Origin of the sequence: Phenylobacterium sp. (genome assembly GCF_030693405.1) — a bacterium.
Taxonomy (GTDB): domain Bacteria; phylum Pseudomonadota; class Alphaproteobacteria; order Caulobacterales; family Caulobacteraceae; genus Phenylobacterium.
This window is the reverse complement of the sequence record NZ_JAUYAW010000059.1, coordinates 1-52,828: the sequence shown is the minus strand read 5'-3', so window position 1 is coordinate 52,828 and position 52,828 is coordinate 1. Positions and strand designations below refer to the sequence as shown.

At 68.6% G+C, this 52,828-nt stretch carries 57 protein-coding genes (1 of these 57 cut by a window edge); 31 read left to right on the top strand and 26 right to left on the bottom strand.

Annotation, left to right across the window (positions count from 1 at the left end; genetic code table 11):
• The 3 genes in view from pcaF to Q8N19_RS12640 are tightly spaced (at most 25 nt apart) and all read left to right on the top strand, a layout consistent with a single transcriptional unit that may run on beyond the window.
• A protein-coding gene (pcaF, locus tag Q8N19_RS12650; protein WP_305591195.1) for a 3-oxoadipyl-CoA thiolase crosses the window boundary here: on the top strand, positions 1-815 show its 3' portion. Its footprint begins 394 nt before the window's first position; only the last 815 of its 1,209 coding nucleotides appear in the window; the start codon falls outside the window, past its left edge; the stop codon is at positions 813-815.
• A 25-nt stretch (positions 816-840) separates the two neighbouring features.
• Positions 841-1,989, top strand: a complete 1,149-nt coding sequence (locus tag Q8N19_RS12645) for an acyl-CoA dehydrogenase family protein (protein ID WP_305591172.1) — start codon at positions 841-843, stop codon at positions 1,987-1,989.
• The gene (locus tag Q8N19_RS12640) at positions 1,989-2,285 is read left to right on the top strand and encodes a DUF3253 domain-containing protein (RefSeq protein ID WP_305591170.1); all 297 of its coding nucleotides are present in this window, start codon (positions 1,989-1,991) and stop codon (positions 2,283-2,285) included. The genes Q8N19_RS12645 and Q8N19_RS12640 overlap by 1 nt, the downstream gene beginning before the upstream one ends.
• A 4-nt stretch (positions 2,286-2,289) precedes the next feature.
• On the opposite strand, the gene Q8N19_RS12635 is transcribed toward Q8N19_RS12640, so the two are convergent.
• Positions 2,290-3,726, bottom strand: a complete 1,437-nt coding sequence (locus Q8N19_RS12635; protein WP_305591168.1) for a methyl-accepting chemotaxis protein — start codon at positions 3,724-3,726, stop codon at positions 2,290-2,292.
• A gap of 176 nt (positions 3,727-3,902) precedes the next feature.
• Here Q8N19_RS12635 and Q8N19_RS12630 point away from each other — a divergent pair, with 176 nt between their 5' ends.
• From Q8N19_RS12630 to Q8N19_RS12620, 3 genes are all read left to right on the top strand, one after another.
• On the top strand, positions 3,903-4,508 hold the full coding sequence (locus Q8N19_RS12630) for a uracil-DNA glycosylase family protein (protein ID WP_305591166.1): 606 nt from the start codon (positions 3,903-3,905) through the stop codon (positions 4,506-4,508).
• Positions 4,505-5,536: an alpha/beta hydrolase gene (locus Q8N19_RS12625; protein WP_305591164.1), complete on the top strand. Its 1,032-nt coding sequence runs from the start codon at positions 4,505-4,507 to the stop codon at positions 5,534-5,536. Before Q8N19_RS12630 ends, Q8N19_RS12625 begins: the two co-directional genes overlap by 4 nt.
• 62 nt (positions 5,537-5,598) lie before the next feature.
• Entirely contained in the window at positions 5,599-6,669 is a 1,071-nt protein-coding gene (locus Q8N19_RS12620; RefSeq protein ID WP_305591162.1) for a Glu/Leu/Phe/Val dehydrogenase, read from the top strand.
• Positions 6,670-6,692: 23 nt separating this feature from the next.
• Here the strand turns inward: Q8N19_RS12620 and Q8N19_RS12615 are convergent, their stop codons facing one another.
• From Q8N19_RS12615 to Q8N19_RS12605, 3 genes are all read right to left on the bottom strand, one after another.
• Positions 6,693-7,994, bottom strand: coding sequence for an MFS transporter (locus Q8N19_RS12615; RefSeq protein WP_305591160.1), 1,302 nt, complete (start codon positions 7,992-7,994; stop codon positions 6,693-6,695).
• A gap of 203 nt (positions 7,995-8,197) precedes the next feature.
• Positions 8,198-9,076 (bottom strand): transglutaminase family protein, encoded by an 879-nt coding sequence (locus tag Q8N19_RS12610; RefSeq protein ID WP_305591159.1) that lies wholly within the window; start codon positions 9,074-9,076, stop codon positions 8,198-8,200.
• Between the two features lie 62 nt (positions 9,077-9,138).
• Complete coding sequence (locus Q8N19_RS12605; RefSeq protein WP_305591157.1) at positions 9,139-9,873, bottom strand: SDR family oxidoreductase; 735 nt, start codon at positions 9,871-9,873, stop codon at positions 9,139-9,141.
• A gap of 139 nt (positions 9,874-10,012) precedes the next feature.
• On the opposite strand from Q8N19_RS12605, the gene Q8N19_RS12600 reads away from it, so the two are divergent.
• Positions 10,013-10,903 carry an AraC family transcriptional regulator gene (locus tag Q8N19_RS12600; protein ID WP_305591155.1) on the top strand — a complete coding sequence of 297 codons (891 nt, stop codon included), beginning with the start codon at positions 10,013-10,015 and terminating at the stop codon, positions 10,901-10,903.
• A gap of 15 nt (positions 10,904-10,918) precedes the next feature.
• Here Q8N19_RS12600 and Q8N19_RS12595 read toward each other — a convergent pair whose 3' ends face one another.
• The 3 genes from Q8N19_RS12595 to Q8N19_RS12585 form a co-directional block, all read right to left on the bottom strand.
• On the bottom strand, positions 10,919-11,833 hold the full coding sequence (locus Q8N19_RS12595) for an alpha/beta hydrolase (protein ID WP_305591153.1): 915 nt from the start codon (positions 11,831-11,833) through the stop codon (positions 10,919-10,921).
• 73 nt (positions 11,834-11,906) lie between these two features.
• On the bottom strand, positions 11,907-12,989 hold the full coding sequence (locus tag Q8N19_RS12590; RefSeq protein ID WP_305591151.1) for a helix-turn-helix transcriptional regulator: 1,083 nt from the start codon (positions 12,987-12,989) through the stop codon (positions 11,907-11,909).
• A gap of 260 nt (positions 12,990-13,249) precedes the next feature.
• The gene (locus tag Q8N19_RS12585) at positions 13,250-13,675 is read right to left on the bottom strand and encodes a hypothetical protein (protein WP_305591149.1); all 426 of its coding nucleotides are present in this window, start codon (positions 13,673-13,675) and stop codon (positions 13,250-13,252) included.
• 206 nt (positions 13,676-13,881) lie between these two features.
• Between Q8N19_RS12585 and Q8N19_RS12580 the strand changes: the two genes are divergently transcribed.
• Together Q8N19_RS12580 and Q8N19_RS12575 are read left to right on the top strand one after the other, a co-directional pair.
• Complete coding sequence (locus Q8N19_RS12580) at positions 13,882-15,108, top strand: putative DNA modification/repair radical SAM protein (RefSeq protein WP_305591147.1); 1,227 nt, start codon at positions 13,882-13,884, stop codon at positions 15,106-15,108.
• Complete coding sequence (locus Q8N19_RS12575; protein ID WP_305591145.1) at positions 15,108-16,553, top strand: UdgX family uracil-DNA binding protein; 1,446 nt, start codon at positions 15,108-15,110, stop codon at positions 16,551-16,553. The genes Q8N19_RS12580 and Q8N19_RS12575 overlap by 1 nt, the downstream gene beginning before the upstream one ends.
• Here the strand turns inward: Q8N19_RS12575 and Q8N19_RS12570 are convergent.
• From Q8N19_RS12570 to Q8N19_RS12545, 6 genes are all read right to left on the bottom strand, one after another.
• A complete protein-coding gene (locus Q8N19_RS12570) occupies positions 16,550-17,095 on the bottom strand; it encodes an MOSC domain-containing protein (protein ID WP_305591143.1) in 546 nt (181 codons plus the stop codon). The genes Q8N19_RS12575 and Q8N19_RS12570 overlap by 4 nt on opposite strands.
• Positions 17,092-17,757, bottom strand: a complete 666-nt coding sequence (locus Q8N19_RS12565) for a TetR/AcrR family transcriptional regulator (RefSeq protein ID WP_305591141.1) — start codon at positions 17,755-17,757, stop codon at positions 17,092-17,094. Before Q8N19_RS12565 ends, Q8N19_RS12570 begins: the two co-directional genes overlap by 4 nt.
• A gap of 70 nt (positions 17,758-17,827) precedes the next feature.
• Entirely contained in the window at positions 17,828-19,003 is a 1,176-nt protein-coding gene (locus tag Q8N19_RS12560; protein WP_293319581.1) for a VWA domain-containing protein, read from the bottom strand.
• A 136-nt stretch (positions 19,004-19,139) separates the two neighbouring features.
• A complete protein-coding gene (locus Q8N19_RS12555; protein WP_305591138.1) occupies positions 19,140-20,405 on the bottom strand; it encodes an aspartyl/asparaginyl beta-hydroxylase domain-containing protein in 1,266 nt (421 codons plus the stop codon).
• Positions 20,406-20,570: 165 nt separating this feature from the next.
• A complete protein-coding gene (locus Q8N19_RS12550; RefSeq protein ID WP_305591136.1) occupies positions 20,571-21,068 on the bottom strand; it encodes a recombinase family protein in 498 nt (165 codons plus the stop codon).
• 169 nt (positions 21,069-21,237) lie between these two features.
• Positions 21,238-21,756, bottom strand: coding sequence for a GNAT family N-acetyltransferase (locus Q8N19_RS12545; RefSeq protein WP_305591134.1), 519 nt, complete (start codon positions 21,754-21,756; stop codon positions 21,238-21,240).
• 33 nt (positions 21,757-21,789) lie between these two features.
• Between Q8N19_RS12545 and Q8N19_RS12540 the strand changes: the two genes are divergently transcribed.
• From Q8N19_RS12540 to dxs, 5 genes are all read left to right on the top strand, one after another.
• The gene (locus Q8N19_RS12540; protein WP_305591132.1) at positions 21,790-22,719 is read left to right on the top strand and encodes a histone deacetylase family protein; all 930 of its coding nucleotides are present in this window, start codon (positions 21,790-21,792) and stop codon (positions 22,717-22,719) included.
• A gap of 40 nt (positions 22,720-22,759) precedes the next feature.
• On the top strand, positions 22,760-23,386 hold the full coding sequence (locus Q8N19_RS12535) for a histidine phosphatase family protein (RefSeq protein WP_305591130.1): 627 nt from the start codon (positions 22,760-22,762) through the stop codon (positions 23,384-23,386).
• A 73-nt stretch (positions 23,387-23,459) separates the two neighbouring features.
• Positions 23,460-23,702, top strand: coding sequence for an exodeoxyribonuclease VII small subunit (locus tag Q8N19_RS12530; protein WP_305591128.1), 243 nt, complete (start codon positions 23,460-23,462; stop codon positions 23,700-23,702).
• Positions 23,702-24,586: a polyprenyl synthetase family protein gene (locus tag Q8N19_RS12525; protein ID WP_305591126.1), complete on the top strand. Its 885-nt coding sequence runs from the start codon at positions 23,702-23,704 to the stop codon at positions 24,584-24,586. The genes Q8N19_RS12530 and Q8N19_RS12525 overlap by 1 nt, the downstream gene beginning before the upstream one ends.
• A gap of 27 nt (positions 24,587-24,613) precedes the next feature.
• Positions 24,614-26,530 (top strand): 1-deoxy-D-xylulose-5-phosphate synthase, encoded by a 1,917-nt coding sequence (gene dxs, locus Q8N19_RS12520; RefSeq protein ID WP_305591124.1) that lies wholly within the window; start codon positions 24,614-24,616, stop codon positions 26,528-26,530.
• On the opposite strand, the gene Q8N19_RS12515 is transcribed toward dxs, so the two are convergent.
• The 6 genes from Q8N19_RS12515 to flgF form a co-directional block, all read right to left on the bottom strand.
• The gene (locus tag Q8N19_RS12515) at positions 26,531-27,028 is read right to left on the bottom strand and encodes a hypothetical protein (RefSeq protein WP_305591122.1); all 498 of its coding nucleotides are present in this window, start codon (positions 27,026-27,028) and stop codon (positions 26,531-26,533) included.
• A 47-nt stretch (positions 27,029-27,075) separates the two neighbouring features.
• Complete coding sequence (locus Q8N19_RS12510) at positions 27,076-27,555, bottom strand: hypothetical protein (protein WP_305591120.1); 480 nt, start codon at positions 27,553-27,555, stop codon at positions 27,076-27,078.
• Between the two features lie 69 nt (positions 27,556-27,624).
• Positions 27,625-28,356, bottom strand: coding sequence for a flagellar basal body L-ring protein FlgH (gene flgH / locus Q8N19_RS12505; protein WP_305591118.1), 732 nt, complete (start codon positions 28,354-28,356; stop codon positions 27,625-27,627).
• A gap of 23 nt (positions 28,357-28,379) precedes the next feature.
• The gene (gene flgA / locus Q8N19_RS12500; protein ID WP_371133848.1) at positions 28,380-29,129 is read right to left on the bottom strand and encodes a flagellar basal body P-ring formation chaperone FlgA; all 750 of its coding nucleotides are present in this window, start codon (positions 29,127-29,129) and stop codon (positions 28,380-28,382) included.
• An 8-nt stretch (positions 29,130-29,137) separates the two neighbouring features.
• Positions 29,138-29,920, bottom strand: a complete 783-nt coding sequence (gene flgG, locus Q8N19_RS12495; RefSeq protein ID WP_305591114.1) for a flagellar basal-body rod protein FlgG — start codon at positions 29,918-29,920, stop codon at positions 29,138-29,140.
• Positions 29,921-29,943: 23 nt separating this feature from the next.
• Entirely contained in the window at positions 29,944-30,681 is a 738-nt protein-coding gene (gene flgF, locus Q8N19_RS12490) for a flagellar basal-body rod protein FlgF (RefSeq protein WP_305591112.1), read from the bottom strand.
• Positions 30,682-30,897: 216 nt separating this feature from the next.
• Between flgF and Q8N19_RS12485 the strand changes: the two genes are divergently transcribed.
• From Q8N19_RS12485 to Q8N19_RS12465, 5 genes are read left to right on the top strand one after another with little or no spacing between them, the layout of a single operon-like run.
• Entirely contained in the window at positions 30,898-31,515 is a 618-nt protein-coding gene (locus Q8N19_RS12485) for a flagellar basal body-associated FliL family protein (RefSeq protein WP_305591111.1), read from the top strand.
• A gap of 49 nt (positions 31,516-31,564) precedes the next feature.
• On the top strand, positions 31,565-32,608 hold the full coding sequence (gene fliM / locus Q8N19_RS12480; protein ID WP_371133847.1) for a flagellar motor switch protein FliM: 1,044 nt from the start codon (positions 31,565-31,567) through the stop codon (positions 32,606-32,608).
• Positions 32,608-33,123, top strand: coding sequence for a DUF6468 domain-containing protein (locus Q8N19_RS12475; protein ID WP_305591109.1), 516 nt, complete (start codon positions 32,608-32,610; stop codon positions 33,121-33,123). The genes fliM and Q8N19_RS12475 overlap by 1 nt, the downstream gene beginning before the upstream one ends.
• The gene (locus Q8N19_RS12470; RefSeq protein ID WP_305591107.1) at positions 33,120-33,905 is read left to right on the top strand and encodes a MotE family protein; all 786 of its coding nucleotides are present in this window, start codon (positions 33,120-33,122) and stop codon (positions 33,903-33,905) included. Before Q8N19_RS12475 ends, Q8N19_RS12470 begins: the two co-directional genes overlap by 4 nt.
• Before the next feature lie 4 nt (positions 33,906-33,909).
• Complete coding sequence (locus Q8N19_RS12465) at positions 33,910-36,828, top strand: endoglucanase (RefSeq protein ID WP_305591105.1); 2,919 nt, start codon at positions 33,910-33,912, stop codon at positions 36,826-36,828.
• Positions 36,829-36,875: 47 nt separating this feature from the next.
• Here Q8N19_RS12465 and Q8N19_RS12460 read toward each other — a convergent pair whose 3' ends face one another.
• Positions 36,876-37,721, bottom strand: coding sequence for a hypothetical protein (locus Q8N19_RS12460; protein WP_305591103.1), 846 nt, complete (start codon positions 37,719-37,721; stop codon positions 36,876-36,878).
• A gap of 269 nt (positions 37,722-37,990) precedes the next feature.
• Here Q8N19_RS12460 and Q8N19_RS12455 point away from each other — a divergent pair, with 269 nt between their 5' ends.
• Positions 37,991-39,151, top strand: coding sequence for an alpha-hydroxy-acid oxidizing protein (locus Q8N19_RS12455; protein WP_305591102.1), 1,161 nt, complete (start codon positions 37,991-37,993; stop codon positions 39,149-39,151).
• Positions 39,152-39,158: 7 nt separating this feature from the next.
• On the opposite strand, the gene fliP is transcribed toward Q8N19_RS12455, so the two are convergent.
• Positions 39,159-39,956, bottom strand: coding sequence for a flagellar type III secretion system pore protein FliP (fliP, locus tag Q8N19_RS12450; RefSeq protein ID WP_371133844.1), 798 nt, complete (start codon positions 39,954-39,956; stop codon positions 39,159-39,161).
• Positions 39,956-40,297: a flagellar biosynthetic protein FliO gene (locus Q8N19_RS12445; RefSeq protein WP_305591191.1), complete on the bottom strand. Its 342-nt coding sequence runs from the start codon at positions 40,295-40,297 to the stop codon at positions 39,956-39,958. Before Q8N19_RS12445 ends, fliP begins: the two co-directional genes overlap by 1 nt.
• 98 nt (positions 40,298-40,395) lie before the next feature.
• Between Q8N19_RS12445 and flgB the strand changes: the two genes are divergently transcribed.
• From flgB to fliE, 3 genes are read left to right on the top strand one after another with little or no spacing between them, the layout of a single operon-like run.
• Positions 40,396-40,818 (top strand): flagellar basal body rod protein FlgB, encoded by a 423-nt coding sequence (flgB, locus tag Q8N19_RS12440; protein WP_305591101.1) that lies wholly within the window; start codon positions 40,396-40,398, stop codon positions 40,816-40,818.
• Between the two features lie 17 nt (positions 40,819-40,835).
• On the top strand, positions 40,836-41,255 hold the full coding sequence (flgC, locus tag Q8N19_RS12435; RefSeq protein WP_305591099.1) for a flagellar basal body rod protein FlgC: 420 nt from the start codon (positions 40,836-40,838) through the stop codon (positions 41,253-41,255).
• Positions 41,256-41,268: 13 nt separating this feature from the next.
• Entirely contained in the window at positions 41,269-41,574 is a 306-nt protein-coding gene (gene fliE, locus Q8N19_RS12430; protein WP_305591097.1) for a flagellar hook-basal body complex protein FliE, read from the top strand.
• On the opposite strand, the gene Q8N19_RS12425 is transcribed toward fliE, so the two are convergent.
• Positions 41,555-43,048 carry an amidohydrolase family protein gene (locus tag Q8N19_RS12425; protein ID WP_305591095.1) on the bottom strand — a complete coding sequence of 498 codons (1,494 nt, stop codon included), beginning with the start codon at positions 43,046-43,048 and terminating at the stop codon, positions 41,555-41,557. The genes fliE and Q8N19_RS12425 overlap by 20 nt on opposite strands.
• Before the next feature lie 127 nt (positions 43,049-43,175).
• Between Q8N19_RS12425 and Q8N19_RS12420 the strand changes: the two genes are divergently transcribed.
• Both Q8N19_RS12420 and Q8N19_RS12415 read left to right on the top strand, forming a co-directional pair.
• Entirely contained in the window at positions 43,176-43,946 is a 771-nt protein-coding gene (locus Q8N19_RS12420; RefSeq protein WP_305591093.1) for an ABC transporter ATP-binding protein, read from the top strand.
• The gene (locus Q8N19_RS12415; protein WP_305591091.1) at positions 43,943-45,496 is read left to right on the top strand and encodes an ABC transporter permease/substrate-binding protein; all 1,554 of its coding nucleotides are present in this window, start codon (positions 43,943-43,945) and stop codon (positions 45,494-45,496) included. The genes Q8N19_RS12420 and Q8N19_RS12415 overlap by 4 nt, the downstream gene beginning before the upstream one ends.
• Positions 45,497-45,508: 12 nt before the next feature.
• Here Q8N19_RS12415 and Q8N19_RS12410 read toward each other — a convergent pair whose 3' ends face one another.
• Both Q8N19_RS12410 and Q8N19_RS12405 read right to left on the bottom strand, forming a co-directional pair.
• A complete protein-coding gene (locus tag Q8N19_RS12410; RefSeq protein WP_305591089.1) occupies positions 45,509-45,715 on the bottom strand; it encodes a hypothetical protein in 207 nt (68 codons plus the stop codon).
• A 7-nt stretch (positions 45,716-45,722) separates the two neighbouring features.
• Positions 45,723-45,854 (bottom strand): hypothetical protein, encoded by a 132-nt coding sequence (locus Q8N19_RS12405; protein WP_305591087.1) that lies wholly within the window; start codon positions 45,852-45,854, stop codon positions 45,723-45,725.
• A 223-nt stretch (positions 45,855-46,077) separates the two neighbouring features.
• Here Q8N19_RS12405 and Q8N19_RS12400 point away from each other — a divergent pair, with 223 nt between their 5' ends.
• The 5 genes from Q8N19_RS12400 to Q8N19_RS12380 all read left to right on the top strand — a co-directional run bounded on the left by Q8N19_RS12400 (position 46,078) and on the right by Q8N19_RS12380 (position 49,782).
• Entirely contained in the window at positions 46,078-46,596 is a 519-nt protein-coding gene (locus Q8N19_RS12400; protein WP_305591085.1) for a hypothetical protein, read from the top strand.
• Between the two features lie 52 nt (positions 46,597-46,648).
• Positions 46,649-47,383, top strand: coding sequence for an SDR family NAD(P)-dependent oxidoreductase (locus Q8N19_RS12395; protein ID WP_305591084.1), 735 nt, complete (start codon positions 46,649-46,651; stop codon positions 47,381-47,383).
• 20 nt (positions 47,384-47,403) lie between these two features.
• Positions 47,404-48,375 (top strand): magnesium and cobalt transport protein CorA, encoded by a 972-nt coding sequence (locus Q8N19_RS12390; RefSeq protein ID WP_305591082.1) that lies wholly within the window; start codon positions 47,404-47,406, stop codon positions 48,373-48,375.
• Between the two features lie 33 nt (positions 48,376-48,408).
• Positions 48,409-48,828 (top strand): hypothetical protein, encoded by a 420-nt coding sequence (locus Q8N19_RS12385; RefSeq protein ID WP_305591080.1) that lies wholly within the window; start codon positions 48,409-48,411, stop codon positions 48,826-48,828.
• Positions 48,829-48,915: 87 nt separating this feature from the next.
• Positions 48,916-49,782 carry an alpha/beta fold hydrolase gene (locus tag Q8N19_RS12380; protein WP_305591078.1) on the top strand — a complete coding sequence of 289 codons (867 nt, stop codon included), beginning with the start codon at positions 48,916-48,918 and terminating at the stop codon, positions 49,780-49,782.
• Between the two features lie 30 nt (positions 49,783-49,812).
• Here Q8N19_RS12380 and Q8N19_RS12375 read toward each other — a convergent pair whose 3' ends face one another.
• Positions 49,813-51,777: a S8 family serine peptidase gene (locus Q8N19_RS12375; protein WP_305591076.1), complete on the bottom strand. Its 1,965-nt coding sequence runs from the start codon at positions 51,775-51,777 to the stop codon at positions 49,813-49,815.
• Between the two features lie 173 nt (positions 51,778-51,950).
• On the opposite strand from Q8N19_RS12375, the gene Q8N19_RS12370 reads away from it, so the two are divergent.
• A complete protein-coding gene (locus tag Q8N19_RS12370) occupies positions 51,951-52,577 on the top strand; it encodes a glutathione S-transferase family protein (protein WP_305591074.1) in 627 nt (208 codons plus the stop codon).
• Positions 52,578-52,828 lie beyond the last annotated feature (251 nt).

Sequence of the window (52,828 nt, the reverse complement as noted above, 5' to 3'; positions counted from 1 at the left end):
CCGACAGCGCCTTCTCGCGCTCGGCGGAGATCTTCGACACCACCATCGGCTGGCGGTTCGTGAACCCCCAGATGCAGAAGGACTACGGCGTCGACTCCATGCCGGAGACCGCCGAGAATGTGGCCACAGACTATCAGGTCGCCCGGGCCGACCAGGACGCCTTCGCCGCCCGCAGCCAGCAGCGCTACGGCGCCGGTGAGGCCCGCGGCTTTTTCCAGGGCGAGATCGCCCCGATCACGCTGAAGGATCGCAAGGGCGAGACCGTTATCTCCAAGGACGAGCATCCCCGCCCGGACACGACCCTGGAAGCCCTGCAGGGCCTCAAGCCCATCGTGCGCCCCGACGGCACGGTCACGGCCGGCAATGCGTCCGGCGTCAATGACGGGGCCGCGGCCCTGCTGCTGGCCTCGGCCGAGATGGTGCAGAAGCTGGGCCTGGAGCCGTTGGCCCGGATCGAAGGCGGCGCTTCGGGCGGCGTTCCGCCGCGGGTCATGGGCTATGGCCCGGTGCCGGCGGTGGAGAAGCTCTGCGGCCGCCTGGGGCTTACCCCTCGGGACTTCGACGTGGTCGAGCTGAACGAGGCCTTCGCCGCCCAGGCGCTCGCCTGCACCCGGGCCTGGGGCCTGGCCGACGACGCCGAGCATGTGAACCCGCACGGCGGGGCCATCGCCATCGGCCATCCGCTGGGGGCGTCCGGCGCGCGGATTGCGCTCACGGCGGCGCGGGCGATGAAGGAACGGGGCGGCGCCCGGGCGCTGGCCACCATGTGCGTCGGCGTGGGCCAGGGCTCGGCCCTGGCGCTGGCCAAAGCCTAAGACTTTCCAGGAAAGACGACAGATCATGGCCCTCGACGCCGAAACCCGCGACCAGCTGATCGACACCGTCCGCCGCTTCGTCACCGAACGGCTGCGCCCCCTGGAGGCCCAGGTCTCCGAGACCGACACCATGCCCGACGACGTGGTGGCCGAGATGAAGGAACTGGGCCTGTTTGGCCTGTCCATCCCGGCCGAGTATGGCGGGCTCGACCTCTCCATGGAGGAGGAATGCCTGGTGGCCGTGGAGCTCGGCCGCACCAGCCCGGCCTTCCGCTCGGCGTTCGGCACCAATGTCGGCATCGGCAGCCAGGGCCTGGTGATGTTCGGCACCGACGAGCAGAAGGCGAAGTATCTGCCTGGCATCGCGTCCGGCGAGATCATCACCTCGTTCGCCCTCACCGAGCCGGAGGCCGGATCGGACTCGGCTTCGGTCCAGACCCGGGCGACCCTGGACGGCGACGCCTATGTGCTGAATGGGTCGAAGCGCTACATCACCAACGCCAACAAGGCCCACCTGTTCACCGTCATGGCCCGCACTGATCCGTCCAAGCCGGGCGGCGGCGGGGTCTCGGCCTTCCTCGTGCCCCGCGACCTGCCGGGCCTCTCGGTGGGCAAGCCCGAGAAGAAGATGGGCCAGCAGGGCGCCCATATCTGTGACGTCACCTTCGACAATGTCCGGGTGCCGGTGGAGAACCGTCTGGGCGCCGAAGGCGAGGGCTTCAAGGTGGCCATGCAGGTGCTCGACCGCGGCCGGCTGCACATCTCGGCGGTCTGCGTCGGGGTGGCCGAGCGGCTGATCACCGACTGCGTGGCCTATGCCAGTGAGCGCAAGCAGTTCGGCCAGGCCATCAGCCAGTTCCAGCTGATCCAGGGGATGATCGCCGACTGCAAGACCGAGGCGCTGGCCGCCAAGGCCCTGACCATGGAGACCGCCCGCAAACGCGACGCCGGCCAGGGCGTGACCATGGAGGCGGCGGCGTCGAAGTACTTCGCCTCGGAGATGGTGGGCCGGGTGGCCGACAAGGCGGTGCAGATCTTCGGCGGCGCCGGCTACGTCGCTGATTACGGGATCGAGCGGTTCTACCGCGACGTGCGCATCTTCCGCATCTATGAGGGCACCAGTCAGATCCAGCAGGTGGTCATCGCCCGCGAAACCCTGAAGCGTGGCGGTTGATGTCCGATCCTATCGAAACGGCGATCTTTGATCTTCTGACGCCCTTGGCCCCCGGCAAGTCCATCTCGCCGGAGGAGGCGGCCCGGGCCGCCGATCCCGAGGGCTGGCGGCGCTGGCTATCGCGGGTGCGCACCGTCTCGGTGGGGCTCGCCCGGGAAGGCCGGCTGGTGATCACCCGCCATGGCAAGCCGACCGATCCCAACAAGTTCAAGGGCGTTTACCGCCTGCGCCTGCCTATGGCCGGCGAGGTTCTGCCGGGCGTCCTGGCGCCGCCAGAGTCGCCTTCGCCGGAATAGGCGCTCAGCGCCCGCCGGCCAGGACCGCCAGCCGCGCCTGCTGGGCGTGGACCGGGTTGGTCGCAGCCCCGGACAGCTGGAACCGGTCCACCGACTCCGACAGCGAGGCGGCGTGCTGGTCCAGGGTGCGGGTGGCCGCATTGGCCTCTTCCACCATGGCCGCGTTCTGCTGGGTCACCTTGTCCATGTCGGTGATGGCGGTGTTCACCTGGGCCAGGCCCACCGACTGCTGCTCGGCCGAGGCGGCGATGGCGGCGATGACGTCCGAGATTTCTGTGACCTTGCCGACGATGCCGCTCAGCACCTCGCCGGTCTGGCCCACCAGATCGACGCCGCTCTGCACCTGGTGACCGGAGGCCTCGATGAGGCCCTTGATCTCCTTGGCCGCATCGGCCGAGCGCTGGGCGAGCGCCCGCACCTCCGAGGCGACCACGGCGAAGCCCCGTCCAGACTCGCCGGCCCGGGCGGCCTCCACCCCGGCGTTGAGCGCCAGGAGACTGGTCTGGAAGGCGATCTCGTCGATCACGCCGATGATCTTGCTGATCTCCTGGGCGGAGCTGGCGATCTCGCCCATGGCGGTGACGGCCTGGCCGACCACCTGACCGCTGCGCTCGGCCTCGCTGCGGGCCGAGGCCATGGCCCCGTTGGCCTGGCGCGCCCCTGAGGCGGTGCGGCGCACGGTGACGGTGATCTCGTCCAGGGCCGCGGCGGTCTCCTGCAGGCTGGCGGCCTGGCGCTCGGTGCGATGCGATAGGTCGTCCACCGCCGTGGCGATCTCCCGGGAGCCGGCGCGGATTTCGCCTGTGGCCGTGGCGATGGCGCCGAACGCGCCCTCCAGCTGGCTGACGGCGGCGTTGAAATCGGTCTTCAGGGCCTCGTAGTCCGGCGCCACGGCCACATCGATGCGGGCCCCCAGGTCACCCCGGGCCAGACGCGACAGAGCTCGCGCCATGGCCTCCACCAGGGCCTTCTGATCCTCGGTTGACCGGGCGAAGGCGGCTTCGGCGGCGGCCAGGCGGCGGTCGAGTTCGCCCCGCGCCGTCTCAGCCTCTGTTTCAAGGCGGGCGCGGGCCGCGGCGTTCTCGCGGAAGACCACCACGCTGGCGGCCATCTGGCCGATTTCATCGTGGCGCTCAGCGCCGGGGATCGCCTCCACCATCTCGCCCGCCGCCAGGCGCCGCATGACGCCGCTCATCCGCGACAGGGCGGTGATCACCAGGCCTTCGAAGTAGAGGGCGCCGAGCACGACGCCGACCACGGTGGCCAGGCCGATCCCGATGCTGATCGCGGTGGCCATGCCGAGGATGCGTTCGGCCTCCGCACCGCCGCCGGCCTGCGCCACCATGCGCAGGAGGGCGATGTTCAGTCCGGCCAGGGCCAGCATGGACGCCATGCCCACCCCCCAGGAGAGCCGCATGCGTCCCTTGATCGTCTTCAGCATTTGCTCGTCACCCGCTTCGCCCTGGCCTGGGCGCCCAAAACTGGCGGCCGCAAGCTGCGCTGATCCTCGCGCACGACCCTGGACACTCGGTTAACGGGAGTTGAATCTGGGGCGCACAACGCTGACAGGTTGTCGCACCCCTGAGCCCGGTGGCGTCGGGCGCAGATGGCGCCTACATGGCGCTCATGCCCGCCATCGACGGCCTCCAGACGCTGCTTGCCGACATCGCCGCCTGCCGGGCCTGTGCGGGCGATCTCGTGCCCGAGCCGCGGCCCGTGGTGCGCGTACGTCCAGAGACCCGGCTGCTGATCTGCGGCCAGGCGCCGGGCCGGCTGGTGCATGAGAGCGGCCTGCCGTTCAACGATCCTTCGGGCGTTCGGCTACGCAGCTGGATGGGCGTGGACCGGGACACCTTCTACGACCACCCGGCCATCGGCGTTGCCGCCATGGCCTTCTGCTTTCCCGGGACCAATCCCAAGGGCGGCGACTTCCCGCCGCCGACCCGCTGCGCCCAGCTGTGGCGCCCGCAATTGCTGGCCTTGTTGCCGAAGGTGGAGCTGACCCTGCTGGTGGGGTCCTATGCCCAGGCCTGGGCGCTGGGCGCGGCGCGCAAGGCCACCATGACAGAGACCGTGGCGGCCTGGACTGAGTATGGGCCGGCTATCCTGCCCCTGCCGCATCCATCTTGGCGCAACACCGCCTGGCTGAAGCGCAATCCCTGGTTCGAAGCCGAGGTCACGCCCTATCTTCGCCAAAGGGTGGAGGCTCTTCTGCGCGCATGACTCGTCTGACCGCCTTGCTGTTCGCCCTGATGCTGGGAGCGTGCACGCCGCTCATGGTCCAGACGGCCGGTGAGCCGCCCCTGGGGTTCGAGGGCCCACGCCTCTCCGGCGATCGTTTCGTGAGCTTCGATGGCGCGCGGCTGGGCCTGACCACCTGGGACGCCCAGGACGGCGCGCCAGACGCTGTGGTCGTCGCTGTCCACGGCATGAACGACTACGCCAACGCCTTCCACCTCGCCGCCCCCTACTGGGCCGAGCATGGGGTGACCACCTACGCCTATGACCAGCGGGGCTTTGGCCGCTCACCCAATCGCGGGGTCTGGCCCGATGAGGCGGTGCTGAAGGAGGACCTGCGGACCATCGTCGCCCTGGTTCGCGCCCGTCACCCCCACGCCCTGGTGGTGGTGGCCGGCGAGAGCATGGGCGGCGCCGTGGCCATCCGCGCCTTCGCCTCGGAGCGACCGCCCGCAGCGCACCGGCTGGTGCTGATGGCGCCGGCGGTCTGGGGGTGGTCGACCCAGCCCCTGCCGTTCAAGACCGCCCTGTGGTTCGCCGCCCACATGACCGGCCCCAAGGTCTATACCCCGCCCGGATGGGTCACCGACCGAGTCAAGCCGACGGACAATATGGCCGAACTGCGGGCCATGGGAGCTGACCCACTGATGATCTGGGGCGCGCGGTCAGACACCCTCTACGGGCTTGTGGATCTGATGGAGAACGCCTGGACCGACATCGCCCGGCTGCAGGTCCCGGTGCTCTACCTGTACGGCCAGAATGACGAGATCATTCCTGAGCGCCCCGCCTTGCAGGCGGCTGCGCGGCTCAAGCCCACCGATCGTTCCGCCTACTACGCCGACGGCTGGCACCTGCTGACCCGAGACCTGCAGGGTGAGGCGGTGATGGCCGATATCCTGGCCTATATCGAGGACCCCGAGGCGCCGCTGCCGTCCGGGGCGCCGCCCATTCCCACCGCGCCGGGCGGCGACGACTGGACGCCGGCCCCGCCCCGTGCGACGGCGGGCTTGTGACGGCGCAGCCTGCGGGCTAGAGCCCGTGAAATTGGTTTCAAACGCAACGATCCCGTGAGCGCATGACCCTGTTCGACTCTCCCGACTTCGATGGCCACGAGGCCGTTCACGCCTTTTCCGACGAGGCCACGGGGCTGCGCTGCATCATCGCCGTCCATTCCACCGCCCGCGGCCCGGCGGCGGGCGGCTGCCGCATGTGGCCCTTCCCGACCTCGGCTGACGCCCTGCAGGATGCGCTGCGCCTGTCGCGCGCCATGTCCTACAAGAACGCCATGGCCGACCTGGCGCTGGGCGGCGGCAAGGCGGTGATTATCGGCGACTCCCGGACCCAGAAGTCGCCCGCCCTGTTCGAGGCCTTCGGTCGGGCTGTCGAGGCCGTGGGCGGCGCCTACTGGACCGCCGAGGATGTCGGCGTCTCGCCAGAGGACCTGACGCACGCCCGCCGGCACACCCGCTTCGTGGCGGGGCTGGAAGGCCATGCGGCGGCGTCTGGAGATCCGAGCCCCGTGACCGCCGAAGGCGTCCTTCGCGGCATCAGCCTTTGTGTTCGGCGCGCCCTGGACCGGGACCTGTCTGGCGTCACCGTCGCCATCCAGGGGGTGGGCCATGTGGGCGCCTATCTGGCCCAGAAGCTGAGCGCGGCCGGCGCGCGGCTGGTGATCACCGACGTGAACCGCGAGGCCCTGTCCCAGGTGGCCGGTCAGACCGGGGCGATGATCGTGGCGCCGGACGAGATCTTCGACGTCGAGGCCGACGTCTTCGCCCCCTGCGCCCTGGGCGGGGCGATCAGCGCCGAGACCTTGCCGCGCCTGCGCGCCCGCATCATCGCCGGCGGCGCCAATAATCAGCTGGCCGACCCGGTGATCGGCCAGACCCTGTTCGACCTCGGCCTGCTCTATGCGCCGGACTATGTGATCAACGGCGGCGGCATCATCAATGTGGCCGGCGAGATCCGCGCCCTGGACGCTGGCGAAGCCTTTGACCCTGCCTGGGTGGAGGGCAAGCTCGCGCGCCTGATGCTCACCCTGGAGGCGGTGCTCGACCGCTCCATCGCTGAGCGCCGCCCGACCCACGAGGTCGCAGGCGAGATGGCCCGCGAGCGGATCGCCCAGGGCGCTGGCGCCCCAGCCTGACGGCTGTGGGGGCAGGCGGGGCTTCAGAGCGAGGCCAGCCTGTCCTTTCGTGGCTCGCGGACCATGAACAACAGCAGCAGCAGGCCCGCTGTCAGGAAGGCGATCGAGGCGCCGAAGACGCTCTGATAGCCCAAGGTGGCGGCCATCAGACCGCCCGCCAGAGGACCCGCCGAGGCCATCACGCCTGAGGCGGTGGACGACAGGGCGATCCGCATGGGCATGTCGTCCCGGTTCCCGAACTCCAGGATCATAGTCTGTGCGCTCATCATGTAGCCGGACTGCGAGGCTCCAAGGCCGCAGAACGCCAGGAAGATGGCCCACACCTCGTGGACATTCATCAGGAGCACCGTCGAAGCGATCCAGATCACCAGGGAGCTGATCAGCACCACGCGGAACCCGGTCCTGTCCCCCAGATACCCCCAGACGAGGTTGGCCAGGGTGTCGGCCCCCAGGAAGGCCAGGGTGAGCAGGCCGATATTGGCCCCGGTCAGCTCGATCGTGGTGCTGACATAGAGGATGTAGAACGGCGTCGCCATCCGACCGGTGATCGCCAGCATCTGCACGATCAGGAAGAACATGTAGCCACGGTCCTGGGAAACCAGGCGCGGGAAGTCCTTGAGCCGCTCGAAGAACGGCGTCTGGGCCCGGGTGGTGGGGGGTTCGGGCTCGATCATCAGGGCCTGAAGGGCCCAGAGGCCCGCCGTGGTCAGGATGGTGGCGAACAGGAAGGTGGTGGCGTAGCCGTTCCCCAGCATGTTGCCTTCGATGAAGTACTTGCCGGCCACCCAGGCCAGGGCCGCGGCGATCACCCCGCCGGTGGCGTTGCGCCAGGCCTGCAGCCGGCCCCGCCGGCTGATGGGGATCACCTTGGCCATGAGCAGGGAGAAGACCACTCCCTGGGTGCCCATGAACAGGCCGAACATGAACATGAAGGACAGGATCGCCACCACCAGGGGCTGACCCGACAGGAACCAGCCCGCCAGCGCCATGCCCAGGATCTGGACCCGCGCCAGACCGCCCATCCAGACGGCGGCCGGCATCACCCGCTTGCGGTGTTCGATCTGGGTGGCGCCAAAGATCGGAGACAGCATGCCCCCTACCTGCTGGAGGGCCAAACCCAGGCCGACGATGAAGCTGGAGCCGGAAATCAGGTAGAGATAGGCGGGCAGGAAGGTGGGCGCATTGACCAGCCGGAAGCCGGTCATGCCCAGCATGCCGTGCAGATAGTGGGCGATATAGTTGCGCTTCAGATTGGCCCAGACGAACTTTTCGTACTCGATCTCGCGCTCGGCGAGGCTTCTGCCGTCTTCGTCAGGATGGATCACGACCACCTCTTCGGCGGCCGATGGTTCCTCAGTTGTCTTTTCCAATAGCGTCCCAGCCGCGCGGGGGTCGCAAAGGGTCGCGCGGCGGCTCCCCAAAATTATGATCTGCTAAAACAATGACTCCGTCCTATCAGAGTCCGCCGCCCTGAAAAGCCGATTTCTCGCCCGCGCCAAAACTGGGCGCCAAGGTTGCAAGCTGCGCCTCAGGCGGCGCTGGCCAGGGGGGCGGCCAGGGTGACGTCCACCTTCACCACCATGCGGCTCAGCCCCGGATCTCCCAGGATCGATCCGCTGATCGGCGCGGCCTCGGCCGGGGTGCGGCTGACCGCCACCGGGATCAGATCGGCGGCCTCGGCCAGGCCGTTGGTGGGGTCGAAATCCATCCAGCCAAAGGCCGGCAGGAAGACTTCGCACCAGGCATGGGTGGCGCCGGCGCCGCGCACGCTCTCCAGCCCCGGGGAATAGAGATAGCCGCTGACGAACCGGGCGGCGAAGCCCAGGCGGCGCAGGGTCTCGACCATCAGCCAGGCGAAGTCGCGGCAGGTCCCCCGGCCGAGCGCCACGGTTTCGTGGGGCGCCTGAACGCCCTCCTCGTGGCGGGCCTGGTAGGCGAACTGCTGGTGGATGGCCCGGTTGAGGCGCAGCACATAGTCGATGGCGGGCTCGCCCACCGCCGGCGCGACCCCATGCAGCCAGCGCAGCAGCAGGCCATCCGGATCCAGAGTGGCGGGCTCGATATAGGGACCCAGCACCGCCCGGTCGCTGGGGGGATAGACGATGGGTGTGGCCGTATGGGGGTCGTCCACCTCCTGCGGCTCCAGGGGGGCGGGGAAGCGCTCGATCTCCAGTTCGCTGAGTACGAATAATTGGTCGGACTCTTCGCTCAGGTTCAGCTGACAGACGCAGTTGCCATAGGCGTCGTAGCGCCAGCGCGTCTCCCCTCGGGGCGAGAAGGTCAGGGCGCCCTTGACCACCCGCAGGGCATGGCCGCCTCGGGGCCGCACCAGCAGTTCGTGCGGCCCAAAGGCGACCGGGCGCTCATAGGCGTAGCGGGTTTCGTGGCGGATGATCAGGCGGGACATGGGCGCGCTGCTAACACGCCCTGAGGGCGAAGGTTCCCCCGCCTGGCGCTGACCAAGAAGGGTCAGACCGTCGTCGCGCTCGGGCGGACGATGATTTCGTTCACATCCACCTCGGGAGGTTGCTCCATGGCGAAGCGGATGGCCCGGGCGATCGCCTCGGCCGGGATGGCCTTTTCCCGGTATTCGTCGATGAAGGCGGCGGTCTCGGCATGGGTGATGGTCCTGGCCAGCTCCGAGGTGGTGACGCCCGGCGAGACGACGGTGACCCGCACCTTGTCGGTCTCCTGGCGCAGGGCCTCGGAGATCACGCGCACCGCGAACTTGGTGGCGCAATAGACCGCCGCGCTCGGCAGGATCTGGTGTCCGGCCGTCGAGGCGATGTTGATGATCTGCCCGTGGCCCTGGGCCTCCATGATCGGCAGGGCCGCGGCGATGCCGTGCAGGACGCCCTTGATGTTCACGTCGATCATCTGGTCCCACTCGTCCACCTTCAGGGCGGCCAACGGCGAGAGCGGCATGACGCCGGCATTGTTGATGATTACGTCGATGCGGCCAAACTGCGCCTGGGCAGCCTCGACGAAGGCCTTCATATCCTCGCGGGAGGTCACGTCCAGGCTCCGGACCATGGCCTTGCCGCCGTTCGCCTCGATCTCGTTCTTCAGGGCTTCCAACCGCTCTACCCGTCGCGCGCCCAGCACCACGATGGCGCCGGCGGCGGCCAGCTCACGGGCTGCGGCCTCGCCGATGCCGCTGCTCGCGCCGGTCACCAGCACCACCTTGTTTGCAATCTCAGTCATGGCCGTCTCCTTGTCTTGGCGAGACCAGAGATGCGTCAGGCGGAGCATCGTGCGTTAGACCAGTCCTCCGCGGTTCTTGCACGATCCTCCTGGAGGCCGGCGAGCGGCTTGCGACGAGACTGGAGCCATGAGAGCAAGCATGATGGATGATCTCGCCTCTTTGATCGCCCGCCACGCGCCCGAAGACGGCATGCACGACATGCCTGTTCCTGGCCTGGCGGTCATACGCTTTGGCGCGCCTACTGAGCGTGTGCCCGTCCTGCACCAGCCGGCGGTCTGCATTATCGCGCAAGGCGCCAAGGTGGTGATGCTCGCCGATGAGACCTTCCATTACGACAGCGCCAGCCACCTGGTGGTGTCGGTCGACCTGCCCCTGACCGGCCAGGTGGTGGAGGCGAGCCCTGAGCGGCCGTATCTCTGTATTCGCGTGGATCTGGATCCGGCTCTGCTCCGGGAGCTGATGCTGCAGCGGCCGCCCGCCGCCGGGGCCGAGACCTCGCGGGGCCTGCATCTCAGCCGCAATACACCCGAACTGACCGATGCGGTGGCCCGTCTCCTGCGCCTGCTCGACCGGCCGCAGGATGTCGAGGTGCTGGCCCCAATCATCCGGCGGGAGATCCACTACCGGCTGCTGACCGGCGATCAGGCCGGCATCGTGCGCCAGATCGGCGCCCCGGACAGCCGGCTGTCCCAGGTCAGCCGCGCCATCGCCTGGATCCGCGCCAATTACGACCAGCCCTTCAGCATCGAGCGGTTGTCGCACGAGGCGCGGATGAGCCCCTCGGCGCTGCACCACCACTTCAAGGCGGTGACCGCCATGAGCCCGCTGCAGTACCAGAAGCAGATCCGCTTGCAGGAGGCTCGCCGCCTGATGCTGGGTGAGGCCGCCGACGCTCAAGCGGCCGGCTTCCAGGTGGGCTATGAGAGCCCCTCCCAGTTTTCCCGCGAATATGCCCGCCTGTTCGGCGCCCCGCCCGCCCGAGACGCCGCCCGGCTGAAAGCCGGCGGGCCTGTGCCGATTGCGGTGTAGGCGACCGGCGCTGCCTCAAGGCTGCGCGGGCAGCACCGCCAGTAGCGCCCGGGTGAAGCCGGCCGGCGCGACGGTCAGATGGTCCTCATCGGCCAGCACGGTCGAGCGCACCTTCAGGTTCGGATAGGCGCGGGACTTCAGAACCTGTTCCATGGCGGCCATCTGGCCGACCATGTCGTAGCGCGAGGCGTGGCGCGGGGTAGGGCCCGGCGTCTCGAAGGCGCCGATATACATGAAGACCTCGGCCGGCAGATCGGTGTGGGCCCGGGCATAGTCGGCCTCCATCGTCATGATGTGGCGCTGGCCAAACCAGAACGAGGGGCTGCCCAGCACATAGGCTCGGAACATCGTCGGGTCGGTGAACAGGATCTGGGCGCCCAGCAGGCCGCCATAGGAGTGACCCAGCAGCACGCGGGCCTCGGGATCAGCCCTGAATCGCCCCTCGATGAAGGGCAACACCGCGTCCTTCAGATAGGTCTGATAGGCGTCGCCGCCGCCATGGGTCAGCTCACAGCGGCTTTCCGGATTGCAGGGAACCGGCGTGTAGTCGCGGCTGCGCGACGCCGCACCGCCTTCGCCCTTGGCATAGGAGAGGCCGACGAGGATGAAGTCCTGGATCACCGGACCGTCCAGATTGATCCGGCGGGCCATCTGGCGAAGGATCGGAAAGGCGTAGTCGGCGTCGGTGACATAGAGGGTCGGGTAGCGGCGCTGCGGCTCGGCCTCGTAGCTGGCCGGCAGGCTGACAAAGACCTCATATTCACGGCCGGAGACGGGGTCCGGCACGGTCCAGACCTGGGTGTCCTTCAGGACGTAGGGCTGGCCTTCCAAGGGCGCAGGAGGGGCGGCCTGAGTCGTCTGTGCCGCCTCCGTGCAGCCGCAGGCGAAGAGCGCGGCCACCAGGCCTGCGGCCAAAAATCTCAGGTCCATCATCGCCCCCGGAAGCTCTAGCTTGTGGAGCTAGACGGGCAATGTGGCGGAACTCAGATGGCGCGGCGGGCGACTACAGTCCGGCCCCCACCGCGACGCTGGAGAGCAGGGCCGCCAGCTCGGCCTGGCGGGCGCAGCCGGTCTTTTCCAGGACGCGGCGGAGCTGATTGCGGACGGTGTTGATCGACACATCGCCAGCCAGCGCCAGGTCCTCCAGGGTCTTGCCGGCCGCAATCCCCTGGGCCACCCGGGCCTCGGCCGGCGTCAGGTCGAAGAGCGAGCGCATCAGGTCCAGCGACGGGGTCCGCTCGCTGCTGACCGGCGTCATCATCAGCAGGGCGAAGCTCTGGCCGAAAATGTCGTGGGCTGAGCGCTTGATGGGGATCAGGTGCAGCACCATCGTCGCCTTGCCCAGTTCGTCGCGCAGGGGGAAGGTGCAGCGCCCCAGGCCAGGGGCCGCGTCAATGGTTTTCAGGGCGTCGGCGAGCATCTGCTGAGCGGCCTTGTCGCTCAGCACCAGCCGGTTGCCCGCGCCAAAACGGACCTCCCCGGCCAGCGGCGCCATCCACTCATTGGCCTCAACGACCACACCGCCTTCGGTGAGCAGCAGAGCGGGCAGCCGCAACCCGCTCAACGCCTCGGTGGCGCCCTGGGCGCGTTGCAGGCCGAGGCGGGCGCTGACCAGGGCGCTTCGCGCCAGATGCGGGCGCAGACTGTTCAGGGTGGCCACGTGCTCGGGCTCGATCGGACCGCGTTCCAGGGTCCGTTCGATGCTGAAGACAATGGAGTCACCGGTGGGCACCTGCAGGCCCGTGCCGGCCGACCAGCCCAGCCCGCGGGGGTGGAAGAAGTCGCGATAGATCGGATCGCCCTTGATCTGGTCTTCGCTCCAGAAATCCTGCTCCACGAAGAAGGCGGGATCGGACTGGCTCATGATGCAGGTGCGTCGGGGACAGCGGTGGAACCAGCCGTCGTTCACATAGGCCTCGAACACCTCCCGGATCGATCCTGAGGCGGTCCAGCAAAGCGCCTTGCGGGCAGAGAACAGCAGGCCGCCCCGGGAGTCGGTCATCGCCGCCAGATCGTCGAGCACCGAGGGCCACAGGTCCGGGGCCACGGAACACTCGTAGATCCGGTCAATCAGATCGCTTTCCATCGGATCTCCATGGTCTGGCGGCGGGATCAATCGAATTGATCTCCGCTCGCCTCGCAACTGAAATCCCTCGATGCGTGGCGGCGTTCAGGATCAAGAGGCCGGCGCCCGAGCACTTTGAGCCTTCGCTCTCTAGGCCCGGCGCCGGGTCAGGTTAACACGGCCCCTGTCCTCGTCAGGCGTCAAGACCAACCCGCGCGGCCGTCCCGAAGACCAGCCTCAAACCCCTATGAGCTGATGTCGAAAGGCGCCTGGCCAAGGGCTTAGGGGATGATGTCCGACGAATTCTGCGTGACCTGGGTTGGCCGAGGAAGCGCTAGGACGCCTCGGAATTCGTCGGCGCAGGTTTCAGCCGCCTTGGCCAACTCCGCTTTCAGCTGTTGGGCGTTATTCGCCAGGAGTTCGCCGCGCGTGTACCTGCCGCTCCCAGCCTTTTCGCTCTCCCAGCTACAGGTCTTTAGCGCCACGTTCTTGTTCTCGGCATTGTCGAAAAGGCGCATTCGAGCCGTATAGAGCACATTATAGTGTGCCCAATCTGTGGCGAAGTACATAAATCCCCAGTAGAGCGTATCGACGAATACGACGTGGGAGTAAGCCTGTTGAGCCTGAACTACTGCGGCTTTGTCCTCCGGCGGAATAGCAACGTCGGCCAGGCGCGTAGACCGCGACTGCGCCAGTTCGGCCGCCATTTGGCGCGCCAAGGGACCGGCAGGATCGACGATCTGGTTCTCGCTGACGATGGCCTTCCCATCCTGGAGCGCTATCTCATCTAGTCCGCTCCCCGAGTGTCAGGCGCGAAGCTCTACCATAGATATTGGCGATGGGAATGGTGGCCGAGTGAGAATGAACACGCAGCCACGCTTGCGGAACAAAATAAGAACTTTAGAGTGGCCTCATGGCCGTTCTCGATCTGAAGCAGAAGCTCTCCATCCTCGCCGACGCGGCAAAGTATGACGCGTCCTGCGCCTCGTCGGGGGCAGGGAAACGGGATTCTCAGGGCGGCAAGGGGGTGGGCTCCACCGAGGGCATGGGCATCTGTCACGCCTATACGCCGGATGGCCGGTGCGTCAGCCTGTTGAAGATCCTGCTGACCAACTACTGCATCTATGACTGCGCCTATTGCGTGAACAGGGTCTCGTCCAACACGCCTCGGGCCAGGTTCAAGGTCCAGGAGGTGGTCGACCTGACGCTCGGCCTCTACAAGCGCAACTATATCGAGGGGCTGTTCCTCTCCTCGGGTATCATCCGCAACAGCGACTATACGATGGAGGCCATGGTCGCCGTCGCCCGAAGCCTGCGCGCCGATCATGACTTCCGCGGCTACATCCATCTGAAGCTGATCCCGGAAGCCTCGGTGGAGCTGACCAACCAGGCGGCCCTCTATGCCGACCGGGTCTCCATCAATGTGGAGCTGCCGCGGGACGAGAGCCTGGCGGCCTTTGCGCCGGAGAAGGACGCCGGCGTCATCCGCAAGGCCATGGGGGCGGTGCGCCTTGGGATCGAGGCGGGCAAGGAACCGGCCCGCAAGACCCGGCCGCCAAAATACGCGCCGGCCGGCCAGTCGACCCAGATGATCATCGGCGCGGACGGCGCCCGCGACGGGGAGATCCTGGCGCGGTCCAGCACCCTCTACGGAAACTATGGCCTGCGCAGGGTCTACTATTCGGCCTTCAGCCCGATCCCGGACGTGGCCAAGTCCCTGCCGGCCCAGCGACCGCCGCTGATGCGCGAGCACAGGCTCTACCAGGCCGACTGGCTGATGCGGTTCTACGGCTTTGAAACCGCCGAGATCATCGCCCCGGGGGAAGACCTGGACCTGGCCATCGATCCCAAGCTCGCCTGGGCCCTGCGCCACCGGGAAGACTTTCCGGTGGATGTGAACATCGCGTCGCGCGAGCGGTTGCTGCGGGTGCCGGGCCTGGGAACCCGCAGCGTGGACCGGATGCTGGCCGCGCGGAAGCTGACCCGGCTCTCCCTGGCCGATGTGAAGCGGCTGGCCCGCAACCTCGAAAAGCTGAAGCCCTTCGTCACCGCCAGCGACTGGAGCCCGGGCGCCCTGACCGATCGGGTCGATCTGCGCGACCGCTTCGCCCCGCCGCCTGAGCAGCTGAGCCTGTTCTGATGCGCGTCGTCCGCCTGGCGTCCGAAACCGACTTCGACGGCTGGCGGGCCGCCGCCCGGGCTCTGCGCCCCGAGGCGGCCGCGCCGGCTGACGTGCTCTGGACTGTCGATGGCGGCCAGGCGAGCCTGTTTCCGGCGCAGGCGCCTCAGGCCCGAACGGCGGGCGAGGGGGGCTTCAAGGTCAGTCGGGCCTTCGTGGACCTCGCCGGGCGGGTGGCGCTGCACCGCTCGCCGGCGCGGTTTGACCTGCTCTATCGCCTGCTCTGGCGGCTGGACGCGACGCCCCGCCTGCTGGAGATCGCCAGTGATCCGGACGTGGCCCTGGCGCTCGACATGCAGAGCCAGGTGAACCGGGCGGCCCACAAGATGAAGGCCTTTGTCCGCTTTCGTGAGGTGGAGGCCGCAGAGGGCGCCGAGGCCTTCGTCGCCTGGTTCGAACCGGCCCATCGGGTGACCGAGGCCACCGCGCCCTTCTTCGTGCGCCGGTTCTCCAACATGGCATTCTCCATCCTGACGCCGGATGTCTGCGCCCATTGGGACCGGCAGGCGCTGAGCTTCACCCCGGGCGCTGATCCGGCCGATGCGCCGACCGGCGATGACCTGGAGGCCTATTGGCGGACCTATTACGCCTCGACCTTCAATCCGGCCCGGCTGCGGACGGCGACCATGGTGCGGGAAATGCCCAAGCGGTACTGGCGCAACCTGCCAGAGGCCTCGCTCATTCCAGAGATGACCCGAGCCGCAGGAGATCGGACCACCCAGATGGTCGAGACGGCCCCGTCCGAACCCGCCCGCCGGATCGTGCGGGCCGCCCTCAGGGTCAGCCGCGACGCGCCCTTCGACGGGGCCGCGCCCTCAAGCCTCGAGGCGGTGACCGCCGGGGTCGACGCCTGCCGCCGATGCCCGCTGTGGCGCGACGCGACCCAAGGGGTGGCCGGCGAAGGTCCGGCGCGGGCGCGGCTGATGATCGTCGGCGAGCAGCCGGGGGATCAGGAGGACCTGGCCGGTCGTCCCTTCGTGGGGCCTGCGGGCCAGGTGTTCGATCAGGCCCTGGCTGCGGCCGGCGTCCCCCGGCGCGAGGCCTATGTCACCAATGCGGTAAAGCACTTCAAGCACGAGCTGCGCGGCAAGCGGCGGATCCACAAGACCCCGGAGGCGCCCGAAATCGAGGCCTGCCGCTGGTGGCTGGACGCCGAGCGGCGGCTGGTCCGTCCGCGGGTCATCGTGGCCCTGGGCGCCACGGCGGCCCGGGCGGTGCTGGGCAAGGCCGCGCCGATCAGCAAGGTGCGAGGCCAGGTCCTGCAGCTTCAGGATCAGGCCCAGGCGGTGGTCACCTGGCATCCGTCCTATCTACTGCGGGTTCCGGACGCTGAGGCCAAGGCCCGGGCCGAAGGGCAGTTCATCGAGGACCTGAAGCTCGCCTGGGCCCTGGCGGGGGAGGGCTAGACCTTTTCCAGGGCGCGGAAGGCCGCCGGCGCCTCGATCCTGATGACTTCGCCGGGTTTCACCTGGCCGCCAGCCAGCACAATCCCCATGACCCCCGCCTTGCGCACCAGCCGTCCCTCGGCGTCGCGGCCCAGGCAGGCAGCCATCAGACCGGGTCGGAAACGGTCGAGCTGGATACAGGGATTGCGCAGGCCGGTAACCTCGATCACCGCGCCCTGACCCAGGTGCAGCCTCGTCCCTGCCGACAGGGCGATCAGATCAACCCCCCGGGTGGTGAGGTTCTCCCCCAGGTCGCCGGGGCCAAGCTCGAAGCCCGCGGCGTTCAGCTCGTCATGCAGCTCGCCGGCGATCAGATGAACCTGCCGCAGGTTGGGCTGGGTCGGGTCCCGGGCGACCCGTGAGCGGTGCTGCACAGTAGCGCCGGCATGGCCGTCGCCCTCGACGCCAAGACCGGCGACCAGGGTGATGGCGTCCTGCAATGTCTTGGAAAAGCTGTGTCCCGGCCGGCTCGCCACATGGGTGACGCGCGGCCCGCCGGTCACGCCAGGAACCCGGCTTCGGCGAAATCCAGCATGCGGCTGAGCAGGCCGTCAGCGTCCTGTTCGCGGGTCAGGCCATCAGACAGATGGTGCAGCCGGTCGAACTCGGCGAAGCGGTTGTTGTGCACCATGCCCAGGCAGAAGTGCAGCCGCCAGTAGACGTCCTCCAGGGCCATCTCCGGCCGGGCCGCGATCAGGGCGTCGGCGAACCGGCGCAGGTGCGAGACGTCGTTCTGCAGCACGTCGCGCATCTGGGCGGTGCCCTCGCTGCGGGCGCGGATGATGAACTGGACGGAGATGCGCCGGTCGCCGGCCGGATCGGCCCACTTCAGGGGCGGGGCGAACAGGGCCTCCAGAATGTCGCGCACCGGCGGCTTGCCGCCATGGCGGTCATTGGCCTCGTGCAGCATCCGGGCCCGTTCGCGGTTCAGCTCGGCGGTGCGCCGGCGGAAGATCTCGAACAGCAGCCCGTCCTTGGAGCCGAAATGGTAGTTCACCGAGGCGAGGTTCACACCCGCCTCGGCGGTGATGTCGCGAACCGAGACGTTCTGGAAACCGTGCAGGGCGAACAGCCGCTCGGCCGCGCAGAAGACCGCCGCCTTGGTGGCGGCTTCCTGCATGTCCGCTTCGGGCTGCGGCGGCGATGGGGGTACGGCTTCGGTCATGCGATTCTCAAACGTCCGTTCTCCAGCCTATCAGCCGGAGACGGACGGCGCCGCAGGTAATCCCAAACCCCTACCGCGCCAGCTCGCGCATGGCCTTGTCCAGGCCCTCGAGCGTCAGGGGATACATGCGATCATTCACCAGCTGCTTCATCACCTCCACCGAGGGGGTGTGCGCCCAGTGGCGCTCGGCAGTCGGGTTCAGCCAGACCATGTGTTCATAGATCTGGGCCACCCGGTCGATCCACACCGCGCCGGCCTCTTCGTTCCAGTGCTCCACCGAACCACCCGGATAGGTGATCTCATAGGGACTCATGGTGGCGTCGCCGACGAAGATCACCTTGTAGTCGCTGGAGTATTTGTGCAGCACATCGAAGGTGTTGAGCTTCTCGGCATGGCGGCGGCGGTTGTCCTTCCACACGGTCTCATAGAGACAGTTGTGGAAGTAGTAGAACTCCATGTTCTTGAACTCTGAGCGGGCCGCTGAGAACAGCTCCTCACAGATCTTGATGTGCGCGTCCATGGAGCCGCCGACATCGAAGAAGATCAGCACGCTCACCTTGTTGCGGCGCTCGGGCCGCATGTGGATGTCGAGATAGCCCTTCTCGGCCGTGCCGCGGATGGTGCCGGACATGTCCAGCTCCTCGGTGGCGCCGTCGCGGACCCATTTGCGCAGGCGGCGCAGGGCGACCTTGATGTTGCGGGTGCCAAGTTCGACGGAGTCGTCGAGGTTCTTGTACTCGCGCTTGTCCCAGACCTTGATCGCCTTGCCGTGGCGACCCTTGTCCTGGCCGATGCGGATGCCTTCGGGGTGATAACCGTTGGCGCCGAAGGGCGAGGTGCCCCCGGTGCCGATCATCTTGTTGCCGCCCTCGTGGCGCTCCTTCTGCTCCTTCATGCGCTCGGCGAGCGCCTCCATGAGCTTGTCGAAGCCGCCCATGGCCTCGATCTGCGCCTTTTCCTCTTCGGTGAGGAACTTCTCGCTGATCTTTTCCAGCCACTCGGCGGGAATGTCGGCCGTACCGACCCCATCCACCTTTTCCAGGCCCTTGAACACGTGACCGAACACCTGGTCGAACCGGTCGATGTTCTTCTCGTCCTTCACGAGGGCTGCCCGCGACAGGTAGTAGAAGTCCTCGACCGACCGATCGATGACCATCTTGTCGAGGCCCTCCATCAGCATGAGGTACTCTTTCAAGGACACCGGGACCTTGGCTTGGCGCAGCTCGGTGAAAAATTGCAGAAACATGGGGCAGGCCTTCCCAAACAGCGGGACGAACAGACGTTTGACTGCAGAGGATGGGGCGGCGACGCCGCGATGTCCAGCGCCTGCGACCGCGAAAGTCGGTGACTTCGCCATGTCGGGGGCCTGATCCGCCGCCGGTTCAGGCCTCGCTGTTGAACTCCCGGGCGGCCTTGGTCATGGCCTTGACCATTTCCCGTTCGGCCAGCGACAGCAGGGGGTTCCACACATCGAAGATCAGGACCGTGCGGGGCAGGTCGCCATCATTGCGCGCTTCATGCTCGATCGTGTCGTCAAAGATGAGCACCTCGCCCTCCGTCCAGCCCCGCCGCTCGAAGCCGACGCGGTAGGTGCAGCCTTCGGGCACGATGAGGGGCAGGTGGACCACCAGTCTGGCGTTGGTCTCTCCGTGGTGGGGCGGGATCTGGGTGTGCGGCGCCAGGACGGAGAACATGGCGTTGGGACAGAGGCCGCCGATCTCAGCCATTTCGACCGCCTCCAGCGCCCGGGCGGTGGCGGGACATCTGGCGAGGTTTTCGACCACGGGCTGCCCGCTCCGCCAGAGGGCATAGGTGCTCCAGCGGTCAGAGTGGTTCAGCTCGACCCACTGGTTGACGGGCTCACCGGGATTATAGGCGACATAGGGCGAGAAGCGCGCCTGTTCGGTGTGCTGAACCGCCAGCAGTTCTTCCCGGATCAATGGCGTGGCGGCCTCAAGGTCGGCGACCCAGGCGAAGTCGGCCCGGTCGAAAAAGGGGATCGCCGGCAGCCGTGGCGCCGTCAGCTGGTTGCATTCGGATCTGTAGGCCTGAATCCGGCCGGTCATGATGGCGGCCGACTCCGCCCAGCGCCCGGCGACGGCCGCTTCGAGCGCGGCCCGCGGCGCGGCGAGTTCGGCTTCCAGATAGGCGGCGAAGGCTTCGCTGTGAGCGTTTACACGCTCCTGGGCGTGCGTCAGCTGGGGACGTAACGCCTCTGGCCAATGGGACGGGGGCGGGGCGACTTTCAGGGCGTCACGATAAACCGTGGCGGCGGCGCGGGGCCGGTTCTGACGCTCCAGGAAGGCGGCCTTGCTCAGCAGACCTGGCAGGAAATAGGGGTCGATCGCGAGGCAGGCGTTGATGGCCAGCCACTCGTTTTCGGCGTCCCCCTTTTCCCGCCAGACCACGCTGGTGGTCATCAGCACGAGGGGGTCGTTCGGCGCAGCCATGTGGGCGGCGCGAAGATACTCGATCGCTGTGCTGAAATCGGCCCGCTGGAAGGCGTGAACGCCAAAACTGTAGAGGGCCTGCGGATGCTGGGGCGCCAGTTTGAGAACCTGCGCCCAGAGGCCCTCGGCCTCCTGCCATCGCCCGCCGCGCGCTGCCTGGCCCGCCGCCTGGGCCAGGGCGTTTACCTGATCGTTCATGCCTGCCCCCAACTCCGGGAGGCAAACTACGCTGTAACAAAATGGTTACAACGTTCGCCGAACTCGATTCGGGTAACTTTCGCGCAGTTGCGCGAATTTGCCGCAAGTGTCGACAGCGATGCGGGAGGCGAAGGCGACCCTGGTCGCCCTCGTTCCCGGAGGGGGCTAGGCTTCCATCGCCCGGAGCTTGCGCCAGACGGTCATGCGCGAGACGCCCAGGCGCCGGGCGATCTCCACAGGACCCACGCCGGCCTGCTGCAGGGCGCGGATGTCTTCCGGCGCCGGCGCGCTGCGGCGCTTGCGTCCGGCCCAGGCCGGCTCCACAGCCGCCACGGCCTTCAGGGCGGCTCTCAGGGCCCGGCCACCCTCGCCGTCGGTGGTCAGGTCTGGCTCGACGATGAACAGGCTGGCGTTGCGCGCCTCCAGCCGGTCGATGACGCGAAGCACGTTACGTGTGGAGTGTCCCAGTTGATCCAGCCGTGTGACCACCAGCTGGTCGCCTTCGCCGATGAAATCGAGAATGGAGTAGAGGACGGCGGTTTCGTCGCCGCCGGGCGCCGCCGGCTCCTCCGCGCGCACGACGTGGCAGCCCAGCTGTTTCAGGACCGCGGTATCCTCGGACGAGCGAGCGTCACGCAGGCGAACATAGCCAATTCTCAGCATCCAACCGACGTCCTTCCGCGCAGAAATGACAGGCGCCTAAATGCCCCGAACGCGTGGCCCGCGTCAAAGCGACTGGCGTTAATTCTCAGCAATAATCCACCAATGCGGTCGGTTTGACGCCACGGCTGGGGGCATATGGCGAGCAAATGTGACAGGAAGCGTAGAAAATCTATCCCGTGCGCCGAAAAATGAACTCCCGATCGACCGTGGCGCCTACAGGGAAGCCATACTCCCCGACCGGCGCGAACCCATACCTGCGGTAGAACCGCTGCGCCCCATGGTTGTCGGACCAGACGCCGAGCCATAAATCCTGGGGTCCGTCACGGTCCAGCCAGGCCAGGATGGTCTCCAAAAGCCTCGCGCCAAGCCCGCCGCCCTGGACCGACTTGCGCAGATAGAGGCGTTTCACCTCCAGCGCCCCAGGGCCGACCGCGGGATGGGGCAGGTCGCAGGGGCCGGCCATGGCATGGCCCACCGCCTGTCCCTCCTGTTCCACGAGCCAGAGGGCGCGGTCCGGATCAGCGAGCGCCTCGGCCAGATAGTCCGTCCCATAGGCGGCGTTGAGGAAGGTCTCCAGGTCTTCAGGCGGATAGAGGTGGCCGAAGGTCTCGGTGAAGGTGGCGCGTCCCACCTCCGCCAGGGTCTGAATATCGTCCGCATTGGCGCGGCGGATGATCACGTCTTGCATTCCCAAGGCTCAGGGGTCCGTTAATATGGCGGCATGATCGGCCTCTACACCCATGAGGACATGCTCGACCACCGCCCCGGCGCCACCCATCCGGAGCGCCCGGAACGGCTGGCCGCGGTCATTGAGGCCCTGGAGGCGCAGGACGGCCTGGACTTCGAGCCCCGCGACGCGCCCCAGGCCGAGCTGGCCGACCTGCTGCTGGTGCATGACGCGGACTATGTGGAGCGCATCTTCGCCGCCGCCCCTCGCGCCGGCCTGACGCGGCTCGATGAGGATACGGTGATGTCCCCCGGCACACTGCTGGCGGCCCGCCGGGCGGCCGGCGCGGTGGCTGCGGCGGTGCGCGATGTGGCGGCCGGCCAGTTCGAGCGCGCCTTCTGCGCCGTGCGTCCCCCCGGTCATCATGCGGAGCCCGGCGCGGCCATGGGCTTCTGCATCTTCTCAAATGTCGCCATCGGCGCCCGCGTGGCCCAGCTTGCCGGCCTCGAGCGGGTGGCGGTGGTCGACTTCGACGTCCACCATGGCAATGGCACCCAGGCGGCCCTGGCCGGCCGGCGGGGCCTGATGTTCGCCTCCGTCCAGCAATGGCCCCAGTGGCCAGGCACCGGGCATCCTGACGAGCGGGTGGCGGACAACGTCGTCAACGCCATTTCACCCGCGGGCGGCGGGGTGGACGGCTGGCGGGCGGCCTTCTCAAGCCTGATGGACAAGGTGGCGGCCTTCCGTCCAGACCTGATCCTGATCTCGGCGGGCTTCGACGCCCACCGGCTGGATCCCCTGGGCGGGGGCCCCGGGGGCCAGCAGCTCGGCGCCGAGGACTATGGCTGGGCCACCGAGCAGATCGTGGCTGTAGCCAGGGCCAGTTCGCGCGGCCGGGTTGTGTCGGCGCTCGAGGGCGGATACGACCTTGAGGCTCTGGGCCGGTCGGCGGTGGCGCACCTCCTGGCCCTGCAACGGGGGTGAAGGGTGCGCCTGGCTTGCCTGGCGCGAACCCTGGGATGACATGGCCGATTCTGTGACCGTCGATTCTGCCGCTCCCGCCGCCTCGCAGCCTATGCGCCCCGGCGCCATCATCCTGGCCCGTCACGGAGAGCCGGCGCTCAGCCGTCGGGTCTGGCTGAACGCCGAGGGCTATCGGCGATTCTGGGCGCAGTACGAGGTTCTGGGTCTGCTGCCCGGCCAGACCCCGCCGGAAACCCTGACCGAGTTTGTCGCCAGCGCCGGCGTGGTCTTTTCTTCCACCCGCCAGAGGTCGATCGAGACCGCTATCGCCCTGACCCGGGGGCGGGACTTCGCCAGCGAGGCCCTGTTTGTCGAGGCGCCCCTGCCGCCGCCGAACCTGCCGGCCTTCATCAAGATGCGGCCTTCCTACTGGGGCTTCCTGGCTAGGGTCTGCTGGTGGTTCCTCAATCATCACGAAGGCGAGGAGACCCGCCGCCAGGCAGAGGACCGGGCCGCCGCGGCCGCAGAGCGCCTGATTGAGGCGGCACAGCAGGGCCAGGACGTGGTGGTGCTGGCCCACGGCTTCTTCAATTTCATGGTCGGTCGCGCCCTGCGCCGTCGCGGTTGGCGTATCGCGGTCAGCCAGGGCTACAAATATTGGTCCATGCGGCGCTTTGAGCGCCCTTGAGGTCCCTTAGCCGGGTGGCCCGTTGCGGCCGTCGCCCCTGGTCTCTAGGTTGGCGGCTCCCGCGAGGAGCGAAATGGCCGACACCGACGACATTCAAGCCCTGACCTTCGAACAGGCGCTCGCCGAACTGGAAGGCATTGTGACCCGGCTGGAGTCCGGCCAGGCCGCCCTGGACGATTCCATCCGCCTCTATGAGCGCGGCGCGCTCCTCAAGGCGCATTGTGAGTCGCGGCTGGAGGCCGCCCGCCTGCGGGTCGAGAAGATCGTGGTCGGCGCCCAGGGGACGCCGGGGACCGAACCGGCCGAGTTCAGCTGATGACTGCGGAGGTCGAGCGCCGCGTGGCCGAGGCCGCAGACCTGGTCACGGTCGCCCTCGACGAACTCCTGCCCCGGGCCGACGGACCCGAAGCCCGGCTGACCGAGGCCATGCGCTATGCGGCCCTGGGCCCCGGCAAGCGGATGCGGCCCTATTTCGTCATCGAGACCGGCCGCATGTTCGAGGTGGAGGAACGTCCGCTTCTGCGGGCCGCCTGCGCCCTGGAATGTGTCCACGCCTACAGCCTGATCCACGATGATCTGCCCAGCATGGACGATGACGACCTGCGGCACGGGCGGCCCACGGTGCACAAGGCCTATGACGAGGCGACCGCCATCCTGGCCGGGGACGCGCTACAGGCTTCGGCCTTCGAAATCCTCGCCCATCCCGACACCCACCCCGACCCGACCGTGCGCTCCGAAATGGTGCTGAAGCTGTCGGCCGCGGCCGGCGCCAAGGGGATGTGCGGGGGGCAGATGATCGACCTGCTGGGCGTCCGCGACGACCTGGGCGCGGTGGCCCGGATGCAGCGTATGAAGACCGGGGCGCTGATCGCCTGCGCGTTCGAGCTGCCCCTGGTCATGGCCCAGTCTGGCGACGCTCGCCGGCCTGCCCTGATGGCCTTCGCCCAGGATCTTGGCCTCGCCTATCAGATCGTCGATGATTTGCTGGACGCCGAGGGCGACCCCGACCTGATGGGCAAGCGGGCGGGCAAGGACGCCGCCCGGGGCAAGGCCAACTATGTCACCCTGCTGGGCGCGCAGGCGGCGCGGGAGCGACTGAACCTGCTGATCGAACAGACCAAGTCGCACCTTGACCCCTTCGGCCCGCCGGCTGATTTCCTGCGGGCGAGCGTCGATTTCGTGTTACAGCGCCGCAACTAGCCGCCGCATCAGTTGTTTGCCCACTTCATGCCGCCGAACACGCCTCTCCTGGACCAGGTTTCCGCGCCCGCCGACACGCGCGGCTTCACGGTCACGCAGCTTCAGACCCTGGCTGACGAGCTTCGCAGCGAGACGATCGACGCCGTCTCCCAGACCGGCGGTCATCTCGGTGCGGGTCTTGGCGTGGTGGAACTCACCGTCGCCCTGCATCACGTCTATGAGACGCCTCGCGACATCCTGATCTGGGACGTTGGCCACCAGGCCTATCCACACAAGATTCTCACGGGGCGCCGCGACCGCATCCGCACCCTTCGTCAGGGCGGCGGTCTGTCGGGCTTCACCAAGCGCGCTGAGAGCGAATACGACCCGTTCGGCGCAGCCCACGCCTCGACCTCCATTTCTGCGGCGCTCGGCTTCTGCGCGGCCCGCGATCAGGCCGGCCGCGACAACCGCGTGGTGGCGGTGATCGGCGACGGCTCCATGAGCGCCGGCATGGCCTATGAGGCCATGAACAACGCCGCCGAGACCACCAAGCAGCTGACCGTGGTCCTGAACGACAACGACATGTCCATCGCCCCGCCCGTGGGCGGGATGAGCGCCTATATGGCCCGCCTGGTGTCCGGCGGCGGCTATCAGTCCCTGCGCAATCTGGGCAAGTCGGTGGCCAAGGCCTTCCCGCGGCCGATCCAGGAAGCCGCCCGCAAGGCCGAGGAATACGCCCGCGGCATGGTCACCGGCGGCACGCTCTTCGAAGAGCTGGGCTTCTACTATGTCGGCCCCATCGACGGCCACGACATGGAGGCCCTGGTGGCGGTTCTCCGCAACGCCCGGGAGATCGTCGATCGTCCGGTGCTGGTCCATGTGGTCACCCAAAAGGGCAAGGGCTACGCCCCGGCCGAGAGCGCCGCCGACAAGCACCACGCCGTGGTCAAGTTCGACGTGGTCACCGGCCAGCAGGCCAAGGCCCAGGCCAAGGCGCCCAGCTACACCAAGGTCTTCGCCACCGAGCTGATCAAGCAGGCGCAGCGTGACCCGACCATCTGCGCCATCACCGCGGCCATGCCCTCGGGCACCGGGCTCGACCTGTTCGGCCAGGCTTTCCCGGACCGGACCTATGATGTCGGCATCGCCGAGCAGCATGCAGTGACCTTCGCCGCCGGCCTCGCCGCCGATGGCATGAAGCCCTTCGCGGCCATCTATTCGACCTTCCTGCAGCGCGGTTACGACCAGGTGGTCCATGACGTGGCCATCCAGGGCCTGCCGGTGCGCTTCGCCATCGACCGGGCGGGCCTGGTCGGCGCCGATGGGCCCACCCATGCCGGCTCCTTCGATGTGGGCTTCATGGGCGCCCTGCCGGGCATGGTGCTGATGGCCGCCGCCGACGAGGCGGAACTTGCCCACATGGTCGCGACCGCCGCGGCCATCGATGATCGCCCGAGCGCCTTCCGCTATCCGCGGGGCGAGGGGACGGGCGTCGCCATTCCCGACATCGCCAGCCCCCTGGAGATCGGCAAGGGCCGGATCGTCCGGGAGGGGACCGCGGTCGCGCTGCTGTCCTTCGGGACCCGCCTGCCGGAATGTCTCAAGGCCGCTGAGATGCTCAGCGCCCGGGGCCTGTCGGCGACGGTGGCCGACGCCCGGTTCGCCAAGCCCCTGGACATCGACCTGGTCCTGCGGCTGGCCCGGGAGCACGAGGCCCTGATCACCATTGAGGAAGGCGCCATGGGTGGCTTCGGCGCCTTCGTGCTGGAGGCGCTGGCCCGTCACGGCGCCCTGGATCGCGGCCTCAAGGTCCGGACCTTGACCCTGCCCGACATCTTCCAGGATCACGACAAGCCGGAACTGATGTACGCCCAGGCGGGCCTCGACGCCGAGGGCGTGGTCCGCACGGCGCTGTCGGCCCTGGGGGCCGATGTGGTCGCCGCCGCCGGACGCCGGGCCTGATCAGCGGCAGTAGCGCAGGAAGCTCTGAACCGACCTGCGCGGGGCGGGAGACGGCGTCACCGCGCCGCCCACGGCCGCAAGGCTGATGACTCCGGTCTGACGGAAGGCCTCAGCCACCGGCGCGCGGTCGGCGAACTCCACGGAAACCAACGAACCGCCGCCTTGCGGATCGATGTCGGCCACGCCTGGAATGGTGGTCCGGGATTCGGCGGAGGCGAGGGTTACGCTGACCGGCCACGGGGCGGCGCGCCCTACATTATCGACCCAGCGCCCGTCGACCGCTTCAACCCCTAACCGCTGCTCGACCGGGAACCGCGCCACGAGCTGACGACTGTCCTTCACGCAGGTGAAGGTCACCGAGGCAGCAGCTCCGCCCGGCGCCACATAGCTCAGTTCAACAGGCTCCAGATCGGCGCGATAGGTCCAGGCGCCCTCCTGGGCGGAGGTGGGCGCAGCGATCGAGAGCAGCAGGGTGGTGAGCAGGGCCGGACGCATCATGGCGCGAGCTTAGCTTCGCCTTTGGGCGGGCTCCAGTCCGATCGCATTCAGATGGGTTGGCCGCACTGGGTGAAGAAGCCGCTGACAAGGGCCTGGTCGGCGCCGCGCGCGCCAGCCGGCAGGATTCGCCCGGCGGTGCGCACCGACAGTTCGCCCGTCCTGGCAAAGCCGTCGAGGGCGGGGTCATCGGTCCCCGCGGTCTCGATGATCACGCCGACCCCTTCGATCGGCGTCGGCGCGGCGGGGCTCGTCAGGTCAAGACGGGCCTCGCGAGAGACCAGTCCGACGACGCCGACATCATCCTTGGAGGTCGCCACCGCCACCTCGACTTCGCCCGACTGAGGCTGGCAGCTCAGCATGACCAGCACGTTGTCCGACCGGGGTTGGCCATAGACGAGCTTCAGCCCCTCGTCCTGGGTGTGGTTGAAGCTCCAGCGCATCGGCGCCGGCGCCTCGGGCGCGGGATGGGCGCAGGCGGCGACGAGAACGATAGCGGCGGTGAGGCCCAGGGCCGAACGGGTGCGCATGGTTGCGTCTCCTTCGCAGAGGATAACGTCCGCGCCGCCGCCGGGTTCACCTCCTGGGTCGCGCTACGGTCAGAAAGGCGAGAAAGTCTCCACCAGGGCCTGTCCGGCCGGGGTCCGCTGGACCCGGCTGATATCGCCGCGGCCGCCATAGCTGATGCGCGCCTCGGCGATCTGCGAATGGCGGATGGTGTTGGAGGAGGTGATGTCCTCCGGGCGGATGATGCCGGCCACCGACAGCTGGCGCACCTCGCCATTGGTCCGCACCTCCTGGGTGCCCTGGATCATCATGTTGCCATTGGGCAGGACGCCGGTGACCACCGCGGCGATCACCAGGTTGATCTTCTCCGAGCGCGAGACCGAACCGGAGCCGGTGTTGCTGGAGCTCGAGTTGGTGGAGATGGCGTTGGCCGGATCAAAGCCGCCCGGCAGGATGCGGCCGAGGCTCGATTCCAGGCCCAGGAAGTTGGGCACGCCCGCCGACATGGCCCCGCTGCGGTTGCTGCTGGTGGAGTTGGAAGTCTGGGCGCGGTCGTCGATCTCGATCTGGACGGTGACGATGTCGCCGACCCGGTTGGCGCGCTGGTCCAGGAAGAAGGCTCGCGCGCCGGTCCGCCACAGGGAGTTGGCCGAGGCCGCCGTCGGCATCGGCTGGTTGGCCGAGGCCAGTACCACCTGCTGCTGGCCCACCAGGGCGGCGGGATAGCGGACCGGCGTCAGGTCAGGCCCGGCGACAGCCTCCTGCACGGTGGAGCAGGCGGCCAGCGGCAGCAGGGCGAGGAGGGCGAGGGTGGGAAGGCGCATGGCGCAGTCTCTCTTCATCGGGATCAACGCAGGGCGTAACGGGCGGCCGGGCTGGCCAGGATCTGGTCGGCGCCGGGGCCCACGGCCGCCTGGCCGGGGCCGGTGGCCACGGCCTGGACCGTGCGCTTGGAGGTCAGGTTCTGCGCGGCGAAGCCTTCGCCGAGCGCGGCGCGCCCCATGGCCTTGGCCTTGACGCTCAGCATCATGCCGGCGGCCTCATAGGTCAGGGTGACGATATCGCCGGCGGCGATGACCTGAGGGGCGGTCACGTCGCGGGCCGCCGCGACAGAGCCGGCGCGAAGCGGGCGGCGGGCCGCCAGACCGATGATCTGTTCGGCGTCCTGGGCCGCGTCGTTGGGCGCTGCGGCCGCCTTGCCCCAGATGAGGTCTTCAGGCTGGACGATGTCGCCGGTCGACAGATTGCGGGCGTAGGTCAGCACCTCCACGTTGCCCGATCGCGCCGCCGCGGCCGTGGCGGTCCCGCTATCGGCGCCGGTGCGCACGATAATGCGGCGGAGGCCCTGGGCGTTGGCCCAGTCGAGGCCCGCGCGCCGCGCCAGTTGCTGCACGGCGCCGGCGTCCAGCACAACGCTCAGGCCCGGCTTGGCCGCGACCCGGACATCGGCGGCTGAGCCCGCGCCATCGAACAGGTCGCCCAGGGTGACGACGCCGTCGGAATCGTAGACCTCGGCCTTCAGGGTGACGGAGGTCGCAGCCAGGACAGCCGGGGCGCAACCGACCCAGAGGGCCGCGGCGAGAAGGAGGGGGCGGATCAGGGTCATCACTTCACCGCGTTGGCGGCTTGCAGCATCTCGTCGGCGGCGGAGATGACCTTGGAGTTCATCTCATAGGCCCGCTGGGCGACGATCAGCGCGGTGATCTCGGTGACGGCGTCCACGTTGGAGGCCTCGGTATAGCCTTGCAGCAGGTTGCCGAAGCCGTCTGCGCCGGGGGCGCCCACAGTGGCCGGGCCGCTGGCGGCGGTCTCCATCAGCAGGTTGTCGCCGATGGCGTTCAGGCCCGCCTCGTTGACGAAATTGGCCAGTTCGATCTGGCCCACAACCTCGGCCTCAGTCTGGCCGGCGCGGACCGCCTGAACCTGGCCGGTCTTCGAGACCGAGATGGCCGTGGCGTCTCCCGGCACATTGATCGCCGGCTGGACCGCATAGCCGTCCTCGGTCACCAGTTGCCCATCGGCGTTCAGCGACAGGTTGCCCGCCCGTGTATAGGCCGTTTCGCCAGACGGCATCAGCACCTGGAAGAAGCCGCGGCCTTCGATGGCCAGGTCGTAGGGATTGCCGGTCTGGGTGACAGCGCCTTGCTCGGTGATCCGATAGACCGAGCCGGCCTTCACGCCGCCGCCGATCTGAACGCCGGTGGGCACGATGGCGCCCTCGGCGGCCATGGCGCCGGCCCGCTCAAGGGTGTGATAGAGCAGGTCCTGAAACTCGGCGCGCTGCTTCTTGAAGCCCACCGTGTTCATGTTGGCGATGTTGTTCGAGATGACCTCGACGTTCAGCTGCTGGGCTGACATGCCCGTCGCTGCGGTGCGGAGCGCCTGCATGGTGAAGACCTTCCCTAAGTAATCTAGTTCGCCCGGCCCATGCGCTCGACAGCGCGGCGGGACAGGTCGGCGGAGGATTCCATCATCTTGGTGATGCTCTCATAGGCCCGGGTGACCTCGATCAGCCGGGTGATCTCCAGGATGGGTTTGACGTTGGAGCTTTCCAGCATGCCCTGGCGGACCCGCACGTCGGGGGCGGCCTCGGGCTGCAGGTTGGCGGTGTTGCGCAGCAGATTGTCGCCGGTCTTTTCCAGGACCGACAGATCATCGAACCGGACAACGGAGACGCGGCCGATCGGGTTCTCACCCTGGCTGATGGTCCCGTCAGGGCCGATCTTGACCTGACCGTCCTCCGGATTGACGACGATCTCGCCGCCGCCCTCGCCGGACACCGGCTGCCCGGCCTGATTGGTGATGCGGCCGAGCTCATCCAGCCGGAAACGCCCGTCGCGGGTGTAGCGGGGCCCATCGTCGGTGGTGATCTCGAAGAAGCCCTCGCCCTCGATGCCGAGGTCGAGGTCAGAGCCGGTGCTGAACAGGCCGCCCTGGGTGAAGTCCCGGGCCACGCCTCCGTCGATGACGAACTTCACCGGACGCGGGGCGCCGGCGTTGGAAGCCGGGGCGCCGGGTTCGGTGCGGGCCATCAGGGACTCGACCTTGAAGCCGACCGTGTCGGCGTTGGCCACGTTGTTGGCGATCAGGTCCAGCTCGCGCCGCAAGACCAGTTGGCGAGACAGGCCGACATAAACCGCATTGTCCATCTGCTCGCCTCCCTGGGTGCGACAGGATTTCTCACCTGACGCCTGCAAGCTTCGGGCCAGACAAAAAGCCCAGCAATTACAATATTTAAGAAGGTTAATTTCGACCCCGTGGCGGAAACTGCCGGGCAGGATCGGCCCCCGTTAACAGGTGTAAAAACCTATCCTTAACCACCGCTGTCGCATGGGTGAGGGGTAAGATTCTAAGGAGCCGCGCGCGTGGCCAAGTCCAAGGACAAGAAGGACAAGGAAGCCCCTGTCGATGGCGACGAAAACGCCGTCGACGGCGAAGGTGCGCCCGGCAAGAAGAAGCCGCCGCTCAAGCTTCTGATCATCGCCGGCGTGGGCGCCCTGGTGGTCCTGGGCGGCGGCGGCGCAGGCGCCTTCATGCTCCTCAAGCCCAAGCCGGCCGCCGAGGGCGAGGCCCATGCGGAGAAGGACAAGAAGGCCGAAAAGGGCAAGGAAGAGAAAGGCAAGGGCAAGGAAGGCGACGCGCCCGCGAGCCCGGCGGTGATCCGCCCAGGCCCCGACGGGGTGGTCTTCTACACCATGCCCGACATCGTGGTGAACATGCAGACGCCTGAGGGCAAGGCGACCTTCCTCAAGCTGCGCCTGACCCTCGAACTTCCCGACGATACGGTGGCCGGCGAACTGGATCCGAATCTGCCCCGCCTGCAGGACATGTTCCAGACCTTCCTGCGCGAACTGCGGCCCGAGGATCTGTCGGGCAGCCAGGGCAGCTACCAGCTGCGCATGGAGATCCTGCGTCGGGTCAATCTGGTCATCGCGCCAGCCAAGGTGAACGCCGTCCTGATCGAGGAGATGCTCATCAACTGACGACCCCCGGGTCCTCGGTTGAGCTTTCGCCATGGCAGACGACAACGACATGTCCGCAGACAACGGCGCCGACGCCTGGGGCGCAGGCGGCGAGGCCGATCCCTTCGCCGGGACCGAGCGCATCCTCAATCAGGACGAGATCGACAGCCTTCTCGGCTTTGATCTCTCCGACGATGAGGCGTCCGAGCGCACCGGCATCCGGGCGATCATCAATTCGGCCCTGGTCTCCTATGAGCGTCTGCCGATGCTTGAGATCGTCTTCGACCGCCTGGTGCGGTTGATGACGACCTCCCTGCGCAATTTCACCTCGGACAATGTCGAGGTCAGCCTCGACAACATCTCGTCGATCCGGTTCGGGGACTATCTGAACTCGATCCCGCTGCCGGCCATCCTGGCGGTGTTCAAGGCCGAGCAGCTCGAGAATTACGGCCTGCTGACGGTCGACTCCAACCTGATCTACTCCATCGTCGACGTGCTGCTGGGCGGGCGCCGCGGGACGGCGGCCATGCGCATCGAGGGCCGGCCCTACACCACCATCGAGCGGGTGCTGGTCCAGCGGATGGTCGAGGTGGTGCTGGCCGATGCGCGGGCGGCCTTCGAGCCCCTGACGCCGGTGTCCTTTGTGCTCGACCGCCTGGAGACCAACCCCCGCTTCGCCGCGATCGCCAGGCCGGCCAACGCCGCCATCCTGGTTAAGCTGCGCATCGACATGGAAGACCGCGGCGGGCGCATCGAGCTGCTGCTGCCCTATGCGACGCTTGAGCCCATCCGCAAGATGCTGCTGCAGCAGTTCATGGGTGAGAAGTTCGGCCGCGACAACATCTGGGAAGGCCACCTGGCCACCGAACTCTGGACCACCCAGATGGAGGTCCGCTGCGTCCTGGACGAGCTGCAGATACCGCTTCAGCGGCTGCTCAACCTGCAGGTGGGCGAAACCATCGTGCTCAACGCCACGCCGGAAAGCCCGGTGGAGCTGCGGGCGGGGACCATCCCCCTGACCCGCGGCCACATGGGGCGCCGCAATCACAACATCGCTGTCCGCGTCGAGGCTCCCCTCTCGCCGCAGGCCCGCAAAGCCGTGCAGAGGATCTGATGAGTCTGGTGGCGATCTCCATGAACCTCCTGCTGGCGGTGTTGCTGGCGGCGGCCCTGATCATGGGCTGGCGACTCAATCGGCGCCTCAAGGCCCTGCGCGACAGCCATGAGGGCTTCGCCCTGGCCGTGGCCGAACTGGACGCCGCCGCCCGCCGCGCCGAACAGGGTCTGGCGGACCTGCGCGCGGCCACCGACGAGGCCGCCGAAACCCTGGGCGACCGTGTCACCGAAGCCCGTGCGCTCAGCGCCCGGCTTGAACGCCAGGTCCATGAAGGCCCTGGCTTGATCGAAGCCGAAGAGGCCGAGCGCGCCGCCGAGCGTCGGCTCGGCGCTCTGCTGTCTGGCGCCCATGAGCTCCGGCCCCCGCGGCCCCGGGCCGAACCCGACCGCGAGATCGCGCCAATCCCCCGTCCGTCCCGTCCGCTGTCGAAGATGGCGCGGGCTCTTGAAGAAGACCTGTTCGACACGCCCCCGGCCGAGGCCGAGGGCTATCTGAGCCGAGGCCGTCGATGAAGTCCGTCCCCCGCATCCTGCCCATCGTCGGCGTCGCCATTGGCGGCGTTCTGGTGGTCAACGCCCTGGCCGGCGCCCAGGCCCTGCCTGACCTGCTGTCTGGCGCCCGCGCCTTCGCCCAGGAGGCGGTTGGCGAAGGGGCTGGCAAGATCGGGGAGGGCGCGGGCGAAGGTGCCGATGGGGCCGCCGCCACCGGCGAGGGGGCCGACGCGGTCGCCAAGTCCACCATGCCCAAGCCGGTCGCCGCCTGCGCGCCAACGGCTGCGGAGCTCGCCCGGGAAGCCGGCCTGTCGCCCGCCGAACTCCAGGTCCTGCAAAGCCTCGGCGAGCGCCGGGGCCAGCTGGACGCCCGCGAGCAGTCGATGGAGACGCAACTGGCCCTCATGGCTGCGGCCGAGGCCAAGCTGGACGCCAAGGTCAAGGCGCTGAACGGTCTGAAGACCGACATCGAAGGTCTGATGGGGGAGGCCGAGGTGCGCGAGAACGCCGAGGTCGCCCGCATGGTGAAGGTGTTCGAAGGCATGAAGCCCAAGGACTCCGCCGCCCGCATGACGGTGCTGGACGATTCCGTGCGCCTGCCGATCGCTGCGGCCATGAAGGAGCGCGCCCTGTCGGCCATGCTGGCGGCCATGCCGCCCGAGGAGGCCAAGCGGCTCACCGAGAGCCTGGCCAGCCGGTTCGAGGCCGCCCGGGCCCTGGGCAAGGCGGTGAGCGCCACCGAAAGCGCCGCCGCCCAGGCCGCCCCGCGGCCGGCCGCGCCGGCCCCGAAGGCGGGCGGCTGATCTGATGACCCTGCGGCGGACCCTGCGCTCTGGCGTCGCGGCGGCCTGCATCCTGGCCACGGCCACGCCCGCGGGCGTGGCCGCCCAGAGCGCGCCCCAGGCCGCGGCCCAGCCGCTGGAGGTCCGGGTCGCCCAGGCGCGGGGCTTCTCCCGGGTCGAGTTCCAGTGGCGCGGTGTGGCGCGGATGACCAGCCGCCAGGCCGGTCAGGTCCTGACCCTGCGCTTCTCCCGGGACGCCAATCCCGACATTTCCCGGCTCCGGGTCTCGCCCCCGCGAGGGCTGAAGACCGCCCAGGTCCGTCATGTGGGCGGTGTGCTGGAGCTGGATCTGACCCTTGAGGACGGGTTCGAGGCCCGCATGGGCCAGGCCGATGGCGCAGCCTTCGTCAATATCGCCCCCAAGCCTGAGGCGCAGACCGCTGAGGCGCCCGAGGCCAAGGCCGTGGCGGCTGCGCCCGCGCCCCTGGAGCCGCCCCCTGATCGGCCCAATCCGGTTCCGGCCGATGGCGTCGTCCGCCTCGACGCCCGTCTGGAAGGCGCCCAGGCGGTGCTGCGGTTTCCCTGGGCGGCGCCGGCCGGCGCGGCTGTCTTCCGCCGGGGCGATGCGGTCTGGGTAGTGTTCGACGCCCCGGCCCGCCTGGATGTCGCCAAGGCGCCCAGGGGCCTGCGCCAGTTTTCCCGCATGGAGGCCTTCCGGGGCCCCGACTATTCCGCGGTGCGCATCACCAGCCCGCAGGGCGTGCCAGTCTTCGCCATCAGCGAGGGCAACACCTGGATCATCGCCCTCGGGGCCGGCGCCCAGGCGCAGCCCGCGGTGATCAATGTGCGCCGGGACGAGACCGGCGGCCCGGCCAGCCTGACCGCGGCGGTCTCCGGGGTGACCCGGATCGTCCGCATCGCCGACCCCATGGTCGGCGACACCCTGACCATCGCCACAGCCCTTGGCCCGGCCAAGGGGCTGCCGTCCCGACGGGAATTCGTCCAGATGGCCCTGCTGCCTTCGGCCCAGGGTCTGGCCATGGAGGCCTTCGCCGACGACATCACCCTGTCCCGCGACGGGGACCTGGTGGCGATCGGTCGTCCGGCAGGTCTGGCCCTGTCATCCCCCACCGTGGCCGCCCGGCGAAACGAGGCCCCGGTGGGCGCGCCCATGCCGGCCGGTCGCCCGGCCCTGGTGGACTATGACAACTGGCCCAAGACCGGGTCGGGCGGCTTCATGTCGCGCTACAACGCCCTGGTGACCGCGGCCGCCGAGGAGGGTCTCGACGGCCAGGACAGCAAGGTCGCCGCCCGCATGGCCCTGGCCCGCTTCCTGGTCGGCACCGAACTCGCCTTCGAGGCCATCGGAGTGCTGAACGATGTGGCCCGCCAGCATCCCTCCGTGCTGGGGGACGCTGAGTTCCGGGGTCTGCGCGGCATCTCCCGGGTCATGGCCCGGCGCTACAAGGAGGCCAGCGCCGACTTCTCCTCGCCGGCCCTGTCCAACGACCCGGCCGCGGCCCTCTGGCGTGCCTATCTGGCCGGGCAGACGGCGCAGTGGCCCGAGGCGCGCAAGGAGTTCGCAGCCGGTGCGGCCGCCTTCAACCAGTTCCCCGCCGTCTGGCGACAGCGCTTCGCCCGGGCTGACGCCAAGGCCGCCCTGGAGATGGGTGACCTGGACGGCGCCGACTCCCGCATCCGCATGGCGCTTGCCGAAGACACCGACGCCCTGGAGGAGCTGGCTGTTCGTCTATTGCAGGCCGAGCTGGCCGAGCGCCGTGGCCAGACCGGTCGGGCGCTGCGCATCTACCAGGCCGTCGCCAGCGCGCCCGTGGACTATCTCTCCGCCCCGGCCCTGCTGAACGCCACCCGTATCCGCTACGAGGAAGGGGACATCACCCCGATCCAGGCGACGGCGGCCTATGACAGCCTGCGGTTCCGCTGGCGGGGCGATGCCACCGAGCTCGCCACCATCCGCGCCCTTGGCCGGCTTTATCTCAGCCAGGGCCGCTATCGTGAGGCGCTGGAGGCGCTGCGGTCCGCCGGCCAGCGGCTGCCTGACCTGCCCGAGGCGCTTGGGCTGCAGGCCGACCTCAGCACCGCCTTCCGCGCCCTCTTCCTGGATGGCCTGGCCGACGGGCTGGAGCCTGTGCAGGCGCTGGCCCTGTTCTTCGACTTCAAGGACCTCACCCCGCTGGGCGCCGACGGCGACATGATGGTCCGCCGCCTGGTCCGCCGCCTGGTGGATGTGGACCTGCTCAACCAGGCCGCCGACCTGCTGGCCTATCAGGTGGACAACCGCCTGGACGGTGTGCCCCGGGCCCAGGTCGCGACCGATCTGGCGCTGATCTATCTGATGGACCGCCGCCCTGAGCAGGCTCTGGTGACCATCAACGGCACCCGCTCGACCATCCTGCCGCGGCAGCTGAACGCCGACCGTCGCCTGATCGAGGCCCGCGCCCTGTCGGATCTGGGCCGGCTCGATCACGCCCTGGAAATCCTCGAGCGGGACGACTCGGTCGGCGCCCGCGACCTTCGCGCCGAGATCGTCTGGCGCAAGAAGGACTGGCCCCAGGCGGGCCAGCTGTTCGAAGCCTCCCTGGGCGAGCGTTGGCGCAACCCGGCCGCCCTGAGCGCCGAAGACGAGGGCAAGCTGCTGCGGGCGGGGGTGGCCTTCAGTCTGGCTGGGGACGACGCGGCCCTGGCGCGGATGGAGGAGCGCTACAAGGGCTTTCTCGACGCCGCGCGCAACCCCGAAGCCCTGCGGGTCGCCCTGACCGGCGTGGCCTCAGGGCCTGTCGGCGTCGGAGAGTTCGGCCGGCTGGCGGCGGACAATGAAGCCTTCGCTGGCTGGGTTGCCAAGATGAAGGACAAGTTCCGCGCTGCTGCGGCGCCGGCCGCCCAGGCCGCGGCCAAACCCGCCACGGCCGCGAAACCGGCCTGACGTCTCCGCCCTCTGGTCAGGGCGGTGGTCGCCCGAGAACCCTCGCCTCAGGACGCCTTGAAGATTGGTGGCTTGGTCTGCCAGCCCTCCACGGCGCCCACGAGGGCGCAGTTCCGGTAGAGGCGGGTGAGGTTCATCTCATTGACCGGCGCCAGGGTCTGGGCGAACCGCAGAATGGTGTCGGTCGGAATGATATAGCCGCCCCCCACCGCGCGACAGATGTCCTGCTCGGCCAATTTGGCCAGGCGCCTGCGGGTGGTCTCGAAGGGCACGCCGGAATCCCTGGCCAGGGCGGCGATGCTGACCGGCGTCTTGTCGGCGTCGGCGACCAGCGGCGCCCCGTCGGCCGCCGGGGTCGGGCTCCGGGCGTCACCGAGATCGGCGGTGTTCAGATAGCTGAGGTTCAGCACCAGCAGCAGGTTCATATAGTCGACGCACAGCAGGCGCATCTCGCCACCCAACCGCAGGGCGTAGCTCATGAAGTGCCTGGCCACGGCGCGGTAAGGGTGTTCGGGGGGATGGTAGGGCGGCGACGGCAGGGGCCTGTCGTTGAAGTAGCCCAGGTCGGCCAGGCGCCAATAGGTCTGCGCCGCTAAGGCGTCGATGGCGATCACCGTGGCGGCGTTCGCCGGGGTGTGAAAATAGGACTCCGGCACGATCACGCCGGCGGCGTCAGAGACGATCGCGCCCTTCTCCTTCAGGCGATTGATCCGGCGACGGACGGTTTCGAAGCGGAGGTCCAGGCTGTCGGCCACCCGGCTGATGCTGACCCGCCGACGCGCCATATCCGGCGGCGGCCGGTCCAGGGCCCCGAACGCCACCTGCTCGTCGAGCCCGGCTGTCGCGACGTCCACATTGGCCTGCACGATGGTCGCCACAAGCAGGGCGTCCATCGGGTCCAGAGTCTTGTCCCGGCCCTGCCATAGAGTCAGCAGCGCGCCACGGGAAATGTTGAGCGCGGCGGACTCTAGAGCGGTAAGCGACCGAGGGTTCATCGAACGGGTATGGTCCAGAGGCGGGGGCGAAGCAATATGACGCTGTCAACCAGGGGATTCGCAAACGGAATTCGGAGCCGTGGCCAGGCCATCGGTTTCCTTTGACCTCAACTGGGCCATCATGGCTTCGTCTGTTTAACAACAAGGCGACATTGGGAGAGCCGGGCATGGCGCAGTTTGGCAGTTATCAGAACGAAATCTATCAGGGCGGACTGCGCGGCGTGCTGCCCGGTGTGCCCGTCGACTACGCCACCCTGGTCGCCCGGGCGACGGCCGCCATGCCGGGCCACGTGCTGAACTACGTCCAGGGCGGCTGCGGGGATGAGTTCACCCAGGACCAGAATGCGCTGGCCTTCCATCACTGGGGGATGGTCCCGCGGATGATGGTCGAGACCAGCGTTCGCGACCTGTCGGCGAACCTGTTTGGCCACACCTATCACTCGCCCCTGTTCATGGCGCCGATCGGGGTGACCGCCATGTGCAGCCAGGACCAGCATGGCGACATCGCCGCGGCTCAGGCCTCGGCCATGACCGGGGTGCCGATGGTGGTCTCCACCCTGGGCAACGACACCCTGGAGGATGTGGCGCCGCATCTGGGCCAGACGCCCGGCTTCTTCCAGCTCTACACCCCGCGCAACAAGGACCTGGCCGAAAGCCTGATCACCCGGGCCGAGGCGGCCGGCTATCGCGGGATCATCGTCACCCTGGACACCTGGGTCACTGGCTTCCGCCCCCGAGATCTGAACGCCGGCAACTTCCCGCAGCTGCGCGGCCATGTGCTGAAGAACTACACCGCCGATCCGGTCTTCCAGAAACTGCTGGGCAAGGACGCTTCAGAGTCGCCGGCCGAGGCCGTGGCCCTGTGGGGCTCGCTGTTTGGTCGGCCCATGCTCTGGGAGGACATCGCCTGGCTCAAGTCGGTGACCAAGCTGCCGATCATCCTGAAGGGCATCTGCCACCCCGATGACGCCCGCAAGGCCGTCGATCTGGGGGCAGACGGCATCTACTGCTCCAACCACGGCGGCCGGCAGGCCAATGGCGGCATCGCGGCCATCGACATGCTGCCCGATGTGGTCAAGGCCAGCGGCGACGTACCTGTGTGGTTTGACTCCGGAATCCGGTCGGGCTCCGACGTGGTCAAGGCCCTGGCCATGGGCGCATCGGCCGTGGGCGTCGGTCGCCCCTTCGTCTACGGCCTCGCCCTGGACGGCGCCGCCGGCGCCGCCCACGTCCTCAAATGCATCCTGGCCGAGGCCGATCTCTTCATGGCCGTCAACGGCATGCCCACCCTGGCCGATCTGAGACGGGAAGGCGTGCGACGGCTTTAGCCCGCCGCTAACCCCCGCCGGTTCCCCGCTGGAAGCTCTCCACCAGACTGCCGGCGACGAGGCGCCAGCCGTCCACCAGGACGAAGAAGATCAGCTTGAAGGGCAGGGAGACCACCACGGGCGGCAGCATCATCATGCCCATGCTCATCAGCACGCTGGCCACCACCAGGTCGATGACCAGGAAGGGGACGAACAAGAGGAAGCCGATCTCGAAGGCCGTCTTAAGTTCCGAAATCATGAAGGCTGGCGTGACGATACGGAGCGGCAGGTCCTCGACGCTCGAAGGCTGCTCTTCCCGCGACAGCCGCACGAACAGGGCCAGGTCCTCCCGGTCCACCTGCGACAGCATGAAGGTCTTCACCGGCGTGGCCGCCGCGTCAAAGGCCTGGGGCAGCTCCATCTCCTGGTCGAGGAGCGGGCGGATGCCGTCCGCATAGGCCTGTTCGAAGGTCGGGGCCATGATGATGGCGCTGAGGAACAGGGCCAGGCTGATGATCACCGCATTGGGCGGACTCTGCTGCAGGCCGAGCGCCGTGCGCAGCAGGGAGAGCACGACCACGATCCGCACGAAGGAGGTGGTCATGATGACGATGGATGGCGCCAGCGACAGGACCGTCAGCAGGCCCACCAGCTGGACGACCCGTTCGGTCAGGCCCGCGCCGGTCCCCAGATCGACGTTCAGGGCCTGGGCGTGGGCCACCGTCGGGCCGATGATGCTGACCAGGCTCACCAGGGCGGCGAGGCCTGCGGCGCGGCGCCAGTCGGCGGCGGGGAGGGCTGAGAGGGCGCGGAAGACTTGGCGCATCAGGCGTCGGCCTTGGGCTTGCGGGCTTTGCGGGTGGGCGTCTTGCGGAGCGGGCCCGCCGGGCTTTGGGCCGGGACCGGTGCGGGCGCCGGCGCGTTCAGCACCTGACCTTCCCCCAGCAGCAGCAGGCGTTCCTCGCCGTCGCAGGAGACGATGAGCAGGCGGCGGCTGGGATCGAGCACCAGGGTCTCGACCACGGCCAGGCGGCGCTCGGCGCGGGTCGGGGCGAACCTCGCCATGGCTTCGGGCCCAAACCGGCGCAGGGCCACGCCGGCCAGACCGATCAGGCCGATCGTGATGGCGAGAGCGAAAACCGCCCGGGCGAAACTGGCGAGATCCATGGGGCGCACCTGTCCGGCGCGCGGGCGCCGGTCTTTGGCCCGGTTTGCCGCCAACACTCTTAAGGAGCAATTAACCCTGTTTATTCACCATGTTGCCCATGAACCTGAGCGACATCCCTCTGTTCTCGATGCTGCGTGGCCGCATGGGCCATCTGGGCGAGCGCCAGCGGCTGATCGCCCAGAACGTCGCCAACTCCGAAACCCCCGGCTACACGCCGCAGGATGTGAAGGCCTACAGCTTTCAGGCCCAGGTCCGCGGTGTCCAGATGACCCAGGCGGGGGCGCCGGCCCGCACCCAGGCCGCCCATCTCAGCGGCACGGTGAATCGCACGGCGGCCGCGTCGACCTTCAAGGCCATCAACAGCAAGGACTCCGAGACCACCATGGATGGCAACTCCGTGGTCCTGGAGGAGGAGATGATGAAGATGTCGGAGGCCCGCATGGCCTATGACGCCGCCGTCGGCTTCTACCAGAAGTCTCTCAACCTGCTGCGCACCGCCGCCCGCCCGCCCGGCCGCTGATCTTGGGAGACTGAGCCATGGCTGAAATCAAATCGACCCAAGGTGCGGCCCAGGCCATCGCGGCCACGGCCCTTCGCGCCCAGCAGGCCCGGATGCGGGTCATCGCCGAGAACCTGGCCAACGCCAACTCCACCTCGCAGCAGGCGGGCGGCGACCCCTATCGCCGCCAGGTGCCGGTGTTCGAACCCTCCAAGATCGATGCGGGCCAGGGGGTCCGGATGGCCAGGGTGCAGCCTGATCAGAGCGCCTTCCGCACCGAATACGAGCCCGGCCATCCCTCGGCTGATGCTCAGGGCTATGTGAAGCTGCCCAACGTCAACACCCTGGTGGAGGCGATGGACATGCGCGAGGCCCAGCGGGCCTACGAGGCCAACCTCAATGTGATCGAGACGGCGCGCGCCATGGAGATGCGCGTCCTTGATCTGCTCAAGCGCTAGGGACGATTAGGCCATGATGACCCCGCTCGCCGCAGCCAAGGCCTATGCCGCCACCCAGGGCGCAGCCCTTCCCGCCGTCGGCGGCGGGGCGGCCGCAGGGGGCGCCGACTTCGGCGCCATGCTGAAGAACGTCATGGAACAGGCGGTGGAGACCTCCCGCACCGCCGAGACCCAGATGGCCGCCCACGTGCAGGGCAAGGCGCAGCTGGTGGATGTGGTCACCGCCATCTCAGCAGCCGAGACCAGCCTCGAAACCGTCATGGCCGTCCGTGATCAGGTGATCTCCGCCTATCAGGAAATCATGCGGATGCCGATCTGACATAGCCGTAGCGCCTGAGGCTGGGGCGCCCGCCCTGCCCCAGATAGGCGGCCTTGCGCTGCGCCAGGCCGTCGCCGTCCTGGGCCGCGACCTCGGCGGCGCCCACCCCGTAGAGCCGCGCATTGTTGCCCCCGAAGATGGCGTTTTTCACCGGCCCGTCGGCGGCGCCCAGCTCAGCAAAGCCGTGGGCGCGCCGCATGTCCTCTGGGATTTCCAGCCGCCGCAAGCCCTCGATCTGCCACTGGGGCGAGCCGGTCCAGACCGCGTCGGTGCCCCAGCACACATGGTCGGCGCCCAAACCACGGATCAGAATGCCCATCAGGGCCGCGCAGACCCGGGGCTCGGCCACCATGGTCTGGGCGAAGACCTGACCAAGGTCGGCATAGACGTTGTTTGCGCCGTATTTTTCGGGGATTTCCGCCAGGTCGCTGACCCAGTGCAGCCGGCCCGTCTGTTCGAACTGGGCGAGCGCCTTGGCCGGGTCCCCCAGGCGGTAGGCTGAGTGGTAGATGACGAAGGTCAGGTCGGGCCAGTCCTTGGCCGCCTGGCCCACATCGCGAACATCGGCGAAGGGCGCCAGATGGGGGAACTGCGCCTCGACCTCGGTGGAGAACAGCCCCTTGTGCACGCAGACAATCTTGCGCCCGGCCGCGGCCATCTTCTCATAGCCCTTATAGGCCACCGCCTCGTCGTCCATCCTCCAGGGATAGCGGCTGGTGGCCTTGTGGGTGTTGTCCCCCACCGTATAGCCCTTAAGGGAGTCCGGGCGCAGCTCCAGGGCGGCGTCCAGGGCCTCCAGCCAGCCGGGCGCGCCGGGCGTGAAGATGGCGTGGGTGAACAGCCGACGGCCCCCGGCTTCGGCGTTGACCCGCTCGCGGGCCTTGGCCATCTGGCTGTTGGTCAGGAACCAGTCCTCGGGAATGTCCGAGGGCGCGCTGGATATCAGGGCCGCCTTGGTGTCGCTGTCGAGGAAGACCTCCTTGATATAGTTGTCGAACTTCAGGTCCTCGAGGGTCTGCGGCCGGCCCGACAGGTCCGGGTTCCAGCCCCGCTGGCCCACGGCCTCGCGCATGCGGACAAAGCCGGTCAGCCGGGTGTCGTCCCGCAAGAAGTGGGTGTGCATGTCCATGATGAACTGGCCGCGCAGGGCGTCTGAGCGTTCCTGCGCCATGTCCGGCGTCGCCGCCTCGGCGCGGCTGGCGGAGAACAGCGGGCCATAGACATCATTCAGCGCCACGAAGGCTGCGGCCATGCCCGCCGAGGTCTGGAAGAACCGCCGGCGGCTCAGGCCCTGATGCCGGGAAAGGTCGCCGCCCATCTCCATCAGCCGAGCCTGGACCTCCCGCTGGCGCGCCGTCTGGGCCTGGGGCGCGTATTCGTCGCTGGCCACCATCTGGACCGGGATGGGCGTGCGGGGCGAGGCGGTCTCGGCCGGCTCAAGGGCGGCCTTGTCGTCGTCACTGAGAAATCCCATCGGCCGTTCCCTCCATGGCGCTGACGAGAGCCTATCTCGCCCTCCCGCCTCTGTGGGACACATGCCGGTGAAGTCTCGAGGCCCTCCAGGGGAGCCCAACCGCGGCTTTGCGTGTTAGGTCTGGCGCATGGCAGACCCCCGCATCGCGCTTGAGCGCGTCACCAAGACCTATGGCGCCCACCAGGCCCTGGCCGACGTCAGCCTGCACATCGCGGCCGGCGAGTTCGTCGCCCTGGTCGGCGCCTCAGGCTCGGGCAAGACGACGCTTCTCAAGACCATCAACGGGCTGATCCGGCCCGACAGCGGCCAGGTGCGGATCGAGGGCGAGGCGGTCGGCGACCTGACGCCCCATCTGCTGCGCCGTCGCATCGGCTATGTCTTCCAGGAGGTGGGCCTCTTTCCCCACCTGACGGTGGCTGAGAATATCGGCATCACGCCCAAGCTGCTGGGCTGGGACAGGGCCAGGCGGGCCGCCCGCGCCGCCGAGCTGCTGGACCTGGTGGCCCTTCCCCAGGAAATGGGCGCGCGCTTCCCCGCCGCTCTGTCCGGCGGCCAGCAGCAGCGGGTCGGCGTGGCCCGGGCATTGGCGGCCGAGCCGCACATCGTGCTGATGGACGAGCCGTTCGGGGCGCTGGATCCCCTCACCCGGGACGCGCTGGGGGACGACTACCGCGCCCTGCATGAGCGACTGAACCTCTCCACCGTCATGGTCACCCACGACATGACCGAGGCGTTGCTGCTCGCCGACCGGATCGTGGTGGTGGCCGATGGCAGGCTGATCGCCGATGGGACGCCCCAGGCCCTGGCCGCCTCCGCCGAGCCGGAGGTCGCCGCCCTGCTGGCCGCCCCGCGTCGCCAGGCCGAGCGCCTGCGCGCCCGACTGGGAGACGCCGCATGAGCCCGCAGGTGGAGGCGGCGTTTGCGCGCCTGCCGGAATATCTCGCCTGGCACGTCCTGCTCAGCGCCTCTGCGCTGGGGCTTGGCCTGCTGATCAGCCTGCCGCTGGCCGTCGCCGCCAGCCGCAACCGCCATATCCGCTGGCCGGTGCTGGCCGGCGCGAGCCTGATCCAGACCATCCCGAGCCTGGCCCTGCTGGCGCTATTCTTCCCGCTGCTGCTGGTGATCTCGGCGGCCAGCGAGGACCTGATCGGCTACGGCTTCTCGGCGCTCGGTTTCCTCCCGGCCCTCTTGGCGCTCACCCTCTATTCGATGCTGCCCATCGTGCGGAACGGGACCACCGGCATTCTCTCGGTCAGCCCCGCCATCATCCAGGCGGCCGAGGGCGTCGGCATGACGCCCCGCCAGCGGCTGTTCCAAGTGGAGCTGCCGCTCGCCGCGCCGGTCATCATGGCCGGCGTGCGCACCGCCGCGGTCTGGACCATTGGGGCCGCGACCCTGTCCACGCCGGTCGGCCAGACCAGCCTGGGCAACTACATCTTTTCAGGCCTGCAGACCGAGAACTGGGTGCTGGTGTTGTTCGGCTGCGGGGCCTCGGCCCTGCTCGCCATGGTCACCGACCAGCTGCTGGGCCTGATCGAGGCCGGCGCCGCCAAGCGCGACATCAAGCGCGTAGCGATCGGCGCGGCCGGCATCCTGATCGGGATCATCGTCGCCCTTACCCCGCTCATCAGTTTCGGCAAGCCCGCCAGCTATGTGGTCGGGGCCAAGAACTTCTCCGAGCAGTACATCCTGGCCGAGATGATGGCCGAGCGGATCGAGGACCTTGGCGGCGAGGCGCGGATGAAAGAGGATCTGGGGTCCGCCATCGCCTACCGTGCCTTGGCGTCGGGCGAACTGGACGTCTATGTCGACTATTCCGGCACGCTCTGGGCCAATGTGCTGAACCGGGAGGACAATCCCGGGCGTGAGGCCGTGCTCGATGAGCTGACCCGGGAACTGGCCGAGCGGGACGGGGTGCTGGTCCTGGGCTCCCTCGGGTTCGAGAACGCCTACGCCCTGGCCATGCGCCAGGATCGCGCCACCGCGCTCGGGATCGAGAGCCTGGATGATCTGGCCCGGCGCTCCGGAGGCCTGACCATGGGCGGCGACCTGGAGTTCTTCGCAAGGCCGGAGTGGACGGCGATCAATGAGGCCTATGGGTTCAACTTCCGCGCCCGGCGATCCTATCAGCCGACCTTCATGTTCCGGGCGGTGACGTCCGGAGATGTGGACGTGATTTCGGCCTTCTCCAGCGACGGTCGGATCGCCGCCGACAATCTGGTCACCCTGTCCGACCCGCGTCAGGCCCTGCCGCCCTATGACGCCGTGGTGCTGATTGCGCCCGACCGGGTGAACGATGCGCGGCTTCTGGCGGCCCTGCGCCCGTTGATCGGGGCCATTTCGGTGGAGGCCATGCGCGACGCCAACTACAGCGTCGATCGCGACGTCGACAAGCTGCGGCCGGTGGAGGCGGCCCGGTCCCTGTCCCAGAAGCTCGGACTGGACTGAAGCTCGCGCCGCTCAGCGCTGGTTGTCGGAGCTGGGCGGCGGCGCGAGCAGGCGTTGCCCCTCAGGCGTGATGTCCCAACCCTGGCGGCTGCGTGCGGCCAGACCCAGCTCCACCAGCACCTGAGCGTCGCGGATGTTCAGGAACGGCGCCTCGCCCCCGGACTTCTTGCGGCTGAGGTTCTCGAGCGCGTGCAGCTGGCCTTCAGTCAGATCACTCATGGGCGGATCAGCGCGTGCTGCGGCGGTCGTTCAGCATCGGCCGGGGCGTCTGCTGCGGGGTGTTGGCCGGGGCGGTGGAGCGCGGATCGGTGAGGTCGCGGCGCGCCGGCGCCTGCAGACGCGAGTCGTAGATTTTCATGATGGCGGCCTTTCGGGCCTGGGCCAGCGGGCGGATCCGCGGGGCGATGACCCAGACCCTAGCACGTCCGGGCGCCCTTGTCGGAGTTCAAGTCATAGCGCGGTCTCGCCGCTCGGGTCGCAGCCTCAGCCTTGGCTGTGCGTTGTCTCTGCGGTGGCGGCCGGTCGTCGCAATCTGGCGACGGCATCTGCGGGCCCTGGCCCGCGTAGAACGAAAGAGACCCATGGCGATCACACGCAAGGAAGAAGCACGCGCCCTAAGCGGCGACGAACAGGACCTGGTCAGCCGGACCCACCACCCGGAAATCCAGGAGACCTCGGACGAAGATCTGCGCGACCTGACCCGCCTCGTGCGCGAGCGGCGCAACAAGGCCCGCGACATGGCCCATCAACGCCGACGCGAAATGCGCGGCAAGGGCGAGGCCCGCGGCGCGGCGCCCTCGGCCAAGGATGACGGCTCCAAGACCAAGCTCGCCGTCCTGTCCATGGCCCTGCGCCGAGCCAATGGCGAGTTGGAACGCCGCCGCAAGATGGCCGCCCGGGTGGAGATGACCCAGAACGCCCAGCGCGCCATGCAGATGAAGACGGACTCCAAGGCTGCGGCTACCCCCAACAGCCGTCATGCCCACAAGGGCATGCGCAAGGCCGCCAGCCAGCGCCGCGAGAATCTGATGCGGCCCATGGAGCGGGGCCGCCAGCGCAAGGCTGGCGCTGTGGCCCAGGCCCGACGCGACGCGCGCTGACCCCTCAAGCTCGCCCTGGCGGGGGCGGGGGTCTCCCGGCTAGGTTTGCACCATGCCTGAGTCCCCGCCCCACATCCTCGTCACCGGCGCCACCCGCGGCATCGGGGCAGCCATCCTCGAAGCTCTCAGCGCCCGCGGCGCCAGGGTCATCGGGCACGGTACGCGCGCCACGCCCGGCATCCTGGCCGCCGACCTCAGCGAGTCGGGCGCCGGCGACGGGCTGTGGGAGGCGGCGCTCGCCGCCCTGGACGGCCGCATCGACGTGCTGATCAACAACGCCGGCGTCTTCGAAGCCATTTCCGTCGAGGCGCCGGACGCCGAATGGCAGGCCAGCTGGACCCGAACCCTGCAGATCAATCTGCAGGCCTCGGCCGACCTCTGCCGCCGCATGGTGCTGCACGCTCAAGGGCGCGAGCCGGACGCCGGGGGCCTTCGCGGTCGGATCGTCAATGTGGCCAGCCGGGCGGCCTATCGCGGGGATTCGCCGGCCCACTGGCATTATGCGGCGTCCAAAGCCGGCATGGTGGCCATGACCAAGTCCATCGCCCGCGGCTATGCCGGCCAGGGCCTGGCCGCCTTCGCCATCTGCCCCGGCTATGTGATGACCGGCATGGCGCAGGACTATCTGGCCAGCCGGGGCGGGGACAAGCTGCTGGCCGACATCCCCCTCGGCCGCGTCGCTCAGCCCGGCGAGGTGGCCAGCGTGGCGACCTATCTGGCCCTCGACGCCCCGGCCTCCATGACCGGCGCCGTGCTGGACGTAAACGGCGCCAGCTTTGTGCGATAGAGTCCCATGAGCCCAGCCCCATGAGCATCGTCGCCGCCTATGTCTACAAGGACGGCCTGCGGGTCCGGGAAGCCTCGCTGAGCGCCGATGGCTTGGCGCTTGGCCCAGGCGAGTTCGTCTGGATCGGCCTCCTGGAGCCGGACGAGGCCGAGCTTCGCACCCTGCAGGCCCGCTTCAACCTGCACCCGCTGGCGGTGGAGGACGCGCTTTCGGCCCACCAGCTGCCCAAGGTCGAGACCTACGGGAATGAGCTGTTCGTCGTCGCCCGCACCGCCCAGATCGACGAGGGCGAGACGGTGATCCAGTACGGCGAGACCCACATCTTCCTGGGCGCCGGCCACATCATCACCGTGCGGCACGGCTCGGCCCGAGGCCATGTGAACCTCCGCGCTCACCTGGAGGCCTCGCCGGCCCTGTTGAACCACGGCCCCGACTATGTGCTTCACGCCATCCTCGACTTCGTGGTCGATGGCTACACCCCCATCGTTGACCATGCGGAGGAGGCGGTGCTGTCCATGGAGCAACGGGCGCTCGACACCTTCCTCAGCCGGGCCGAGATCCGCGCCCTGTTCCAGCTGCGCCGCGAGTTGCTGCGCTTCGAGCGGGTCCTGGGACCGATGGAAGAGGCCGCCAGCCGGCTGGAGCGACTGGAATTTCCCGGCATCGACCCCGAGGTGCGACCCTATTTCCGCGACATCCGCGACCATGCCCGCCGGGTGAACTCCAGGGTCGGCGCCCTGCGCGAAACCCTGACCTCGGTGTTCGAGGTCTCCAACCTCCTGGAGCAGCAGCGCCAGGGCGTGATCACCCGCCGGCTGGCGGCCTGGGCCGCTATCCTGGCCGTGCCCACGGCCATCGCCGGCATCTACGGAATGAACTTCGACTACCTGCCAGAGCTTCACTGGCGCTACGGCTATCCCGCCGTCCTGGCGGTGATCGCCGCGATCTGCACCTCCCTCTATCTCGGCTTCAGGCGCTCCAAGTGGCTGTGACCGGTCTGGACGCCCAAGAAGGACCCTGTGCCCATGACCACCGATCCTGACGACCGCCCCGGGGCCGACGACGAGCCCGAAGGCGGCGGCTATGACGCCGAGGATTGGCGCCGGCTGACACCCTTCACCGCGGCTGTGGCCACGCTGGACGATGTGCAGGCCCGCCGGGCGGTCTTCGCGCTCGGCGACACCACCGAGGCCCGGGTGCTGGAGATGGAACTGCCCCAGCCGGTGATCTGGTGGGAGGAGGATGGCGAGCAGGCCGCCGTGGCCGTCCAGGCCGAGGTCCACACCAACGCCGACGGAGAAATCATGGAGGTGCTTGGCCTCATCCTGCCCGATGGCGATGCGGCTGTGGCCCTGCTGGAGGACGTGGACCTGGTGGACGACACCGACCCCACCTGGCGCGACCTGGTGGACCGGGCCATCGACGGCGCCGAGTCCGAGGACTGACTCGCCAAGGCCTGGCCCTTGGCCCGCGCCGACGTCGTGCTAAAGCCCCACGCCAGAGACTTCGAAACCGCCGGGAGACGACGCGCCATGGAAGGCCCCACCTCGCACTTCTACTTCTCCCAGCGCCTGCGCCTGCACTATGTGGACTGGGGCAATGAGGGGGCCGAGCCCCTGCTGCTGGTGCATGGCGGCCGCGACCATTGCCGCAACTGGGACTGGGTGGCCCAGCGCCTGCGTGACCGCTACCACATCATTGCGCCCGACCTGCGCGGCCATGGCGACAGCGCCTGGGCCATCGGCGGCGGCTATGACATGGGCGCCTATATCTACGACATCGCCCAGATCGTGCATCAGAAGGGCCTGGCCCCCGTCACCATCATCGCCCATTCGATGGGCGCAGGCATCGCGCTCAACTATTGCGGCGCCTATCCGGACGCGGTGAAGAAGATCGTCGCCATCGAGGGTCTGGGCCCGTCGCCCGCCGTCATGGCTGAACAGGCCAGCCGCACGGTGGACCAGCGCCTGCGCGACTGGATCGAGGACCGCCGCAAGAATTCCGGCCGCACGCCGCGCCGCTACGCCACCCTGGACGAGGCCTATGCCCGCATGGCCGAGGAGAACCCGCACCTCTCCCCCGAACAGGCCCGGCACCTGACCATCTATGGCGCCCATCAGAACGAGGACGGCACCTACAGCTGGAAGTTCGACAACCACTCCCGCTGGGGGATGGGCGGCCTGTCCCACGCCGACCAGCACTATCTGTGGAGCCAGATCACCTGCCCGGTCCTGCTCATGCGCGGCGAGGAGTCCTGGGCCTCAGACCCCGAGGCCGATGGCCGCATCAAGCACTTCAAGAACGCCCGCCTGGTGAACTTCGAAGGCGCCGGCCACTGGGTGCACCACGACCAGCTGGAGTCGTTCATGGCCGAGACCGAAGGCTTCCTGGCGGAGTAGGGGAGGCCCCACCCCGCCAGACGCTATTCCTTAGAACGTCACCCGGACGCCCAGGCTGACGCCTGCGGAGTCCTGGTCGCCGGCCTCGGCATAGAAACCGCGCACTGAGCTCTCCACGGCGCCCCAGGCGGCGGACAGGCCGCCGGCCAGGGTCACGGGATCGTCCAGCTCGCCCAGCTGTCCGCCGACCCGCGCGCCCAGCATGGCGGCGTTCACCCGGTAGTCGGTGTCGCCCCAGCTTGCGGCGTAGCGGACCGACAGGTCGCCCGACACCCGCGCCGACCCCATGGCCCGCGGCGGCAGCAGAACCTCCAGCCCAGGCCCCGCCTGATAACGGGTCAGCTCCACATCCTCGATCGTCAGGGCGAAGACATCGGCGCCCGTCTCGGTGAAGCCGTCAAAGGCCTGGTGCGAAACCTGGCCATGCACGAACGGGCGCAGGGCGACCTGGCCCACCGGCACGATCAGGCCGACGCGGCCATCGACGAACAAGCCATAGCCCTCGGTCTCAGCCCGGCCGGTAAGCCCCTGGGCGCCCAGCACGGTGCCGGCCGCGCCGGCCACACCCGCCCGGGTCAGGCTGTAGTCGCGGCGATGAATCCCGGCCGAGCCATCGACGAACAGCTGGCCGTGGGTGGCCGCGCCATAGGCCGCCAGGGTGAGGGCTTCGACCTTGGCGCTGTTGGCGCCGCCCCGTTCGTCCAGGTCCGTGGTGGTCCAGGACAGGGCCGCGCCGACCTTCGCGGCCTCGCCGACGGCCATGTCATAGCCTGCCATCAGGCCAAGGCTGTCGGCCTCGGCCCCAGGGACCATCGCTGCGCCATCGTGGCGGCTGCGGCCGCCCTGGGCGGCGGCCCAGGCGCCGGGCGCGCCCTGGCTCTTCAGCCGGCCATCAAGGCTCTGCAGCATGACCGCCTGGCCCTGATCGGCGGCCCAGGCGCTCTGGGCGGCGAGGCCGGCGCCCAGGCCCGACCGGGCGGCGGCCATATTGCCCATGTTCAAGAGGCCCCAGCCATAGACGGGGTCCAGCCCGGCCGCGCCCACATCGGTGGCCGTGACCAGGACAAACCTGGCCAGGTCGGCGCCCGAGGCGGTGGGGAACATCTGCCGGGCCACGGCCACGGCGCCGGTGACATGCGGCGCGGCCATGGAGGTGCCCGAGGAGCGATCATAGCCCCCCTGGTCCAGCGGCACCGTCGAGACGATGCCGGCCGCCTCGCCGTCGCCGCCCGGCGCGGCCAGGCACCAGGCCGCGGCCAGGCCGCAGTGGTTGGCGTAGTCGACGATCTCGCCCGACAGGTCGACCGCCGTCACCGCCAGCCAGTTGCGCGCCAGCTCAGGGACATAATAGGGCAGGCCCGCCTGGGTGTTCGGCTGGCTCTGGTATTCGTTGCCGGTGGAGAAAACGATCACCGAGTCCAGCGCCACGGCGCGCTTGAACACCTCGATCTGCCCCCGCATCACCGTGTTGAGCATGGCCCGGCCCTGCGGCGTGCCGGTGTAGTAGTCGAAGCCCCAGGAATTGTTGAAAATCCGCACATTGGCGTTCAGCGCCCGGCCATAGACGTCGGCGATGGCCAGGTCGGCCTGCGTCTCGCCGTCGCCGGCTTCAGTCCTCGGCACCATCAGGGCGAGCTTGGCGTCATAGGCCACGCCCTGCACGCCGGCCCCATTGCGGGCCGCAGCGATGATGCCCGACACATGAGTGCCGTGCATGTCGTAGTCCTGCAGCGCCGGCCCGCCGGTGTTCCCGTCATACGAGAAAGTGGCGAGGTTGGGTCTCAGGTCCGGATGGGTGGCGTCAATGCCGCTGTCCAGCACCCCGACGGTCACGCCCGCGCCGGTGTAGCCCAGGCTGTTGGCCGCCTGGGCGTTGATCAAAACCAGGCCCTGATTGGCGGTCGCCTCGGTGATCGGGGCGGTCTGCGCCAGGACAGGCGAAGCCGCAACCGCGCCGGCCACCATGGCCAGCACGCTAAAGTTACGAATGGTCACTCAGTTAGTCCCCCTCTTTACCGGGGGACCGGTACCACCCTGGCGGGCAGGCCCATACGGGTTTCTGCACTCAAGCTTGCGCGCCCGGCCGACCGCGGATGGCGTGCGGCCATGGTCGGGCGTTTCTAAAACGGACGCCCCGTGAAATCATCGTCGGGCGGAGGATCAGGACGATGATCACGGTTTGGGGCGGACAGACCTCTCGGTCGCTCAGGGTCGTCTGGCTGCTGGAGGAGATGGGCGTGGCCTACCGCGTCCGGCAGGTGGACATGCTGGCTGCGGAGAAGGACCCGGCCTGGCTCGCCGTCAATCCCGGCGACTTCCTGCCGGCGATCCAGGACGGCGAGGTCACCATGGTCGAGTCCGTGGCGATCATGGAATATCTGATGGGCCGCTACGGACCCACGCCGTTGCAGCCGGCCCCCGGCGACTCGGCCTTCCCCGCCTACCAGCAGTTCCTCCACATGGGCGAGGCGGGCCTGGCGACCCTGGTCATGGTGCCCCTGGTGAGCGGCTTCATCGCGCCGGAGGCCGAGCGGGACAACTGGGGCGCCCGCTGGGCCCGCGAATGCGTCGAGCGACGGCTGATGCTGGTCAAGCGACAGCTCGCCACCGCGCCCTACATGGCCGGGGACCGGTTCACCGCCGCCGACATCTCGGTGAGCTACGCCCTCAGGCTGGCCGCCAACCACGCCGGCTTCACCCTCACCGAAGCCGAACAGACCTACCTAACCCGCACCACCTCCCGCGACGCCTACCAGCGCGCGTTCGCGCGATCCCATGAGGGGGTGGTGGCGTAGGCGGCGCAGGGTCCTGGGCGCGGGCGGGGAGGTCGGCAGTGCGCCAAGTGGACTAAGCCGCTCGCGCGGCATGGGTGGGCTGGAGAGAGGTCTGTGAGGGGTCGGCTGGCGCGGTGTTTGGCCGGTCCTGTCTGAAGATTGGGGATCAACCCTGCAGACAGGAGATCCCCATGACCTCTGCGACCACGACCCCGCTGCGCCAGCGGATGATCGAGGACATGACCATCCGCCAGTTCGGTTCGAAGACCCAG

What these genes read in the sequence shown, in the direction of transcription:
- Q8N19_RS12425 (WP_305591095.1), bottom strand. Translation starts at nt 43,048, where the DNA reads ATGGGATTTCTCAGTGACGACGACAAGGCCGCCCTTGAGCCGGCCGAG.
- flgH (WP_305591118.1), bottom strand. Translation starts at nt 28,356, where the DNA reads ATGCGCCTTCCCACCCTCGCCCTCCTCGCCCTGCTGCCGCTGGCCGCC.
- Q8N19_RS12525 (WP_305591126.1), top strand. Translation starts at nt 23,702, where the DNA reads ATGACTGCGGAGGTCGAGCGCCGCGTGGCCGAGGCCGCAGACCTGGTC.
- Q8N19_RS12460 (WP_305591103.1), bottom strand. Translation starts at nt 37,721, where the DNA reads ATGGACGCCCTGCTTGTGGCGACCATCGTGCAGGCCAATGTGGACGTC.
- Q8N19_RS12580 (WP_305591147.1), top strand. Translation starts at nt 13,882, where the DNA reads ATGGCCGTTCTCGATCTGAAGCAGAAGCTCTCCATCCTCGCCGACGCG.
- dxs (WP_305591124.1), top strand. Translation starts at nt 24,614, where the DNA reads ATGCCGCCGAACACGCCTCTCCTGGACCAGGTTTCCGCGCCCGCCGAC.
- flgC (WP_305591099.1), top strand. Translation starts at nt 40,836, where the DNA reads ATGGCTGAAATCAAATCGACCCAAGGTGCGGCCCAGGCCATCGCGGCC.
- Q8N19_RS12420 (WP_305591093.1), top strand. Translation starts at nt 43,176, where the DNA reads ATGGCAGACCCCCGCATCGCGCTTGAGCGCGTCACCAAGACCTATGGC.
- Q8N19_RS12610 (WP_305591159.1), bottom strand. Translation starts at nt 9,076, where the DNA reads ATGTCCCGCCTGATCATCCGCCACGAAACCCGCTACGCCTATGAGCGC.
- Q8N19_RS12535 (WP_305591130.1), top strand. Translation starts at nt 22,760, where the DNA reads ATGGCCGATTCTGTGACCGTCGATTCTGCCGCTCCCGCCGCCTCGCAG.
- fliM (WP_371133847.1), top strand. Translation starts at nt 31,565, where the DNA reads ATGTCCGCAGACAACGGCGCCGACGCCTGGGGCGCAGGCGGCGAGGCC.
- Q8N19_RS12645 (WP_305591172.1), top strand. Translation starts at nt 841, where the DNA reads ATGGCCCTCGACGCCGAAACCCGCGACCAGCTGATCGACACCGTCCGC.
- Q8N19_RS12575 (WP_305591145.1), top strand. Translation starts at nt 15,108, where the DNA reads ATGCGCGTCGTCCGCCTGGCGTCCGAAACCGACTTCGACGGCTGGCGG.
- Q8N19_RS12515 (WP_305591122.1), bottom strand. Translation starts at nt 27,028, where the DNA reads ATGATGCGTCCGGCCCTGCTCACCACCCTGCTGCTCTCGATCGCTGCG.
- Q8N19_RS12595 (WP_305591153.1), bottom strand. Translation starts at nt 11,833, where the DNA reads ATGGACCTGAGATTTTTGGCCGCAGGCCTGGTGGCCGCGCTCTTCGCC.
- Q8N19_RS12630 (WP_305591166.1), top strand. Translation starts at nt 3,903, where the DNA reads ATGGCGCTCATGCCCGCCATCGACGGCCTCCAGACGCTGCTTGCCGAC.
- Q8N19_RS12510 (WP_305591120.1), bottom strand. Translation starts at nt 27,555, where the DNA reads ATGCGCACCCGTTCGGCCCTGGGCCTCACCGCCGCTATCGTTCTCGTC.
- Q8N19_RS12600 (WP_305591155.1), top strand. Translation starts at nt 10,013, where the DNA reads ATGATGGATGATCTCGCCTCTTTGATCGCCCGCCACGCGCCCGAAGAC.
- fliE (WP_305591097.1), top strand. Translation starts at nt 41,269, where the DNA reads ATGATGACCCCGCTCGCCGCAGCCAAGGCCTATGCCGCCACCCAGGGC.
- Q8N19_RS12565 (WP_305591141.1), bottom strand. Translation starts at nt 17,757, where the DNA reads ATGACCGAAGCCGTACCCCCATCGCCGCCGCAGCCCGAAGCGGACATG.
- Q8N19_RS12445 (WP_305591191.1), bottom strand. Translation starts at nt 40,297, where the DNA reads ATGGATCTCGCCAGTTTCGCCCGGGCGGTTTTCGCTCTCGCCATCACG.
- Q8N19_RS12390 (WP_305591082.1), top strand. Translation starts at nt 47,404, where the DNA reads ATGAGCATCGTCGCCGCCTATGTCTACAAGGACGGCCTGCGGGTCCGG.
- Q8N19_RS12415 (WP_305591091.1), top strand. Translation starts at nt 43,943, where the DNA reads ATGAGCCCGCAGGTGGAGGCGGCGTTTGCGCGCCTGCCGGAATATCTC.
- Q8N19_RS12620 (WP_305591162.1), top strand. Translation starts at nt 5,599, where the DNA reads ATGACCCTGTTCGACTCTCCCGACTTCGATGGCCACGAGGCCGTTCAC.
- Q8N19_RS12370 (WP_305591074.1), top strand. Translation starts at nt 51,951, where the DNA reads ATGATCACGGTTTGGGGCGGACAGACCTCTCGGTCGCTCAGGGTCGTC.
- Q8N19_RS12455 (WP_305591102.1), top strand. Translation starts at nt 37,991, where the DNA reads ATGGCGCAGTTTGGCAGTTATCAGAACGAAATCTATCAGGGCGGACTG.
- Q8N19_RS12585 (WP_305591149.1), bottom strand. Translation starts at nt 13,675, where the DNA reads ATGGCGGCCGAACTGGCGCAGTCGCGGTCTACGCGCCTGGCCGACGTT.
- flgF (WP_305591112.1), bottom strand. Translation starts at nt 30,681, where the DNA reads ATGGACAATGCGGTTTATGTCGGCCTGTCTCGCCAACTGGTCTTGCGG.
- Q8N19_RS12410 (WP_305591089.1), bottom strand. Translation starts at nt 45,715, where the DNA reads ATGAGTGATCTGACTGAAGGCCAGCTGCACGCGCTCGAGAACCTCAGC.
- Q8N19_RS12605 (WP_305591157.1), bottom strand. Translation starts at nt 9,873, where the DNA reads ATGACTGAGATTGCAAACAAGGTGGTGCTGGTGACCGGCGCGAGCAGC.
- Q8N19_RS12395 (WP_305591084.1), top strand. Translation starts at nt 46,649, where the DNA reads ATGCCTGAGTCCCCGCCCCACATCCTCGTCACCGGCGCCACCCGCGGC.
- fliP (WP_371133844.1), bottom strand. Translation starts at nt 39,956, where the DNA reads ATGCGCCAAGTCTTCCGCGCCCTCTCAGCCCTCCCCGCCGCCGACTGG.
- Q8N19_RS12635 (WP_305591168.1), bottom strand. Translation starts at nt 3,726, where the DNA reads ATGCTGAAGACGATCAAGGGACGCATGCGGCTCTCCTGGGGGGTGGGC.
- Q8N19_RS12550 (WP_305591136.1), bottom strand. Translation starts at nt 21,068, where the DNA reads ATGCTGAGAATTGGCTATGTTCGCCTGCGTGACGCTCGCTCGTCCGAG.
- Q8N19_RS12470 (WP_305591107.1), top strand. Translation starts at nt 33,120, where the DNA reads ATGAAGTCCGTCCCCCGCATCCTGCCCATCGTCGGCGTCGCCATTGGC.
- Q8N19_RS12475 (WP_305591109.1), top strand. Translation starts at nt 32,608, where the DNA reads ATGAGTCTGGTGGCGATCTCCATGAACCTCCTGCTGGCGGTGTTGCTG.
- Q8N19_RS12405 (WP_305591087.1), bottom strand. Translation starts at nt 45,854, where the DNA reads ATGAAAATCTACGACTCGCGTCTGCAGGCGCCGGCGCGCCGCGACCTC.
- Q8N19_RS12545 (WP_305591134.1), bottom strand. Translation starts at nt 21,756, where the DNA reads ATGCAAGACGTGATCATCCGCCGCGCCAATGCGGACGATATTCAGACC.
- Q8N19_RS12555 (WP_305591138.1), bottom strand. Translation starts at nt 20,405, where the DNA reads ATGAACGATCAGGTAAACGCCCTGGCCCAGGCGGCGGGCCAGGCAGCG.
- Q8N19_RS12530 (WP_305591128.1), top strand. Translation starts at nt 23,460, where the DNA reads ATGGCCGACACCGACGACATTCAAGCCCTGACCTTCGAACAGGCGCTC.
- Q8N19_RS12400 (WP_305591085.1), top strand. Translation starts at nt 46,078, where the DNA reads ATGGCGATCACACGCAAGGAAGAAGCACGCGCCCTAAGCGGCGACGAA.
- Q8N19_RS12590 (WP_305591151.1), bottom strand. Translation starts at nt 12,989, where the DNA reads ATGGAAAGCGATCTGATTGACCGGATCTACGAGTGTTCCGTGGCCCCG.
- flgG (WP_305591114.1), bottom strand. Translation starts at nt 29,920, where the DNA reads ATGCAGGCGCTCCGCACCGCAGCGACGGGCATGTCAGCCCAGCAGCTG.
- Q8N19_RS12640 (WP_305591170.1), top strand. Translation starts at nt 1,989, where the DNA reads ATGTCCGATCCTATCGAAACGGCGATCTTTGATCTTCTGACGCCCTTG.
- Q8N19_RS12560 (WP_293319581.1), bottom strand. Translation starts at nt 19,003, where the DNA reads ATGTTTCTGCAATTTTTCACCGAGCTGCGCCAAGCCAAGGTCCCGGTG.
- flgB (WP_305591101.1), top strand. Translation starts at nt 40,396, where the DNA reads ATGAACCTGAGCGACATCCCTCTGTTCTCGATGCTGCGTGGCCGCATG.
- Q8N19_RS12465 (WP_305591105.1), top strand. Translation starts at nt 33,910, where the DNA reads ATGACCCTGCGGCGGACCCTGCGCTCTGGCGTCGCGGCGGCCTGCATC.
- Q8N19_RS12385 (WP_305591080.1), top strand. Translation starts at nt 48,409, where the DNA reads ATGACCACCGATCCTGACGACCGCCCCGGGGCCGACGACGAGCCCGAA.
- Q8N19_RS12540 (WP_305591132.1), top strand. Translation starts at nt 21,790, where the DNA reads ATGATCGGCCTCTACACCCATGAGGACATGCTCGACCACCGCCCCGGC.
- Q8N19_RS12625 (WP_305591164.1), top strand. Translation starts at nt 4,505, where the DNA reads ATGACTCGTCTGACCGCCTTGCTGTTCGCCCTGATGCTGGGAGCGTGC.
- Q8N19_RS12380 (WP_305591078.1), top strand. Translation starts at nt 48,916, where the DNA reads ATGGAAGGCCCCACCTCGCACTTCTACTTCTCCCAGCGCCTGCGCCTG.